A 51,635-nucleotide genomic window follows, 5' to 3' on the forward strand; every position below is an offset into this window, starting at 1 on the left:
CAGTATCAATTACAGCGACTTTTACTTCATTATCGCCTGCAAGCTTCCATGCCTCTTCAATTTGCAGTGAAGAAAGTGCATACGCATCGCCTACTTTTTCATCATTCGTCGCAAATTTTTTATATTGTACACTTGGTGCAATACTTTTTACTTTGCCGAGTTTTTCATATTTTTTGAATACTTCTTTCGTATCTTGTCCTTTTTGAATACGAACAACATCGTATTTTAAAGCTGGGATACTTTGAATTACTGTTGCTCCTAAGCTAGCATGTTCTTTCTTTGTAATACGCTCAGAGTATTTTACAATAAATGTATCCATTGTTTGTTTCGCATCGTTTTGACCCTTTTGAATGGATTGCTGTACCACTGATTTTGGCGAAGTTGCAAAACTAGTAGTAGGTACAAGCAATGAAGTAGCTAACCCTAACGAAAGAGCTGTTTTTGTGAATTTCTTCATTTTTTTCCCCTTCCTTCCATAACGTCATACATCCAAATCATAACATATATTTTTAGAAAAATTTATGTTTTTTGCATTAAATTGTAAAAAACATTTAAAATATCTGTTGTTTTCTGTAGAATAATAGATAAATTGGACGAAATTGGAGGGAATTATATGCGTAAAAAATTAAGTACTATGATGGCAACTGCAGCAGCTGTAGCTTTATTCTCAAGCGTTACACCAGCAGAAGCAGCTTCAAAACAATTTAGTGATGTATCTGTAGACCATATGTTTCACGATGAAATTATCTCATTAGCAGACCTTGGGGTAATTGCTGGTTTCCCAGATGGCTCGTTCCAACCAGAAGCACCCGTTACGAGAGAGCAAGCTGCAATTTTAATAGCAAATGCATTAGACCTAGACTTAGAGAATTTAGACAACCCTAATTTCTCCGACGTATCTGAAACACATATGTTTTATAAACAAATTGCTGCTGTTCAAAATAACGGTATCATGAATGGTTATGGCGGTGGAAAATTTGGTCCTAGCAATACGTTAACACGTGCGGAAGTAGCATCTATTTTAACGCGTGCTTACAACTTAACAGAACAAAAGAACACACCGTTCACTGATGTACCTGCTACAGAATGGTTTGCTGGATCTGTAGGTGCTCTATACACAAATGAAATTACATCTGGAACATCAGAGACTACATTCTCACCAAAAGGTACTGTAACACGTGGACAAATGGCTGCATTCCTATATCGCAGCTATGAAACAACACTTCCTTGGGAATAAGAATGTATACATAACAAAAAGGAGTGAACATTCACTCCTTTTTTATGTTCGTAATATAATAATTTAATTCACTTTCTACTGAAAATCCCACTTTTTTATACAGCTGAATCGCTTCATTATTTTCACATCCTACGCAAAGCAAAATTTCCTCAGCACCTATGTGATGAAATAATTCGTATAGCCCGTAGTTTAACAAATCCTTCCCAATTCCTTTTTGTCTTGCATGCGGAGCGACGGCAATGTATTCAACATTCCCCTCTCTAAACTTTCGTTTTCCTTCTATATAAATGTATCCTAGTAAACTATTATCTTTCACATAACAAAATAACTGATGTTCATCGTCTGATCGTTCTAAAATTGCTTTCCCATTATAATATGTACCTGGAAATGCTTTGTCATGTAGCTGCATAAATTGTTCATGATAATACGGACTCATTTTTTCAATACTTTCAGGTTTGTGTTCCCTAAATTGTTTAGCTTCCATCTTTAAAATACTATGTGCACCTTTTTTTACACCTTGAACGTATGTCATAAAAGATTCAGCGTATGTATGCTTTACGTTGTAAAATCCGTAAAATGAATGCACAGTACTTTCTAATTTTGCAAGTCCTGTTTCCCATAATTCTTTCGCAGTATCAAGCCAATTTTCTCCTTGAATAAACGGTCCCCATACTTCAGCTGACTTATCCTCTTCATCTACATCAAACCCTAACGCACCAACAATCACTTCTCCTTCATATAAAACAGTAAACGATCTCTCAATTGGATAATCTGAAAACTCGTGATAAAGTGTATTTTCTATTTCATTCGCTTCATCACCGCAATATCCAACGTTATGTGCTTCTTCTTTATTAAGAGTAGCAATAAATATTGCAAGCTGTTTTACATCAATCATTTCCATCCCTCCTTCATATCCTTTAGTGTAAAAGAGAACAATTAGCTTGTACATCGAATTAAAAAGAATATTGAGAATTTTAAACCTTTTATCGCACACTCTTTTTTGTTATCCTTTATATAATATATTGCATAAGAAAGGAAGTGCCTCCATGCCTATCCCAAAAAACTTTAATAAACAAGAACGCTTTTCCGCAAAAACAATTGTCTTAAACCAGCTCCAAGACTGGATTATTGAAGGCATTTTAAAACCTGATGAAAAAATTAATGATAACGAGCTTGCTGAAGCGTTAGGCGTCAGCCGCACACCAGTCCGAGAAGCACTTCAAGTACTTGAACTGTCAGGACTTGTTGAAATGATTCGTGGCCAAAAAACAAAAATTGCTCCTATCAAAAAAGAAGATATCGTCACAATTTACGAAACAATCGCCGGCATGCATACCATTATCGGAAAACAAGCGATGCGTAATATAAAACCGGAACATATTCACGAACTTACCCGTTTAAACGAAGCATTCAAACAAGCCATCGAACAAAATGATGCAAAAGAAGCAACAAAACGAGACTTCGAGTTTCACCGAACAATCGCTTCAATCGCAAACAATACGTACATCGAACCGTTTCTTGAAAACTTACACCTTCACGCACTTCGCCTTGAATATATGTTCTTTAAAGACATAAAACCTGCCAAACTATCAATTGAAGAACATACAAACATCATCGCCGCACTAGAAAAAGGCGATGCCGCACGTCTCGAACAGCTCATCAATCAAAACTGGTTACGCCCGATGGAACATATACAGAAGCAGCTAGCGGAGTAGATACTCCGCTTTTTTTAATCCAGTCACTTTTTCATTTATTCGGTCAAAGCCCAAGATAATTCAGTCACTTTTTCATTTATCCGGCCAAAATCCAGGATAATTCAGTCACTTTTCAACTTATTCAGCCAATACAGCACTCCTCTCTTTTTTCAGAATTTTACACAAAATGTTATTCCTTTCCTGTCACTTCTGTGATATATTGCATAATATATTTTACAAATCTTATCGATGGAGGTGCACATATTTGAATCCACGTATAAAAGGAATATTAATGGTTGTTGTCGGAGCTAGTTTATGGGGATTATCAGGAGCAGCTGCCCAGCAACTTTTTCAAGAAGAAGGCATTAGTACAAAATGGCTCGTTACCAGCCGCTTATTACTTGCCGGCATAACGTTACTACTTTTCTCACTCGTTGGAAAAAACAAACGAGAAGTAATAGGTATTTGGAAAGATAAACAAGACCGTATTAAACTTATCATTTTTGGGATACTCGGTATGCTTGGTGTACAATACACTTACTTCGCATCAATTGATGAAGGAAATGCTGCTGTCGCAACAATTTTGCAATACTTAGCTCCAATTTTTATCACACTATACCTCATCTTTAAATATAGATCTCTCCCAACAAAAATTGATATCATCGCAATACTACTAGCAACGGTCGGTACATTTTTACTATTAACGAACGGATCATTAAAAAATTTAACTGTACCAATGCCTGCTATCATATGGGGCGTATTATCAGGTGTATCACTCGCATTTTACACCCTGTATTCAAAAGGGTTATTAGAAAGATGGTCATCTGCTGTATTAGTTGGCTGGGGCATGATTATTGGGGGACTTGGCGTCACAGTCGTTCACCTCTTTACAAACGGGGAAATTATCTTCCTCACAAAAATTGAAAACATTACAATGAACACGTTATTACTCATCGCCTTTGTTGTCATCTTCGGTACATTAATTGCCTTTTACTTATTTTTAGATAGTATCCGCTACATCTCACCGAAAGAAACAACATTGCTGGGCTGTACAGAACCATTAGCTGCAATTTTGGCAGCGGTCGTCTTTTTAAATCTTTCATTCCTGCCGTATCAAATGATTGGTGCATTTTGTATTATTGCAGTTGTGGTCATATTAAGTAGAAAACCGGATGAAGTAGAGGAAAGTATACCTGTGGCTGATGTGAAATAAGAAATCCCCGCCTACTATGGCGGGGATTTTTATAAAATACGTTTCAATTGTTCCTCTACAGACCATCCAAGCTTAGGTTTTCTAGAACGTGAAAACCATTCCGCTCCCTCATCTAGCAAATAAGCATCATACCAAACACCTACATAATCACCCGCAAAATCACAGTATCTTCTACCACCCTGACACCAAAATATGTAAGTAGAAAAATAAAATCTTATTAATTTTTATAATAAAAAGAAATTTCGTAGCATTCCTCCTCTTAATCTATTAAAATTATGTCGTATGATGTCAGATTATGAAAAAAAGGGGAGAGAAATTTCATGTGGAAAAAAGTCATTCCTGCAGCTCTAGTATTAAGTACAATTACTTTTTCAAGTGTATATGCTGCACCTTCGTCTCATGTACCAGCAAAACAAAACCGCTACATAGACTTACAAATGCTTGGTATTAATGATCTTCATGGACAATTAGACACTGTAAAGAAAATTAACAACAAAGAAGCGGGTGGAGCTGAGTACTTAGCTGCTTATTTACGTGATCGTGAAAAACAAAATCCGAACACGCTAATGGTTCATGCTGGTGATATTGTTGGAGCAAGTCCTCCAGTTTCAGCTTTGCTACAAGATGAGCCAACAATTGAGATTTTAAATGATTTAGGATTTGATGTTGGAACCGTTGGAAATCATGAATTTGACGAAGGAATTGATGAACTACGCCGCCTTATTTATGGTGGATATCATGAAAAAACAGGGGATTTCAAGGGAGCAACCTTTCCTTACGTCGCTGCAAATTTCTACAATAAATCAACTGGACGCTTGTTTTTACCACCATTTACTATAAAAATGGTACAAGGGGTTCCTGTTGGCTTTATCGGGGTTGTAACAACAGATGTTCCTAACCTTGTTATGCCTACGATGCTAAAAAATGTACAAATTACAGATGAAGTAGAAGCAATTAATAAATCTGCACAACAACTAAAAAGACTAGGTGTCAAATCAATTGTTGTTCTTGCACACGTCGGAGGTACAACCGATAATACTGGTGTAACAAATGGTGACCTCGTTCGCCTAGCAACTGAAACCGATTCAGAAGTTGATATCATTTTCGGTGGTCATAGCCACACTTATGTAAATGGAACTGTTAACAACAAACTTGTTGTACAAGCAAATTCTTATGGAATGGCTTTCGCTGATGTTGATGTAAAGATTGATCGTAAAACGAAAAATATTGTTGAGAAAAAAGCAGAAGTTGTTACAACTTATCATGAAGGAATGCAACCTGACCAACAAGTGAAACAAAAAGTGGATCAGTATAAAGAAAAAATCGCTCCTCTTGTAAATCAAGTTATTGGAAAATCTACCGATTCAATAGATCGCAAGCAAAATGAGGCTGGTGAATCCACTCTTGGAAATTTAGTTGCAGATGCTCAGCGTGCAAACATGAACGCACAAATTGCGCTTATGAATCCTGGTGGTATTCGTAATGACTTAGATGCTGGTGATATTACGTGGGGAGAAGTATATGGCATTCAACCATTCGGAAACCAATTAATCAAAGTTGATTTAACAGGTCAAGATATTCGTGATATTTTAAATCAACAATGGCAAAAAAGTACAACAAGAATGCTTCAAATTTCTGGTATGAAGTACACTTGGGATGCAAATAAACCAGACGGTGAAAAAGTTACAAATATCCAGTTAGCAAATGGAGAAGAACTTGTTGCCTCTCAAACTTATACTGTTGTTGCTAATGCTTTCTTAGCTTCAGGCGGTGATGGATTTGTAGCCTTCAGAAATGGTAAGAATTCTGAAACAGGACCAACTGATTTAGAAGCATTAGTAGATTACGTAAAACAAGCTAAAGAACCGATTCAACCTGTTATTGATGGGAGAATTCAAAAACTGAACTAATTTTTTCTATTAAAAAGCGTTAACATCGAAACAACTTAACTATCTGCTTACTCAAAACCCCCGTATTCATTTAGAATACAGGGGTTTTCTTTACAGTATCTTTTAATCTATACACAATAATAGTTTAGAAAATAATTACATCAAATCAAACTCTTTATTTTCTGGATAAATCCCAATGTAATCACCTTCATCATTTTCATAGGCAATTCTAACATAATCCAGTAAGCTATGATTCGTAAGTTCTTGAAGAGTAGAATGTAATGCTTTTTCAACATCTACTACAAAGCTGAAAATATTTATTGTTCCACTGCCAATGTCTCCGCCGTCACAACTACCATTTCCAGTCCAACCGAGAGATTCGTTCATTAACTCTTCAACGAAGTGTCTTTTCTTCAACGCTTCCTCTAGTTCATCTTCTTTATAGCTGTACTGAATCACAAACTCGACTAGTTCATCTTCATCTAGCTCTTCATACCCATTGAGCAGTTGTTCCTCTGCTAACTTCTCCATTTCCTTTTCGGCTCTTTGAAATAGAGATAGCTTTATTTCTTCCGTTTCTCCTGTATCTCCAACAGTTCCATAGTGAACTATTAATGTTCTACCATCTTTCCACACTTCCCAATAAAGTAGTTGATTATTTTGTTGTTTTATTAGCTTAATCAATGAAAATCCTCCTAAATTACTTTTAGACTCCAACGGTTCCCTTATTAATTTCTATAAAAAACAATAATCTATTTTTACATATAGTACAAATCTCAAATAATTATTCTTCTATATTAACCAACCATTTTTTTGTAACCCGTTTATTTATAACTTCGACTTCTCGATTGTTAAGCCATCTCACCTTACCTAAGTAACCCTTGAAAAAAATTTCATCGGGTGTTTCTGATTTTAGATGAGTAGATTGCAACTTTTCGCCATCACGTGAACGAATAATACAAAACATATCAAATGAAGAAAGCTAATAAAACTAAAAACTTTCGACCTCAAAAACACCATATAAAGTGAGCTCTTCATTATTATAATGAAGATCAATAATCTCATCAGAAAAATCATTTACTTACGTAGAAGCAAATCAAAATCTTCCTTGAATTTCAAAATACAAATCACTAACAAAATAAGTATAGTAGCTATGTTAAGAACATTAAAGATATACCAAAAAAATAAAACGCCTATCAGTACATCGGATATAAATCCTTCTCTTGTAGGTTTAAAATACCGATTCAATTCTCTTGAAGACAGTATAAGTTTCTCTAGTATAAATATGATAATACTCGCAATAAAGAATACTATCTTTTTCTCATACAAAGGCTGGTCTATTAAAAGATAGGCTACTATATACAATAATAACAAATCAATAATTTTAAACTGTTTAATCATATTATTGTTTTTACCATTTCGCTTTCTTTCATTTCCTCAAATAACTCCATAACTATAGGATACCCTTCAATAATATTATGATATTCAATTCCCTCTTTAAATTGCTCGCCTAAATGAATCTGTTCTACGACGATGTAAAAAATATCATTTGCTACTTCCGGTTCTATATTTAAGACAATTTACAAATCCAGATGCTTGTAAGTACTTACTAAACCATGCGTATAATAATTAGCATGCATATACTATCCATACTCTTTTAACATTTTTTCTTCTCAATTACTCGTTATTTACCACTTTATTTCACACTTAATTTTTTATTTCTCGTATTATATCTTCTATACTTTCAGCTATACATATCGGTTCCCAAAAGCCCTCTCCATGTTCAGCTGTATAAACTGGACACTTTTTATCATTTGTATCTACAAAAATTGGATCTCCTACATATGAATCTAATCCAATTACAACCCACTCTTCTCTCCAATCTCCATCTTTTTCCCAAGTTAATTTGCGACCATCTAAGTCAATAGAATACCCAATTTGCCCCTCTTCGATTTCCATGCTATTAAATAATTCTATAGATATAGGTTTCCATTCAATTTCATCATCATTAATGTTAGATATAGGCTCCCATTCGATTTCATTATCAGTAATATGATCCACATATTCTAAAAGTTTCATTATTTTAAATCAAATAAATTCTCCTCTTTTCCCTTGAATTCCACTAATTATAATTCTCTCTTAATATCTTCATAAATTACTTTTACAAAAATCCCCCTGCATTCCACAGGGGGATTCAATCATTCTTATACCTCTTCTTCAACAAATTCCATATCTTTTGAAAGCTCGTATAATCCAGATAATACATCCGCTCTCATTTGAACAAGTTCTGGGAATTGATAGAAGAACGCGATTTTTTGATATTTTATTTCTTGCGACTCTTTAACTGTTTTGGAATCACTTAAAATGAATGTAGTGATTGTTTCAGCAAGATCTTCAACTACGTTTGTTGTAGCGTATTCTGAAACAAATTTATCTTGATGCTGTTCAAAGAAGTCTACTTGTGCACCTAAATCTGTTTCAACGTTTTTCTCTAACCATTCTTGTTCAATGTCAGTCCAAAACTTTGCATGAAATTGATTAATATATGAATCTTCTTTCGTGCATCCTTCCATTAAAAATAAAGATTTACATTTCTCTTCATATTTAGAAACATCTTTTTCATCCATAAACGCCTCTAAATATTTTTCATCTATTGGTACTTGTGAGTCATTTAGCGTTAATACGTGAACCGTTTCATGAATTAACGTCTTCATCATTTCATCAAAATACACTTCAGAATCTAATCCATCTAAACTCAGTGTCCACTCTTCTGGATAGTCAGGGTGCTGCATCACATGCGCCAACATATGATCATATCCATCTGTGATAATGTCAAACTCTTTTATTGGCTCACGATACTGAACTGGAATTAACGTACTATATAAATCCCAAAGCATATCATGATACTCTACATCTTCTTGTGATGAGATAATATATTCTTGCAATTCCTTATCATCTTTAAATACTTTCTTCAATCGCTTTTTATCTATCTTTTCTGTATATGGATCAACAATCTCTTCGTTATCAATATAGTAAGATGTCAAAAAGAAATAACGATCTTCATCTTTACTTTCTGCTTCATACTCAGCAAATAGTGCTTCGTCTTCAATTGGAATAAACTCTTCTAAGTCAGAAATTCCAACAATCTTCTCATTTACTTTTTGAACAAGTTCGTCTCCAACTTGGGTACATTGTTCTTGTCCTTCGCATACTTCTTTTACTTGCTTACTTTCTGTCTCTTTACTACAACTTGCCATTAACATCGTTAACGACAAAATAGCTAGAAAATAAATATATTTATTTTTCATAGCGTCCTCCCTATACTTCTATTGCGTCTCTGACATGATACTCAATTTCCTAAAAATATGCGATAATAATAATTACCTATAATGTATATTTTTAGGTATAAATAAGCGATTTCTATAAAAAGAAAGGAGAAAAAAATGAGGCGAGTCGTATATAGCTACAAAAACAATCTACTAAGCGTAACAAAACTATGGCTATCATGGCCAAAACATATTCACCACTTCACTACAACAAAAGACCCACTCTCACTTTCAAATCCAGATCAAGCAGGCAATCAATTAGGTTATTATGAATTACAAGAAAAAGAAAGTATCCAAATACGTTATATGGTAGATTCATACATACCTAACAAATCACACTCTCTCACAAATGAAGAAAAAACATTTTACTTACGCTCCACTGAACTAGTGCCAATCACAAACGACATAAAAGAACTAGCACAATCTCTTGTTAAAGATACGACTTCTATTTATAAACAAGCATATATTTTATTTGAACATTTAGTTTTACAATATAGCTACTTATATCCACCAAAAGAGCGTGGTGCTCTATCGTTTTTACGTGATAAGAAAGGAGACTGCGGTGAGTTTTCATTTTTATATAGTGCGTTATGCCGTTCGCTCGGAATTCCATGCCGCACAATGATTGGATGCTGGGCAGTCGGTTCAATGCAAGCTCACGTATGGAATGAAGTGTTTATTGAAGGAAAAGGATGGCTTCCTGTTGATTGCAGCATGGCTAATGTTCAAAAGAAAAAGCCGTGGCAATTTGTCATTAGTAGTTTACGTACATTGCAATGGAAAAAATATTTTGGAGAAACAGAAGGACAGCGCATCGTTTTTTCAGTTGATACGGAAATTCCACTTACACCTATATATCCGTCTGCTTCAAGCGAAATATTAAAGAACTATCCAAAATATGCCGTAATACTGGGCGGAAAACCATTGGTATGGGGATATGAAACATTTCATGACACCGCCCCATTCATGCAGCCAGCATACATCAAATTTCATGAAGAAAACTTAACACATAACTCCTTTAAAAGTACGATACAAGCTTTTTGGCTCAATCCTTATTTCGGACGCTGGACAGTGTATGAAACCGGCTGGCAACGTTTCTTATATATACTAAAACACATATCAGGATTTTTGGCCGTCATTATGATTGGATTACATACTCTATTTCCAAATGATATATTCCTAATCATTCAGCAGTTATCTCTAATTCTTTTGTCACTATCATTTGTTTTGCGGAAAGAAAGAATAGTTCTCTTTGGAATATTAACTACCATCTTCTTGTTATTTACAATTCGACTTATTGTATAAACAAAAAAATCGGCCGCCCTATTTCGTAAAGCAGCCGATTTCTTCTATATGTCGCATTGTGCGTGCAAGTACGTCGTCACGCATAATGAAACTAAAGCGTTTGTTTTTATGAATATCTTCTGGGATGTCTGTTAGTAATACAGAACCTTTTGTTTCTTCCGGGTGCGTATGGCTTTCCAATGCACTGATTGTTGCGAAATAAATGTTTTTAATGATTATTTTGTCTTTTCCCGATACTTTGTATTGCCCTATGTAAGTTAAATCTTGCACTACGCCGCCTGTTTCTTCATGAACTTCGCGAACTGCCGCTTCTTCCGGTGTTTCCCCATATTCTACTTTTCCACCTGGAAATTCGATACCACGGCGCAAATGATGCGTTAATAACCATTGATTCCCGTACCGACATACAACCCAAACGTGCTTCGGTTCAGGAGAAAATGGATAACGTTCGAACGATAATTGTACAGTATTGTGGTAGTAATCTTTAAATGTGTACATGCCAAACTCCCCTATTATGGTTACAAATTCCTTACCACAAATTGTAGCACATTCTAGTTAGTATGCCTAATGTTAACAAATTATAGACCATTAATTATTCCCATTTGCGCAATTAATTCTTTCGTTTCGTTATCGCCAAGTTCATAAATCATCTTATACGCTTCTTGCAGCTGTTCGTCATAGCGGTCGTTATTCGAATCATGATGATACTCAACAAATGGAACATGCGACCTTACAAATGAACCAAGATCTTCTTCATACGCATGGTCAAAATGGCTACGTAACTCTACAATTTCCTCATCTGTTGCCTGTATTGTAAAGCTATACGTATTTGCGCTTTGCACTCTAGAAATCTCTCCGTTCGCTATTGAAACATAATATGTTTTCTTCTCCATACGATCATCCTCTTTCGTATCCTTTGCCCTTATTGTGAGCTATACTTCCCAAAAATATGTAAAGCGTGAAAGATTTTCATGTTAAGATAAATAAGGTAAATAAAATAAGAAAGGTAGAACATAATGCTAGATGTAAAACTGCTCCTTATCGGACTTTTCTTTTTTATGACTGGAATATACATATCTAATTGGACATTATTTGGTATCCCACTAGGCATTGGTGGTGGCATGATTATGGGAATCAGCTCTGTAAAAGACGCTTTTAAGAAGGGGGAATAATATATGTGGAGAACGTTACGTATTATACTCTCAGTTCTTATCTGTGCCATAGCACTATATAGTATTTATTTTGCTAATCATTCATTCTTTATCGTTACACAAATTTTAATTGGCTTTGTCTTTGTCATTATCGGCATTGAGCATATACAGCAACGAAAAATGGACGGTGGATTTTACTGCATATTTGGTACTCTCTTTCTTACAGGAGTACTCATTACAAAACTATTTTTTTAGAGAGTAGGGATTTCTATGATGAACATATTGATCATCTCAGTAATTGTCATCATCGTCATTTTAATACTTTCTGTTCTATCTATTAATAAACACTCTGTGAGTAATCCTGAGGATAATCCTCATCAAAAGGAAAAGGGGTGACTATATGATGTGGAAAATTTTAAAAATCACATTAGCAATTGCGACTCTACTGTTAGTAACATTTAGTTTCTTTACAGACGATAACTCTCTACTTCCTCTTATACAGATGTTAATTGGGATTATGCTTATTGTTGTTGGAGTCGATCAAATTAAAAATGAGAGAAAAGCAATGGGAATCATCTGCATTGGCGTTGGAATATACTCTTGGGGCGTCCAAATTTTAAAATACTTATTTTAAAGGAAGTAGCAGAGAATATGACTTTAAAAATTTCACGTATTATTTTATCATTCGTACTTATATGTGTCGCATCATACGGATTATTTACAAGGAGCGAACTTTTTCTTTCACTAACACAAGTGTTATCTGGACTTTTCATGTTGGTCATAGGGATAGAACAAATGAAGGAAAAGAAAAGAGCGACAGGGCTTACTTGCATTACAGCATGTCTTTTCGTATGGGGCGTTCAAGCTTATGTTTGTTTCAGTTAATGAAGGAGTGACGTAAAGTGGGGAAGCTAAGTATTACACTCTCGATCGCTGTTATCATAACATCTATATACAGTACCCTTACAGATAGTGATTCGGCACTACCACTCATACTACTTTTCCTTGGAGGTATCGTATTAACCACTGGTGTTGAGCGTATAAAAGAAGGTAGAAAAAAGCTGGGTTTCGGTAATATTTTATTTGGTATCTTCATATGGAGTAATGTAGCTTGGATATACTTTCTTTAAAGAAGAAGTTGCGAGAAATAAGAAGTATCACGTAAAATTAAACTCTATAACACACAATGAACAACATTCAGAAAGAGTGATAATATGACAAAAGTTTATGTACAACTTGCTATTTCAATTGCAATTATCTTGTTAGCAGCATACAGCGTAATTACAGGTAATACTTCTTTACTTCCACTTATGCAAATTGCAGCTGGAATCTTAGCGTTCGTTATAGGAATTGATCAAATTAAAAGAAATAAAAAAGCGCTTGGTTTTGTCCTAATCGGATCGAGTATTGTCGTATGGAGTTTTTGTATTTTATTATATGTAATATAAGAAAAAGGTTAGAGCAAGATTGCTCTAACCTTTTTAACTTACAACTTTCAATCCAATAATTGTACACACAATCCCGATGATACAAAAGATACGAAATGCATTTTTAGGCTCTTGAAAGAAGAAAATCCCAACAATTGCAGCTCCTAACGTTCCGATCCCTGTCCATACTGCATAGCCTGTGGATAACGGGATGTCTATTAACGCCATTCTTAAAAATTGAAAGCTCATAACAAATCCACCAATAAAGATGATATTATTTTTCCAACTGTTATTTTCCGCCACTTTCTTTACACCAATTACACCGATAATTTCAAATAGACCTGCGATAAGTAAATACATCCACGCCATTTATTTTCCCTCTTCCTTACTTGTATTTCCGCTAAACTTCAGACCAACAATAAATAATGCTAGTAAACAAATTAGACCAATCTTCACATAATGAACAGGCTCTTGAAAATAAAAGATATCGGCTAATATCGTTCCTATCGTTCCAATTCCTGTGAATACCGCATATGATGTCCCAATTGGAATGACTTTTGCAGCGTTAATAAAGCAATGAAAGCTAACAATAATCGCAAGTATCGTTACAATACTCATGGAATCAGCTTTTAATCCTGCTGCCCAAAATATTTCTACAAATCCACCAATTAATAAATAAACCCATGCTTGATTGGTCGTTAAAACTTTTTCCTTTTTTATTTCCACTGGTTTATCTATTTTAGCTGGCTTACGTTCTTTTTGCTTTTTCGGGAAGAAAATATATGACATCGCCCAAATGAAATGAATAATTAATACAGACGTCCAAACTCCTACAATAGAATTAACAGTATCATTCTCATAAAAGCCAATTTTCTTATTTAAAATCCATTCTTTTATATGAAGAATATAGGAACCACTTGGTAAACTTGTTTCCGGAACAAGTCCCACAATAACACTAAATATAATTTGTGCAGCTACAAAAATAGCAGCATGTATATAAAAATATTTCCTCTCCACTTTTGCATGGGCAGCCCCATACAATGTTTCTTTCTCGACTGACTTCATTTCATCTTCCACCCTTTTCTATATAATACTCTACAATCTTCTCTATATAATCCATCATCTCCCGATCTAGGCCGTACACTTTTGCTTCCTCTTCCTCCTCTGGTTTAATGAGCCCCCAATATTTATCAATTAATTCCTCATTTCCTTGAAATACATCCATCGAAAATTCGATCATGCGCTCCGCAAGCCCTTGAATCACTGGTGTATCTATCGGTTCATGTATATGCTGACGAATTTCTCGTAATAACTGGAACCATTTTTTCGTACGACTATCTTCCTCTTCTAAGGATGGTAAGCTCTTCACAATTTCCTGTTCTGCTTTCGTAAAGTGCTTCTGTCTAAATTGCTCTCTTGCATCATGCCCTTGCACCGATTGAATAAACAAAAGAATATCCTCTGCACGCAAATCGCCTTGTAATTCCATAGAGTGAGCAGCTGTATATAATAATTTTTCTAAGCTCCTTAACCGCTCAATTTCTGCTTGAATTGTTTGAATCTCTATGTGAATAGCCTGCTTCCACCGCTCTTCTTTACTAAAACCATCTTCCTGTTGTAGCATTTTTCTTATTTCCGAAAGCTTAAATCCCAGCTTTTTAAACATCGTGATTTGCTGAAGCTTCATAATATCCTCTGTTGTATAATATCGATACCCTGATTCTGAAATATGAGATGGATTTAATAAATCAATCTCATCGTAATACCGAAGTGTTCTCGTCGTAACTTTCGTTCGTTTTGAAATCTCTCCAATGCTAAACATCGTTACCTCCAATTCCTTTTGTTATCTTTACTATAAACTTTTACGTATACGTTAATGTCAATACGAAAAAAAAAGCTGCCTCAACAGGTAATGGGTTCGGTTTTGGAGTACAAAATACGAAATAACAGCACTTTTCGCTATCTGATTAGCGATATAATTCTCACTAGATTCACACTAAAAAACGCACAGTAATTGGTTATCTGTGCGTTTTTTATTCATAAGAATCAAGTTATAACAATAACAACATAATAAAAAGCAATAATAATTTATTGTTAAACAATAAATTATGTGCTAAAGTGATTTTATCATTACATCAGCGAGGTGCTTTAAATGAATGTTAAACTAGATTCAACTTTTTTCTTAAAGGTCATTGCTTTTCTTATTGGAATTGCGGTGCTGGCGGTGTGTATATATTGGTTGCCTGAAGCAGCCAGAAGAGATGGGATAGAGCGCCCAGGTGATTATTCACTATATCCACTTTTGGCATGTGCATATGGAATATGTATAACGTTTTCCGTAGTGTTGTATCAAGTATTTAAACTTTTAACCTATATCGAAAAGAACAATGCTTTCTCTGAGTTATCTCTTAAATCTTTGAAGCTAATAAAAAAATGTGCTTTTACTGTCATTTTCTTCATTTTGATAGCAATAGTTTATTTAAGGGTGCTTGCTCAATTCACAGGTGATGACCCAGCAGGTCCGATATCACTAGGTCTCATGGGTATTTTAGCAACAAGCGTCGTCGCAACTTTTGTGAACGTTCTTCAAAAACCTTTAAAAAATGTCTTGGATGAGCAACCAAAAAACGATTAACATTTTGAAAAAATAATGAAAGGTGTTTTTATGAAGATATCAACCACATTGTTTTTAAAAAATATCTGTTTTTATTATGGGACTACCAGTTCTTGTTTTTTGTATATTTTTGTCTCCTAAAACCGGGAATTTTGCGGGAGAAATGTATCCAAATATTGCTTGTTCTAATCCTGTTGTATTGAGCCTTTTTAATTTGCTCTTTATCAGGCTTTCAACCTTTTGTGCTACATTGACAAAAGCAAAGCGTTCTCGGAGTTATCGGTAAAGGGTTTGAAAAAAAATAAAATACTGTGCGGTTGTAATAAGTGGTTGGTATGTTTTGGGTATGCCACTCTTTCATTTTATAGGTAAGAAAATTGACCCTCCTATTGGATTTGTAGGACTTATCATCATTTATCACCGCTCCTATTGAATTTGCACTAGGATTTGTATAACCAATTTACATACTTTTTAACAAACCAATTCGCAGGAGTATGTTAGCCATCAGACTGTTGTGAATTGGAGTGCGAGATCAACATAAATCCTTTAATATCAACAAAAACAAGAGATCCAATTCAGATGCGAATTGGACCTCTTGTTTTATTGCTTCTTTAATGTTTGTACTCCAAAACCAAACCCGTTACTCAACAGGCAGCTTTTTTTCTATTAAAATACTTTTTCAAGTTCATCCTTCTCTTGCTCTAACCAGAAATTCATCACACGTTTTGCACCTTCTAAATCGTGCAGTTTCGCTTGACCACACTGCGTTTCATTTGCAGCTGGAATTTCTGTAATTTTTACTGCGTCTTGCATTGTTAGTTCTAATAAATCGATTACTTCGCGTACAGTTGGTGTGCCGCTCACTACAAGGTAATAACCTGTTTGGCAACCCATTGGCGAAATATCGATAATATCAAAATGTGGGTAACGATCAATATGAGCGCGTAAATTATATGCAAGTAAATGCTCTAGCGTATGAATGACACCAGTTTTTAACGCTTGTTTATTCGGCTGACAAAAACGAATATCAAATTTATTCACAACACCGTCGCTTCCTACTTTATGAACACCGCAATGTCTTACGTAAGGTGCTTTTACAATCGTATGATCTAATTCAAAGCTTTCTACTGATGGCATAACTAATTTCCCCCCGACTTCATTTTCAATTCCGTTATATCCAATATGATATAACGGAATTAGTTATTAGTAAAGTATTTGTGTACAATCATGCTATAATACTTACAACATATGCACGAAAGGAGAAGCTTATGAAACAGATTCTAATCGGCATCATTCGCTTTTACCAAAAGTTTCTTTCTCCATTAAAACCACCGACGTGTCGCTTTTATCCGACATGTTCTCACTACGGATTGGAAGCGATGAAAACACACGGAGCGCTAAAAGGAACATGGCTCACTGTCACCCGCATTTTAAAATGTCATCCTTTTCATCCAGGAGGGTTTGATCCCGTCCCGGAGAAAAAGGAGAAAGAACATTAATTTTCGTAACCATTCACAACAAGATCTAATTTTCCAGTGTCAGGGTGAATCACTAAACCGTGAACCGGCACTTCTGTTGGCATTAGTGGGTGGTTACGAAGCATATCTACACTGTGCTCTACGCTTTCTTCTACGCTTGAGAATCCATGTAAAAACTTCTCTAAATCGATTCCAGAATAGCGAAGCATATTGATTTTTTCTTCTGAAATACCGCGTTCTTTCATTTTCGCAATTGTGCTCTCAGCTTGTACTTTCGCCATACCGCAGTCATGGTGACCAACAACACATACTTCATCAGCGCCTAGTTCATATACCGCTACTAAAATACTACGCATAATACTTCCAAACGGATGCGATACAACTGCGCCCGCTACTTTAATAATCTTTACATCACCATTACGCATGTTCATCGCTTTTGGTAATAATTCAACAAGACGTGTATCCATACAAGAGATGATAACCATCTTTTTATTTGGAAACTTCCCCGCTTCATACTTCTCATACTGCTTCTCTTCTACAAACGTTTCGTTATACTTCAAAATCTCTTCTAATGACTTCATAGTAAAATACCTCTCTTCTTTTCTTCCTGTTGTTACTTTTTTAGTGTATCAAAATGTAAAACACACACAAAGTATATTGTTTTATGTTAAAAATACGATACATTTAAAAAACAGTCATAATTCTTTCAAAATATACACACAGCTTTGTAACAACTCCTTCCTACTTTGCTCATCTTTTCACTATAAACTAAATGTAGATAATGTAAAAAAGGAGTGACACAATATTATGTCCGAAGTTTTATTACTTAGTCGTTTTCAATTTGCAATTACTATTTTTTATCACTTTTTATTTGTACCATTAACAATCGGACTAATCATTTTAGTGGCGTTCATGGAAACACAATATGCACGTACACTAAATCCGATGTACCGAAAAATGGGCGACTTCTGGGGGAAACTATTTGCGATTAACTTCGTGATGGGGATTATCACCGGGATTACGATGGAGTTCCAATTTGGGACAAACTGGTCTGAGTACTCGAAATATATGGGAGACATTTTCGGTTCCCCTCTTGCCATCGAAGCACTTGTTGCCTTCTTCTTAGAATCTACATTTATGGGAATTTGGCTATTTGGCCGCGATAAAATTTCACCAAAGTTTCGTGCTTTCTCGATTTGGATGGTCGCACTTGGTACTAATATATCCGCATTATGGATTATTACAGCAAACGGATTTATGCAAAACCCTGTTGGTTATGTCGTTCGTAACGGACGCGCGGAATTAAATGATTTCTGGGCACTTGTTACCAATCCCTATGCATGGCACATGTTCTTCCATACAGTAGTTGGTTGTTATATCGTTGGTTCATTTTTCGTTATGGCAGTCAGCGCGTATCACTTATTGCGTAAAAATGAAGTTCCATTCTTTAAAAAGTCATTTAAATATGGTTTAATGCTTGGTTTATTCGCTGCAACAGTTACACCGTTTATCGGTCATCAATCTGGTGTATTCGCTGCGAAGATGCAGCCAGCAAAAGGCGCTGCAATGGAAGCGGTTTGGGAAACTGGTAAAGGACACGGCTTCTCCATCATTCAAATTCCAGATGTAGAAAATGAAGAAAACTTTGAAATGTTTACAATTCCAAAGCTAGGAAGTTTCTTCTATACAAATTCATTTGACGGAGAAATTACTGGTTTAAAAGATATCCCAAAAGATGAACGACCAAATGTAAATATGGTCTTCTATAGCTTCCGTATTATGGTGGCACTTGGCATATTCTTTATGGCATTAACATGGTATGGATTCTATTTATACCGTAAAGATCGATTAGAAAATTCAACACGTTTCCTAAAAGTCACAATGTGGTCTGTTTTATTACCATATGTTGCAATTAACGCTGGTTGGATCGTTGCTGAAGTAGGACGCCAACCATGGACAGTATATAAATTGATGCGTACAGCAGAAGCTGTTTCACCAATTTCTGTACCACAAATTTGGTTCTCACTTATTAGTTTAATACTATTCTACACATTACTATTAATTGCCGACGTATACTTAATGCTGAAATTTGCGAAGAAAGGACCTGCAGCATTAGAAGAGTCTCATAAAGGAGGTGCGGCTCATGTCTCATGATACACTCGCCATTATTTGGTTCGGCTTATGGGGCGTCATTTGGGCAGTTTACTTTATTCTCGATGCATATGCACTTGGTAACGGAATGATTTTTCCATTCGTTACGAAAGACCGAAAAGAACGCAATCAGTTACAAGAAGCAATTGGACCGTTTTGGGGTGGTAACGAAGTTTGGTTAATTACAGCTGGGGGCGCAACATTTGCGGCGTTCCCAATCACATATGCAAATATGTTTAGTTACTTATATACACCATTCTTTTTATTATTAATTGCACTCTTTGCCCGAGCTGCAGGACTCGAGTTTATGCATAAAGACGACTCACCACTTTGGCAAAAAACGTGGAAATGGGCCTATGCAATTGGTAGTTTCTTAATCGCTTTCTTGTTTGGCGTAACATTTGCCAATTTATATTACGGCTTAGAAATTGGTAAAAATGGCTACGAAGGAAATTTACTAAGTTTACTTAATCATTACGGCATACTTGGCGGTATTTTCTTTACAGTGACCTTCATTTTATCTGGTGCACTGTGGGTTATGATTAAAACAGATGGAGACGTTGCGAAGCGCTCATATAAAATTGCAAAACCAGTTTCAATAGCTTCCGCAGCTATTTTAGCCATCTTTTACGTCGCAACAGCAAACCGTACAAACTTATTCCAAAACTCTACGGAATATCCAGTACTGTTTATTTTACCGCTACTTGCGATGGTAGCAAGTGTCATCACAATTATTATGGTCAATAAAAAGAAAATCGGATTCGCTTTTACATCTGTTTGTACAACTATCGCCCTCTTTATGGCAACTGGATTTGCGGGGATGTATCCAAGAATGTTGCCATCTCGTATTAACGACGAATACAGTACAACATTATTTGAAGCTGCGGGCAGCCATCTAAACTTAAAAATTATGTTCTTCGTTGCCCTTGTCATGGTACCAATCGTTATCGGTTACCAACTATGGAGCTACACAATCTTCAAAGAGAAAATTCATAAAGACTCTGCGAAGGGATATCATTAATAAGGTGAACGCGCCACTCTTTTAGGTGGTGCGTTTTTTGTTGCGGTGCTTTCGGCTATTTCTCACTATTTATCGGCGATTCCTATTTGCACTCCTTTACCTATTTCTTGTAATATATAAGAATTGTGCACACTGCACAAAATCTATTACCGAGGTGTACATATTTGTGTCTGTTATAGCAATTATTACAGTTATCTTCCTTGGCATCTTCTTATTTTCTTATATAAGAGAACCAAGAAGAGTACTGAACGGTTTTCTATTTAACATTTTTTTCTGCTGGTTTTTAGTTCTCATCACATATTTAGCATTCTCTTCAAATAATTCCTTTTTTATGATGCTAGCGCTTATACCAATCGTATTACTTTTATTACTATTAACATTTGGTTTATTCGCATTAATGGTCAGCCTATTCTTAAATGCACGAATTCTTATGCGCCGTGAAGGAAGACGATTTGCTAACTCTTTAACATTTCTTCTTGGACTAGCAATATTGTTTTATATTATTTACTCGTTAATTGATCCGAGCCGATTTATTTCAGAGGAGCTACAGCCAATTGAAGGCGGAATTTCACTTATTATGCTATATTTCTTAATTCATGCTGCAAACTTCTTAACTGCTTACTTCCTATATCAATTTAATCGTCCGCGCTACAATCAAGACTTCATCATCGTGCTTGGCAGTGGTTTAATTAACGATAAAGTACCGCCGTTATTAGCAAGTCGAATTCATAAAGCGATTGAATTTTATCATAAACAGGCAAAAGTCACGGCGCCACCAACAATCATTTTCTCAGGTGGACAAGGTCCTGATGAAAACTTACCAGAATCTGAAGCGATGCAAGCATATGCAGTCGAAAAAGGAATTCCAATTGAGCATACATTACAAGAAAACCAATCTGTAAATACGTATGAAAATATGCTATTTTCTAAGCGAATTATGGATGAACGAACAGGTGGCAAATACAACAGCATTTTTACAACAAATAACTTCCACCTATTCCGCGCTGGGCTATATGCAAAAGAAGCTGGATTAAATAGCCAAGGAATCGGTTCGAAGACGGCATTTTACTACTGGCCAAACGCAATGATTCGTGAATATATCGCAATCGTTGTCATAAATCGAAAACGCCATAGCATCGTTGTTGGAGTGATTGCTGGGATTTCAATTCTTCTTTCATTCATTTCTTATCTCGTGTTATAAACAGAATTCCCTATATATTTTATGTAGGGGATTTTTTTATTCAGTCAAAACTAGGAGTAATTCAGTCACTTTTTCATTTATTCGGTCAAAATTAGCAATAGTCCGGTCACTTTTTCATTTATTCAGCCAAAACTAGCAATAATTCAGTCACTCTCTATTTGCCAATTCCCCCCATTTCGTTTACAATAAAACCTGACAAATGAAGAATCTTGTTATCACAGGGGGAGCCTCTTGGCTGAGAGGGAACATGCCGTTCCGACCCTTTGAACCTGTTAGTTAACGCTAGCGTAGGGATTGTGTAGAACGAGAATACATCGGACTTTTATTTATATCTATGTATTTTTATCCCCCTATGATAATCGAGGTTTCTTTCAGAGACATATGATAGGGGGATTTTTCACATGCGCAATAAAAATTTACAACCGATGATTGAAGCGGCAATTCTTGCGGCACTCGCTTTAATTATTGATTTCTTTCCATCTATTAAACTTTCAGCTGGTATTTCCATTTCATTTGCAATGATACCTATTTTCATAGCTGCTTATCGCTGGGGAGTAAAAATCGGTATGCTGAGTGGCTTTCTTTGGGGACTATTACAGATCGTCACGGGAGATGCTTACATTTTAACAGCTCTACAAGCATGTATTGAATACTTTATCGCCTTTGCTTTCATCGGATTAGCTGGTCTATTTTTCAATCCAATTCAACATGCTATCCAAAATGGGAATAAAGGAACATTAGCATTTTATATCGTAATTGCAACTTTAGTTGGAAGCATCGCTCGTTATTTCTGGCACTTCATTGCTGGTGTTCTATTCTTCGGAGAATATGCACCTGAAGGGCAATCTGCTTTCATGTATTCTTTAATTGCAAATGGTATCACTTTAATCGGAGCGTTTGCTGCATGTGCAGTACTACTCGTACTCCTTAGTACATCAGCGCCGCACTTACTTAAAAATATGAAAGTAACACGAAAAAAGAAGATTGCTTAATTGCAATCTTCTTTTTTATATCCTTCTACAGCCTTTGTCATACAAAATAATAAAATCATATAAAACAGAACGGGAACCATCACAATTCTTGGCTCAATCATTAACTCAATATAATAATAACTAATTAAGTTCGCCCAATCAGTTACATATGGGGAATATACATTATATTGATCATGCACTTGCCCAGATACAATTTTTGTTCCCCCTAAAAAGATTTTAAATAGCGCTAAGTGTAACATAAGAAGTAACACTTGCACCATCTGTTCTCCAATTTGAAACATCATTTTTGGCCATACTCCTTTTATAATATGCGTTCGGAATACATGCCATTTACTTCCACCTAGAACAAAAGCACTTTGTACATATTCTTTTCTCCAGAGCTGCTCCACCTCCGTTTGAAAAAATCGCGTCAGTCCCGGAACAGCAATTACTACAAATACGATAAGCTGGATACATAATACCTCAACATTTGATACAATGGGTTTCGTCCGAACTTCATATATAATAAATGGGGAGAGAAACAACAGACAAAATAACGTTTGCGGAAAGAAACGTAAGCTTTCAAATATAGATTTTCTTTTCTTTATGAAAAAACTAAAACAAACCGCAATAATTACTCTCATGCATGCAACAAAAAACGAAATAAGAATCGTATATTTCGCTCCGTCTATTACTTTATAAAACAAATCTCCTCCCTCACGATCTGTACCAAACCAGTATGTACGAGAGAAAGAAAACGGAGCTGCCTCATCTACCTTACCTTCTTCATCATACGTATACAGTACTCTTTCTCGCTCTTCTTGCACATATGGAAGCAGAAAACTAGCACATAACATAATAAAAATAGGAACAAAAAAATACAAATACCTTCGACTATGCATATACTGTTCTCCTTAACCAATTTACAACAACAATAACTCCATAAATTGGAGATACAAATAAAAGAAGTAAATAAACAACAACAGCTGGATCTTGCCCATTTATTAAAAGAGAAAATAAACCTTTTATATGAAACAAATATTCAAAGACTAATATACTCGTTACTAATGCAAGCAAAATAGACTCGATATGATTTAGAAGCGATACGATAATATTCCTTAAAATATGTTGAAACATAATATACCTCTCACTAAACCCTTTCGCTTTTGCATATGTCACGTATTCTTTGTTCTTTTCTTCTTCCATCAATAACAATTGAAATTGAAACAGCGATATGGTCGGTATGATAGATAACACAAGGATTGGTAAAATAATAGAAGTATTTTGCATCGATGAAATGGGGTTCAGCGGTAAAAGGCCTGTATTTCTATATATACTTATTATAAAAAGCTGCACGAAAAAAATAAGAAACACATCCGGTACAGTTTTTAGGAAAGAGAAGATTGTTTTTACAACTTGCTGAAGACGCTTCGAAAGCAAAGTAACAATAACACTACATGAAAAAGAAACAACTATTGCAAGGAAAAGTGAACCTATTAAAAGAAACATTGAATACATATACGGCTCTAACACAAATGGAAACAGTGGAAACTCTCTTGCTTTCATTTTAAATATTTGAACGCCATTTATAATCGTATCAATTTGCATGACGGTATTAATCTTTAGCTGTTCTGGATGCAATAGCTTCAAAATAACATCTATGTACTCTTTGAAAAATCCCCCTACATATATGCCAACTTGTTTTCCCTTTATAAATAGAGCTGGCAAGCTAACCATCGCTGTAAATACAAGCATCATACATAAAATTGTCGCAATAACTGACATTATCTTTCTCACTATTCGTCCTCCCCTTCACTCATATATAGTTCTTTTCCGCCCAATGTATTACCTTTGACATTTCCACCTTAATCCTTTACAGTCAAATTGTTCATACGTTCACTACATAGGAGGATATTCATGAAAATTGAAATCAAAGATGTGTTAATTTCACAAGAACAATTACAAGAAAAAACGAAGGAATTAGCACAGCAAATCGAGCGTGATTTTAAGGGAGAAGAAATCGTTGTTATTGCGGTTTTAAAAGGATCTTTCGTATTCGCGGCTGACTTAATTCGCCACATTTCAAATGAAGTAACAATTGACTTCATTTCCGCATCTAGCTACGGAAATCAAACAGAAACGACAGGGAAAGTAAAATTACTAAAGGATATCGATGTAAACATTACAGGTAAAAACGTAATTGTTGTTGAAGACATTATCGATTCTGGCTTAACCCTTCACTTCTTAAAAGATCACTTCTTTATGCATAAACCAAAAACATTAAAGTTCTGTACACTTCTTGATAAACCAGAACGCCGTAAAGTAGACTTGAAAGCAGAATATGTTGGCTTCCAAATTCCTGATGAATTTATCGTTGGCTACGGCATTGACTGCGCTGAAAAATATCGTAACTTACCGTACATCGCATCTGTTGTGACGGATAAATAATAAAAAGCACTTACTAGTTAAATTAAGATAATAATTTATAGGATAATTAGTCTATTATGAGGACTAATTATCCTTTTTTATTTCATAATTGATTAAATAAATAATGATCAAGAACATAGTTTAAAATGTTTAATATAGTAATATAAAGAAGAATATTTGTTTGAATGTTGGAGGACGTATCAGGTTTGAGGAAAAAGATGGCTGAGAGTATTGTATATCAATACAAATCGTTTGATAACGAATCAATAATAATTATAGGTAGAATAATACCTCTAAGAAAATAAACTTTAGAGGTGAATTTATTGCGATTTATAATACTTTTATTTTTACTACTGCTTTTTAATGATAATCCCGCAATAGCAGCCACAAAACAACTCAATCCTTTAGAAAGCCAGTTAATGTCTTTTATGACTGGTTTGCACGTAAGCGAACCGAAACAAACCGTTGAACTGTGGATATTAGGCGTGAATAATCGAAGCGGTGCTGTTCAATATGCGATGTTGTCTCCTTCGCTTCAGAAAGAATCAAGGATAAAATTTGAGCAAGCTCACTGGGTGACAGGTCAGTCAAGCCCTTGGGTTAGTAATTTTCGTTTTACCAAAGTAGAAAAGCTTAGCGAATCCAGAATGCGGTATACCGTTAAATATGATTTAGAGACATCATATGCAGATTTTGGTAGTGGGCAGAAGCTTATAACCATGGAAAAGAATCTAGAACCATTTAGAGAGTATTGGTTTATTTCATCAATAACAACGAAATATAATCAATGGGAAGCATTTACCCCAGCCGAGACAGTTTTAAAATAGAGCATTGCAGTTTCTCCTTTTGATAAAAAATCAAATAAAGGGTAAAGTTTGTAAATAAATTTACTTAAACAAACGGGTGCGTTAATAAAAATAGAAAACAAATCGGACCACAACATTTTAGACATATCTAAAATGTTGTGGTCCTTTTAATATCAAACGTTACACTTACCTAACCTAAAAATAACAAAAGAGTGCTTTTTTCTTTATAACAACGTTACTAAAATGTTAATTTTCGTAATTTTTAGAAAAAAATAAACAGAACATTCACCGTTTTCCATATATTTTTTAGAAAAACATTCTGTATATAAAGATGTTAAAATGTTTTTGAGGGTCCCTTTTTCATCCTTTCCTACGGTTGTAATACACCCTCAATCCCTAATAACCCTAAAAAAGAGTACGAAGAAAAGCCTCCACATAGGAAGGCTTTTCTTCTTTTGATTCCGCATTAACGGACTGACACTCAGTTAGGGATGAAGCCCTCCACTGAGTGAAGTTTCACTTTACCTACTTTCTACTCACAATCTTAAAGTAAGAATGTACAGTAAAGAAGTAATATCCAATATAAATTACACTATATACACCAATGCTCATCAACAGTGGAATTAAAATTTCAAATGGCATTAATGTTGAAAATCCTTTTAAAGCAAATAAGCTGTGTAAAATTCCAATTACTAACGGAATAGCAAAGATAAAACCAACTTGTTTTGCAATGGCTTGCTTCATCTCACGTTTCGTTACACCTATTTTACGAAGTACAATGTAGCGATCGCGGTCAGCATCTGCTTCTGTTAATTGTTTAAAGTAAATGATTGAACCTGTCGCAAGTAAAAATACAAGCCCTAGGAAAATACCGATAAACATAAGTAGTCCCGTTGCTTCAAGCATCATTTGGAATCCTCTATAGAAATCTCTAAACGGCTCTTCAAAATCAGACTCGCCTTTTGGCATCACACTTGCTAACTTCTCTGTTAACTCTTTACTTTTTCGTTCGCCCTCTACATCAATGTTTGTTACAGTGCGTGTTCCATTTTCCTTCTTCGCTTGCTCATATACTGCATCTGGAACGACAACAACTAACTCACCAATGTTCGTAACCGTCTTTCCAACGGCACCTTTAATTGTTAGCGATTTTGTTCCATTCCCAAGCGGAAATACAACTTCATTTCCTTTGTAGACCGAGCTAAACTCATGTCCTTCCATATAACTGCCATCAAAAATAAACGCTTCTTCATCCTGTAACGTTACCGCTTCTGTTTCCATACGCTTTGCAATTCCATTAAATTTTGATTGTGAAATTAAGCTATACTTTTCTGTAATAAAGTAATGTGGGTTACCGTTCATGTCAGCATTTTCACCCGCAAACTTTCCGGCAACCGGTACCATTTCAACGTCAAACTGAGCTGTTATAGGGTGGTCTTGCTTTGATTCATTTAAAATGTTTTTCACTTTCTTATCAAGTTCTGCACCTTGCTTTTCATACGAATAACTATACGGTGCAATACTATTTGCTTGCGTAAATGTGTTGTAATACATTGTGACAGATGCACCAACGGCTGTTAACGTTACAGCACTTAATACCGCAATCGTCGCAAGTGATTTTGCATTCCCTTTAATACGATATAACAGCTGCGACGTGGTCACCATGTTCATACCGTTATAAAAAGATGACTTTTTATTGCGTGCTCGCTTTAATACAAACACAGTAAAGAATGTAAACAATAAATACGTACCAAGCACTGTCGCAAGTAAAATGTAAAGTGCAAGCATCATAAAGTTTACATGCATAACAGCTTTCGTAAATGTTAATGACAAGAAATAACCAGAACCAATTAAAAATATCGAAAGTAATGCCATAATAACCGAACCTTTTGGCACGCTTTCTCCCTCACGTTCCGCTCGGAATAGTTCGATTAACTTAAAACGATAAATTAAGCGATATCCTTGCAGTGACGTGTATAAAATAATGACAAAGAAAATTACAGTTGTATCAATAACAGCACCCAGCGGCACTTCAAACTGGACATTCAAATTTAATCCCATCATGTTAAGTAACAACTCAAGGAATAACTTGGATAATAAACTTCCAATTATAATACCGATTACTAACGATAATAATCCCATTATCATGTTTTCATAAAATAACATCCTACCAATTTGTTTTTTACGAATACCTAATAACGAATACAAGCCAACTTCTTTCTTCCGCTTTCTTGTAAAAAATCCATTTGAATAGATGATAAAAATTGCAACGAAAATGATAAGCATGACACTTGAAACTTGAAAAGCCCCGCTTATTTTTTTTGAGCCTTCCGCAGCCGCGGTCATTTGTGAATTATACTGCAATGCTTTAAACGTAAAATAAATAACAATGCTAAAAATCATAGACGCAAAATATAAAGCGTAATCTTTAAAATTTCGCTTTATATTGCGAAGGGCAATGCTATATAATGTCATCTGCCGCACCTCCGGAAATCGCCGACATTACATCAACGACTTTTTGGAAGAACTGTTTACGTGTTAATTCACCACGGTGTAACTCTTTATATAACTCACCATCTTTAATGAAAATCACTCGCTTGCAATAACTTGCCGCAAACGCATCGTGTGTTACCATTAAAATCGTTGAATTGTCATACTCGTTTAACGCTTGTAAGCTATCTAATAAATCTGTTGCAGATTTTGAATCAAGCGCACCTGTTGGCTCATCACCAAAAATCATACTTGGATTCGTTACAATCGCACGAGAAGCAGCGCAGCGCTGCTTCTGTCCACCTGATACTTGATATGGATATTGCTGAAGAATGTGGTCAATACCAAACTTCTTCGCAATTTCTAGCACACGCTGATCAATTTCATTTGTTTTTACTTTTGATAACGCAAGTGGAAGTGCGATATTCTCTTTCACCGTTAACGTGTCTAACAAATTGTAATCTTGGAAAATAAATCCTAAATGATCACGGCGGAACAATGCTAACTTATCATCATTCATATTCATAATATCGTTACCATCAATTAAAATTTCACCGTTCGTCGCTTGGTCGATTGTAGAAAGCACATTTAAAAGCGTCGTCTTACCAGAACCAGACGGTCCCATAATTCCGACGAATTCTCCTTCTTTCACTTGTAAATCAATACCTTTTAACGCCTCAAACGTATTGCTGCCCGTACGATATACTTTTTTAATTTGCTTTGCTTCTAATACTGTTTTCAACCGTTATCCCTCACTTATCGTTCATCTATTACATGTGACAACGCACATTATTTACTTTGTTACTATAGCATTTGGGATAACATGGATCCTATCCATTCACCTTACAGAAAGATTACATGTTTGTAAGGTAAAATACTTCTTATAAAAAAAGAGTTGCCCGAAGTTACATACTACCTTCGGACAACTCCTACTATACATTATTGAAAAGTTACAATTGCTTCTACGATTTTCTCTTCTTCTAAACCACTAACACGCCACTGATCTTTTCCATGCTTCTCCATTTGCAGTTTAACTACTTTCTCTGTTGGCGATACTGGTGCTTCATGTAAAATCGATGTTTGATACTCAAATATTTTTTTTATTAATTCCTCTTCTGCAATCTCTGGATTTTCTGTTGCAATTCTATTTGCCTCAGTTTGTAATTTTGACTGTAACTCATATACTAATAAAGGATTCCCTTTTATTTCAACATTTGCTCGTCTTCCGTCATTTTCCATTGATACTGTTGTTACTTCAAATTTTACCTTCTCCTGTATCGCAGCTTTTAATTTTATAAAGTACGTATCAACAATTTGCTGGTCTAATGTAAATCCAAGTTCACTTTGTAATGTACGATTTAAACCATCTTTCACCGCATTAATGACTTCCTGACCATCATCTCCTGACAATTCCTTTACTTTTTCCACATCTTTATCATAAAAGATTGCGTTTATGTACGCTGCTAACGAATCCCCAGGTCTATTTAATTCACCAATTTTCTTTTTCAATTCTTTTCCATCAATTTTAAATGTAAGCTTCTCTTCTTTTTCTTTCTCTGGATTTAAACGCTCTTTTTTGAATACTAACTCATAAGAATCCGCTTCCTTCACATCAAAATAAAGCGTTCCTGCTATTTGTTTTCCTGTATCAATATCATCATACTTTATTGCATTCGTATCAGCAGAATAGTACTCTTTCATTTTTTTATCACCTTCATACAATGAAAAGTTTCTCTGTGATAACTGGAAAGCTTCTTTTCCAATATTCTTTACGTTCACATTTACTTGTAAAACACGACCGTTTACTGGCTTCTCATACTCCTCTGGTAACACAAATTGAGCGCTTTCGATTTCTAACGCGACACTTTTTGATTCTGCTTTTTCTTTTCCATTCTTTGATTCTGATACTTTTGTTGAACTCTTGGAAGAATCACAACCACTTACAACTCCAAATGTAAGAAGCGTGGCAAAACAAACCACAAGCCATTTTTTTGTTCTCACTTTCTCTCTCCCCTTCTTTTCAAAAAAATCACCCTAAACCAACCTATATTTTACAATATTTTCATATTTCAACACAATTGTTTTTTTGTCAAATATTCACACTTCTTCTAATTAACAACCATGAATTTCAAAAAAATTACATCATTCTTTCCATGGAACCGTATGTAGAATTGTATCTAGTCCAACCTTGCTCACAACTATGAGCCCTAACATAACACATACAATAATAAGTTGGGCTGCTTTCATCTATTATCCCTTTTGATTATTTTCTTAATTTTACAATAATTAATATTAGTTTTTTAAAAGGATTCAAGAATATATACTAGAATCTTGTAATATGGAGGTGTGACCATGAGCGAAAACAAAGAAGCACCTGAAAGAAGAAGAGAAAGACTCCGACAAGAAGAGTTAAAAAGAAACCCAACTGGAACTATGAACGACGCGTTTAATAGAACTGAAGCTGGGAATTTTGCTGATTTAGTAGGTAGTTTAGGGTGGAAGGGGCTTGGAGTCCTCATCGTGGTAATTATAATAGGTTTTATCGTTACATCAATATTTTTTAAATAAGGCAATCTCTTTTTTGAGGAGTAACTGTTATTTTTCATGCATTAAAATAAGCATTTATTCTACACGTTTATCATATGCTACACCCTTTCCTAATTTTAGCCAATGAAACTAATCCCTGTTTCATATAAGATACTCAAGAAAAGACAGTCATAAAGAAACAAGCACAAAAATTTCCTTGTGCTTGTTCTTTTCATTTCCTCATCCTTTTTCCTACTAGATTTCAATGGATTCCTTTTTATAAATACGATATGCATATATTGCCGCGATTACTATCATACTAGCTATCCCCAAAAGCAGTATTCCTACAGGAAGCACATAACCTAAACGGCCAAATAAGGTCATCATCGTAACTAGGAAAAAGCATAATAAAAATACATACTTCATAATTTTATATGATTTCATAAATGCTACATTTTTCTCTTTTTCCGGATCTATTTTAGGAACAACTGTCAAAATGCCTGCTACAACTATCATTAGTCCAACATCTAAAATCATCGCTCCAATTTTTGCAATGTACACATCATCTGCTGTGCCTCGTTCATTTCGATGCATGATAACGTCTGCTGGAAGTTGTGACCATGCCATTATCCATGCAAGTAATGTTATGCTTACAAGCGCTATTACAAAAAGATGCTTTCTCATATCCCATCTCCCTCTCTATTTGTATAGACACATTTCCATCATTATCATTTATATATCTAAATTATAACATGAACATGTAGCGAAAAAGATAAATATGTAAAATATATACATTTATACACAATTAAGAGAGATTGCATTAACAATCTCTCTACTAAGTTACTCTACGTAGAAATCCTCTTTCACTATTTCCTTTCCATTAAGGATTAGCGTAATCGTATGCACACCTTTATAATGCTTCCTCGTTGATAAGTCTTTAAAGGAATGCACTTTTTTATATGATAATGGCTTTCCATTTGTTATTTCGTTTTCAGTAACTTTAAAAACACGACGATTTCGATTACCTCTTGCTTTTACAAAATCAATCGCATATTCAATTCGAATTTTAACTGGCTCTTCCGTCTCTCCTTTTAGTTCGAAAGAAAACGGAAGGTCTTCACCGATAGAGACTCTTTCTTTACTAACTGCAAAATCAATCACTTGTACTAAATGACTATCTTGAAATCCAAAAATCGATAACGCTTGTTGATTCCCCTTTTTCAGTAACGTTCGGCAGCCATGTTTTATAATCCAATCTGTATGCGAATGCTTCCCAATCCATTCTTGTGCGAGTTTAAGTACAATCTCTGGATTATCTTTTGATATGTCGTTCATGTTGTTTGCAACGCTCTTTCGTACATATAGGGATTCATCCTCTTTTAAGTTTGTGAGAATTGGAATAATCGGAAGTGGGTCTTTTTTAAACTGCTGAAGTGCCATCCCCCATGGTAACCTTGATCGAATCCCTTCACTTGCTAATCGTCTTACACGGTGATGTGGATGCAGACTCCACTTTGTCATCTGCTCCACCATTTTGTCTTGATCTTCTATGAAAAAAGGGCGGACCGCATATTCCGACGTCGTATACTGTGTAAACCATTCAAGTGCATCAATCGATACATCCCAGTTGTGTAATCCATACATCTCTACAAAATCAGGAAGTATAATGCCAGCTAATTCATGTTCTTCTAGCTGCGGTGCAACATTTTTTAATATTGTAATCGCCTCTTCATAATTAGAGGGTAAAAAATCGTGTAAACATGTTGTCACATGACGCATCCGTTCTTTCAACGCTTTCTCAGCCCAGTTCCCTTCAAACACACGACGTACAAAATCAGCCTCATAAAACTGCGGATAAGCTTGTCTCACTCCTCTTGCTAATAAAGAAATAAACTCCTCATTATATACCTCTTTCACTCCCATTACATATCCCTCCTCTATCATGTATCCCGCTATTTGCGGGCTGTAAGACTCCCACCTCAAAACTTAAGAGAAGCTAAGAAGTTTAGGTGGGAGATAAACAGCCCGTAAAAGCCCGATTGGTCGGGCTGACAATCAGTGGAGGATGGAGCGCCCACTGATTGAAGTTTCACTTTATTATCTATTATTTCATGCACTCAGCGCAAAACGTTTGAAATACGTTATATGTGAGAACAGTATTAAAAACAGCCCGTCCTTCAACATAAGCATTTTGCATGGTACACTAAACTATGTAAAATACATATAAAACTTCTACTAGCTATTCTCAGGGCCCGCAAGCACATATTTTCATGATCACACTCTCTACCTTTTGTTTTGAGTGAAGAGCGGGAACCAATAGGGCACTGACCGGTTACTACGCACAGCGCGTGCACCTCCCCCATCCAAAAAGAGAGGGTTTTAAAGTTTTTTTATTTGTATTTACTTCACTTACTCAAGGAGGAACTACATATGTACAAAATTTTAATCGTAGAAGATGATCCAAACATTTCATCTTTACTACAATCTCATATTCAAAAATACGGTTATGAAGCGGTTGTTGCTGATAACTTTGATGATATTATGGTGTCATTTAACGAAGTAAAACCACATCTTGTGTTGTTAGACGTCAACTTACCGAAGTTTGATGGTTTCTATTGGTGTCGTCAAATTCGTCATGAATCTACTTGTCCGATTATTTTCATTTCTGCACGTGCAGGTGAAATGGAGCAAATTATGGCAATTGAAAGTGGTGCGGACGATTATATTACGAAACCGTTTCACTATGACGTTGTGATGGCAAAAATTAAAGGACAACTGCGCCGTATTTATGGTGATTATGCGCCTAACATTACAGAGCGTATTGTAGAAGTTGAAAGCTTAAAATTATATCCTGAACGTCCTGAATTACACTTCGGTCAAGAACAAGTATTACTAACAAAAAAAGAGGCCGTTTTAGCAGAAATGATTCTGTCAAAATATCCACGTACGGCAAGTCGTGAAGATTTATTAGCCGCACTTTGGGATGATGAAAGCTTTGTAGAAGAAAATACGTTAAACGTAAACATTACACGCCTTCGCAAAAAGTTTTTAGAACTTGGCATTGAAAATGCAATCGAAACAGTGCGTGGCCTAGGTTATCGCTTAAATGCGACTTGGAGTGAGTAACGATGAAGTTATTCCTTCGTGATCACTTCGCTTTTTTTCTACTATACGCACTGAACTTTGGAATCATTTTTCTTCTCTATGATGCAGTAGATGGATTTCAAAATAATAAAATTTACTTCATTGTACTTAGTTTATATTTATTCATTTGTTTTTTGGCGTACCGCTATGTCCGAAACAGAAGATTGTATAGCAGATTAAGCGAACAACCAGAAAAAATGGAAGATGTATTTATTGAACGCGCGCATGCTCCTATGCCACACAGTGTAAATGAACTTGTTCGTACGCAATATCGTCTCTTCCAAAAAGAACTACAAACATATGAAGTAAAGCAGCAAGAACAGCAATTATTTATGAATCACTGGGTACACCAAATGAAAACACCTGTATCCGTAATGCAACTTATGGTACTTGAAATGGAAGACGAACATCTCATTCCGAAGTTTAAAAAAGAGTTGGATCGTTTAAATCAAGGACTAGATATGGCACTTTATATGGCACGCTTAAATAATTTTCATGAGGACTTCCATGTTGAGTCCATTTCGTTAAAAGATACAGTAACAAAAAATATAAATAGCTTAAAAGAACTATTTATTCGAAATGGCGTCTTTCCTGTTCTAGAAGTACATTCTGATCTTACTGTTGTTTCCGATGCAAAGTGGTTAAAATTTATCATTTATCAATTGATGACCAATGCGGTGCGCTACTCTGGTGAGCGCGGTAAGAAAGTATTTTTAACAGCAAAACGAAACGGAAAAGATATCATTTTTGAAGTGCGTGATGAAGGTGTTGGCATTCCGAAAGAAGATATTCGCAGAGTGTTCGAACCGTTTTACACTGGAAAAAATGGTCGTACATTCGGAGAATCGACGGGAATGGGACTTTACATTGTAAGTAAAATTTGTTCCTACTTAGGTCATTCTGTGAAACTGGAATCAGAAGTAGGACAAGGAACGAGCGTGAAAATCATCTTCCATAACGCTATGAAAGAAGGTGACAACTAAATGAACTTTTGGCAATTTGCATTAAAAAACGTCACTCGTAACTCACGTTCATACTTCGCTTACTTTGTAAGTAGTGCCTTCTCGATTGCGACTTTCTTTTCATTCGCTGTTTATTTATTTCATCCGAAATTACAGTTTCAAGAAGAATCGTATAGCATTACTTCTATCATGATATTTTCTGAAATCATTCTTGTCTTCTTTGCTTTTTTCTTTTTGCTATATTCAATCGGGACCTTTTTACATGTCCGAAAAAAGCAGTTTGGCGTATTAATGGTTTTAGGTATATCAAAAAAACAGTTAAAACGTCTCGTATTTCTTGAGAATATGTTAATTGGCATTTTATCTATTTTCTTCGGACTGCAAATTGGGCTTGTCTTTTCACAATTTTTCCTATTAGTGACCGCAAAAATTACAAATACATCTGGTCTATATTTATATTGGCCAACGGAAGCAATTGTTTTAACAACATCTATTTTTCTTGGACTATTTATCATCGTTTCGATGTTCACACCATCTTTAATCCGTACACGAAAAGCAGTCCAGCTGTTAAAGTCAGGGAGATCAAGAAATAAAGAACGGAAGCCTTCTATCTTTATTTCTTTATTTGGTGTTTCATGTTTAATTAGCGGATACCTTCTTGCCGCCAATGGTACATTCTTTTTTGCCAAAGGTGTAGAAATATGGATAACATATGTTTTTATCGGTATGTTCACTGTTCCCGTTCTTGTTACGATTGGCACGTATATATTCTTTTCGCAAATTAGCTTTCTACTTATTCGCATTTTAAAAATGAGAAGAAAGTTTTATATGAAGCGCGTAAATATGTTGTGGATTTCTGACTTAGCAAGCCGCATTCGTACAAATATTAACATGCTATTTATCGTTGCTATGCTCTCTACTGTAGCATTTACGATGATTACATTTATATATGGATTTGGGAAGTTTACAAAGCTAACCGTTATGTCTGACAAACCTTTTCCATTCACTTATATTTCATATGACCAGAATCCATTGGTTGATAATCATATAGCATGGCTAAACAATCGTTTAACAGAAGATGGATTTTCGTATGAGCAAATCACTGTTGACTTGTATGAGGCTAATATACAAGAAACAGAAGAAACACCGTATATGCGCGATATATACATTATTAGTGAAGATGATTATAACAAATTGGCAACAGCGTTACAGCTAAAAAATATTTCTGTACAAGGTAATGAAGCTTATATTCTTCCTGGCAAAGGAATGTGGGGGGATCTTCCTCTCTACAAACCTAACGAGGCAATTACACTCGTACAAAACGCTACTTCTTTACAAGTAAAAGCGTTCAAAAGTCATAATGTTATACCGTCTGGAATTGCCTCAAATCTGTTTGTACTATCAAATGATTTTGTTGCCATGCTATCTCCTGAAATGGAACATATGAAAATGTATAACTTCCAAGTAACGGATTGGGAGAAAACACATCGCATTGCGAAAGAGTTTTCCAAAAAAATGTATGCAGATAGAGAAGCCTATCCACTAGAAGAGCGCCTCTTCATGTTCTTTGAAGCTGGGGGTACATTTTATGATACAAAACAGGACGCTGCCTCTACCTTTTTAATCGGGACATTCCTTGGCGTCGTCTTCTTTATCGGTGCTGGGAGTGTGTTATATTTCCGCATGTATACCGACTTAACGAACGAGCAGGAAAAATATATTACTGTGACAAAAATCGGTTTAACAGAAAAAGAGATGCACCGCTCAGCAACGATTCAGCTTGCGATTTTATTTTTCGTTCCATATATTATGGCTTCCATTCATACTTTGTTTGCGGCCAAGATGTTTCAAGGTGTCATTAATTTATCACTATTTACTGAGGTTACAGCTGTTCTCGTTATTTTTGGAACGATTGAGATTCTCTTCTTCTTCTTAATTCGTTCTCTCTATATCCAAAAACTATCGCGACACGTCAAGCTATAGAAAGGTGAGTGTGATGGAAGAAGTATTACACATAAAAAACGTAACGAAAGTGTATGAAGGAAAAGTTCCACATACCGCTTTAAAAAATATTAATTTACACATTGATAAAGGAGAATTCGTTGCGATTATGGGACCGTCCGGAAGCGGAAAGTCCACTTTATTAAATGTCATTTCAACAATCGATAGCCCAACGGCAGGTGAAGTGTTTATTAATGGGAAACAACCACATACATTTCGCAGTGAAAAACTTGCCATATTTCGTCGACAAAAATTAGGTTTTGTCTTTCAAAGCTTTAACTTATTAGATACGTTAACAATCGGTGAAAACATTGTTTTACCGCTCACATTAGATAACGTACCGCTTTCTGAAATGGATCAAAAGCTTGATACAATCTCAACAAAGCTTGGCATTGATCATATTTTAAACAAACGTATCTTTGAAGTATCTGGTGGACAAGCGCAGCGCACTGCAGTCGCACGTGCTGTTATTCATAATCCAGCGCTTATTTTAGCTGATGAGCCAACAGGAAATTTAGATTCAAAAGCAGCAACAGATGTAATGGAGCTCTTTACAAAGCTAAACAAAGAAGAGGAGTCGACCATTTTAATGGTAACGCACGATCCATTCGCTGCAAGCTACTGTAGCCGCGTCATTTTTATTAAAGATGGCGAGCTCTACAACGAACTACACCGCGGTCAATTCCGTGAAAAGTTTTATCAAGAAATATTGGATGTACTCGCACTTCTTGGCGGGAGACGAACATAAAATAGCCTTGTGCTCTATGCACAAGGCTATTTTCAATAGTTTTTACAACTAGCAGCAATATCCTCCGTAGCCTCCGTGACCGCCATAACCACAGTAGCCACCGCCACCGCCAAAGCAGCTAGCACCGATGATGATTAATAAAATAAACAATACGATAAGAAGCGCGAAGCCACCGCCGCAACCGTGACCTCCTCTATGATGCTTGTCGAAACTTTCACCCATTGTTCTTTTCCTCCTTTTCAAAATCCATATTATTAAGGGGATCCTATCATGTTCTAAATGAGCGGATTCAATTTATAGTATGTTTTCTAGGAGGATAGGAAGCTTGTTTTTCTGAAAAACAGGCTTGTACAAAAGGGCGTTATTTTTTTTTCACGATATATTGCTTCGTAATTTGTTTTAGCCGTTCTCTATTTATCGCATGTCCTAAGCCAATCTCGTTTGGCACAATTACTTTCCCATTTTGAAGCATTACTTCCGGTACAATAATATCTTGCTGCCAGTGACGATTTGATGCCGAAATATCACCTGGTATTGTGAAATTTTGAAGCGATGCAAGTGCCACGTTTTGTACACGTGAAATTCCCATCTCTACCATGCCACCGCACCAAACAGGAATATGATGCTCTGCGCAGTAATCGTGAATACGAATCGCTTCTGTTAAGCCACCAACACGCCCTGGTTTTATATTTACAATCTTGCAGCTCCCAAGCGTAATCGCTACCTTTGCATCTTGCAGTGAATGTATACTTTCATCTAAACAAATTGGCGTTTGTATTTGTTTTTGCAAAAATGCATGATCAAGAAAATCATCATCTGCAAGGGGCTGTTCAATCATCATTAACTGAAATTCATCTAATCGTTTCAGTTTAGCTATGTCCGCTAATGTATAAGCAGAATTGGCATCGGCCATTAACGGAAGATGCGGAAATTCCTTACGGATGTCACGTAATAATTCATAATCATTTTCCGGCTTAATTTTCACCTTAAAGCGTTGATAGCCTTCTTCTACATATGCTTCAATTCGATTTAACATATTTGTTGTTGTATCCAGTCCAATGACGACACCAACTTCAATCTCTTCCTGCGTACCACCAAGCACAGCAGCGAGTGGTTTCTGCTCTCTTTGAGCATATAAGTCCCATACCGCACCTTCCACCCCTGCTTTTGCCATCCGATTACGTTTTATATGCGAAAAGATATGAGTCAAATCGGATGGATGCTGAATCTCATGCTGAAATAAAGCTGGCAATAAAAAGTCCTCTAACATATGAAGTGCTGTTTTTACCGTTTCTTCCGTATACCACGGTTCAGAAAACGCAACGACTTCGCCAAACCCAATGTGGCCATCTTCATCCTCTAATTCAACAACGACACTTTCTCTTTTCGTATATGTCCCATAACTTGCTGCAAATGGCGAAAGAAGTGGCATCTCTGTTATATGGAGCGCCGCTTTTACAATTTGCATTTACATCTCCTCCACTAACTGACGCAGCTCTCTTCGTAACAACTTTTTCGAGGCAGTGCGCGGCAATTCATTTAAAAAGTAAACAGCTTTTGGCACTTTATAACGTGCAAGCTTTTCCTCACAAAACTTGATGATGTCCTCTTCTGTTACATCGCTATTCTTCACAACAAACGCAATTGGTACTTCTCCCCACACTTCATCTTTTTTTCCTACTACACCAGCTTCAGCAATACTTTCATGTGCCAACAGCACTTCTTCAATTTGTGCTGGATAAATGTTTTCTCCGCCTGAAATAATTAAATCACTGCGGCGGTCTAACACATATAAGAACCCTTCTTCATCTTTATAGCCAATATCTCCTGTATGAAGCCAGCCATCCTGAATTGCGTCACGTGTCGCATCCTCTCGGTTTAAATATCCATTCGTAATATTTGGCCCTTTTGCAACGATTTCCCCTTCTGCATAAGGTGGTAGTTCTTCTCCATCTTTCATAATTTTAAGCTGACAAGAAAAAAGAGGCTTTCCGGCAGAACCAACCTTTGAAAGCATATAATCAGACGACAGCGTACAAATTTGCGAAGCTGTTTCCGTCATACCATACGTTTGATACACAGGAATCTCTTTTGCGACACATGTTTCAAGAAGTGGAAGTGGAGCTGGTCCGCCCCCTAGCAAAACACATCGTAGTGACTTCGGATACATATCATTTTTCAGCCGCTCCAGTAAATCCATCAACATTTTCGAAACAACTGAGATAATTGTTACCCCTTTCGTTTGCAGCGCTTCATGAATAAAATCAGGATCATATTTCGGAACAAATAGAATACGCATTCCATAAATAACATTTTTTATAAGAAGCGATAAACCACCAACATGAAATAATGGTAAACAAGAAAGCCAACAATCGTCTTCACGTACACCTAAATTTAGAGCGGAACCAACTGCACTCGCCCAGTGATTTCCGTATGTTAACAGCACACCTTTTGGATTACCTGTTGTTCCTGACGTATATAACACTGTCATTACATCATGTGAGGGAAAGTCATTTTGAATGGAAACGGAATTCTTCGGTCCCTTTTTCACCTCATCTAATGTATGAACCAGCACACGTTCTGTTTGGAAAGATTGATCTGTAATACAGCAAATAACTTCAGCATCTTCCATTTGCCAAAGTAACTCTTCTCCTGAAAGACGTGTATTTAATAGGACAGCTACCGCACCTACATACGATAAGGCATGGATAACCGTCACCATCTCTATACTATTTTTCATTAGAACAGCTACCTTGGTGCCTTTTGTTATTTGTAAATGTGATAAGTGCTCAGTAAGTGCTACAACCTCCTCATGAAGCTCTCTAAACGTTATGCTCGTTTCTTTCGTTTCAATTGCAATACGCTCTGGTGTTAAAAATGCGCGCTGCATGAGCCAGTTTGGCATCGTCTCCATCTTTATTTCCTCCTTTCAATTAGAAGAAAGAGACTTGACGGAATCTCATCAAGTCTCTTAATTGTTGTGATTTTTTCATACTAAGTAGAACGAGTCGGCTCCGCTTTTACTCTATCCAGCTCCAGCGGCTAGAATGTTCGGTGGCTTCGCTTCTTCCGTCGAGGCAAAAAGCGCCTCTTTGTCAGAAGCTCCATCCCCTCTCACATTCTGAGCGAGCCGCTTCCGCTTTTATTCTATCCAGTTCCGATGGCAAGCTCTTCGCGTCTAAGAACCTTCCGCACGAAAAGTAAAGAACACTTTTTGTGCGAAAGAACCTTAGTCGGTCAGAGTTGAACGTGCCATCTCCACTTTTATCACGGGAATCTTGGGAATTGTCCAAAGTCCGGACGACGTTTTTCTTTGAATGCGTCGCGACCTTCTTTTGCTTCATCAGTTGTATAGTAAAGAAGCGTTGCGTCACCAGCAAGTTGCTGAATACCAGCAAGTCCATCTGTATCTGCGTTGAAGGCTGCTTTTAGGAAACGAAGTGCCATTGGGCTGTTTGCTAACATTTCCTCTGCCCATTGTACTGTTTCTGCTTCAAGCTGCTCTAACGGTACAACTGTATTTACTAAGCCCATATCAAGCGCTTCTTGTGCGTTGTATTGACGGCATAGGTACCAAATTTCACGAGCTTTCTTATGGCCTACTAGACGTGCTAAATAACCAGCACCGTATCCACCGTCGAAGCTTCCTACTTTTGGACCTGTTTGTCCAAATACAGCGTTGTCCGCTGCGATTGTAATGTCACATACGATGTGCAGTACGTGACCACCGCCAATTGCATAACCTGCAACCATCGCGATAACTGGTTTTGGAATCGCGCGAATTAAACGTTGTAAGTCTAATACGTTTAGACGTGGGATTTGATCGTCACCTACGTATCCACCATGACCGCGAACTTTTTGGTCGCCACCAGAACAGAATGCACGTCCACCTTCACCTGTTAAAATGATAACACCAACATTTTGATCGTCACGAGCCATTGCAAAAGCGTCGATTAACTCCATTACCGTTTTTGGACGGAATGCGTTATGTACTTCAGGGCGGTTAATCGAAATCTTTGCGATACCATTGTATGTAGAGTAAATAATATCTTCATAATTGCCTTCTTTTACCCATTCAATAGCCATTTGTATGACCTCCTTTGTAAGTTACGCAAATTGCGTTAAATATTTTGAAGAAATCCCCTTACTATTGTATCAAACTTTTCCGGTTGTTCCACATGAATTGCATGCCCAGCACCATCAATTTTTACAAATTTCGCATTTTGGAACTCATTTTCCATCTTTTTTAAGATGTGAAAGAACTTTTCATCCCATTCACCGTTTAGTAATAAAACAGGCATTGTGAGCTTTTTTAATTCTTCCCACCAAGATGGCTGTGCCCCCGTCCCCATACCTCTTAAGCTATTTGCAAGCCCAAGCGATTTGTTACGAAGACGCTCCTCTCGAATGCGTTTTTGCTGTTTTTCTGGTAGTCGCTTTTGTGAAGAAAAAAGCGGAATGTTCTCCCACTTCTCTACAAATGACTGAATGCCATGTTCTTCGATTTTACGAGCAAGTTCTTCATCTTTTTCACGGCGCTCTTTTCTTTCATCTTCCGATTGTAACCCTGCAGTGCAATTTTCAAGAATGAGCGCTGTGATGCGGTTAGGGTGTATACAAGCCATCGTTAACGCTAATCGCCCTCCCATTGAATAACCGAGCACGTGTGCCTTTTCAATTTGTAAATGGTCAAGCAGCGCGATAATGTGCGAGGCAGCCGTTTTGATATCATAATGCCTCATATCTTCTGGACTTTCTGTTTTCCCATGTCCAATAATATCAACTGTAATCACTTGAAAGGATTTACTCCATGGCGATACAAACGGTCGCCAAGTTTCTATACTCCCTGTAAAACCATGAAGGAGAAGAAGCGGTTCTCCGCTCCCATTCACTTCATATTCATACGCTACATCTTTTAACGTAACTTTCATTTTTCCTCACCCGTAACAAAATCCGTTACAATATTTGAGGTACGTTTCCAAAGCTCTCGATGCATTTGTAGGTTTTCATCACGGTTCGTACAAATTTCTACTACGTGTAATCCATCTGAACTGACACCAGTTTTTACTGCGGAGCGGAACTCGTCCCACCCACTCACACGTGTAAATACGCCGCCATACATCATAACAATATGCTCATAATTAAGTCCAAGCGGCGTTCCAAATAACGATTCAAAGTGCTCCTTCTCGTTGTACTGCGGCAAGAATGAGAAGATGCCGCCTCCATCGTTATTCACAACGACAATCGTCACATTTAACTTTTGTAACTTCGCTGCTAATAATCCATTTAGATCATGGTAGAACGATAAGTCACCAACAACTAAAACGAGCGGTTCGCGCACAGTACTTGCTCCAAGGGCTGTTGAAACGATACCATCAATCCCGTTCACGCCGCGGTTTGCCATCACTTCTATCTCTTTATCTGTTGTGAAGAAAAATGTGTCCGTATCCCGAATTGGCATACTATTACTCACAAATAAAGTCGCTTTTTCCGGTAAAACATTCACAATATCAGTAATCACTTTCCCTTCAAATGCCGTATCATATTGTTCTACTTCACGAAGTGCTTTTTTCGTTTTTTCATTTATACACTGCCACATGTGAAGCCACTTCTTATCATCTCGCTTTGCTACAGCTTCTGTAAGTTGTTCACAAAACGTAACATCGTGTGCGTATACAACTTCATTCGCCATCAAAATCGAGTCGCGCCATTTTCCTGACTCGTCTACAACAATGTGAAGTGCGTTCTCTTGTTTCTTTATGTACTGCGTTAACGCTTTTGAAACAGGCATACCACCAAATCGAATGATAACGTCTGGCTTCCATGCTTCTTTTACAACATCATTTCGTAAAAATGTGTCATAGCAATCGATAACCGTATTTTTATTATGTTTTCCGCTTCGAATACCCGATAGTGGATCAGCAAGAATTGGATACCCTACAGTTTCCGCAAATGTCGTAACAGCTTCTGCAAGCTGCCCATCGCTATCATCTCCACACACAATAAGCCCCTTTTCCATTTGTGAAAGGCGCTTTGCAAGAGAAGCTACATATTCACTCGCGATTCCACTATTGCCGTAATAAGCAGCTTTTCCGTACTCCAATCTCCCCTTCTCCCACAAGTCTTCTAATGAAAGATTTGGGATTAATGGTTCACGAATTGGGAAGTTAAGGTGAACTGGCCCTTTTGGCGTTTGCATCGCCGCTGCTGCTGCGCGTCCTGCTGTCATACGAGCATAAGCATACATTGAGTCCGCCGCTTCAGGAAGTGCCATTTCAATAAATTCTTTTACGAAAGAACCATATAAATGAAGCTGGTTCATCGCCTGTGGTGCTCCGACATCTCTTAATTCATGCGGACGATCCGCTGTTAATACAACAAGTGGCATACGCGAGTGAAATGCTTCACAAATAGCTGGATAATAATTAGCCGCTGCTGTTCCTGATGTGCATAGCAGTGCAACTGGACGTTTCTTCGCCTTCGCAATACCAAGCGCAAAAAAGGCGGCCGAGCGTTCATCCACTTGTAAATAAGTTTGTATTGCATTATGATGTGCCATTAATAGTGCAAGCGGCGTGGAACGCGAGCCTGGACTAATGACAACATCACATATATTTAGACGCGCTAGTTCATCAACAAACGCGCCTAAATAATAGGATAATCCTTCTATGTGATGATTCATTTCGTTAATTCCTCCAAAGCACTTAACATCGGTTTAAACTTTAAGCTTGTTTCTTCATATTCTAGCTGCGGAACGGAATCAATCACAATACCGCACCCTGAAAATAATGATGCTTTTTCTCCTCTTAGTAATCCACAGCGAAGTGCAACTGCAAATTCTCCGTTTCCTTCTTCATCAATCCAACCAATTGGTGCGCCATATAGACCTCGGTCTAATCTCTCTACATCACGAATGAGTTCCATCGCTTTGTGACGAGGGGTTCCTCCAAGTGCTGGCGTTGGATGAAGCTTTTCAACAATTGTAAGAAGTGATGCATCTCCAGTTGCTTCAACAGGTGTATATAAATGTAGTAAATGTTTTGTTGTTAATAAGCCTGGCATATACGGAATATTCACAGACTCGCAGTATTCTGTTAATACATCACGAATCATACTTACAACATATCCATGCTCGGCTAAATTTTTTTCATCGTGAAGAAGAGCATCGCCGTTTTGTTTTTTTTCTTCTATAGAAGAACCATGTGCAATTGAACCGGCTAAACACATCGACGTAAACGTTTCTCCTTCTTTTCGAATAAGACGCTCCGGCGTTGCACCTAAGAAACAAGAACTTTTATAGTCAAAAGCGAACAAATAACAATCTGGCTGTGCAATGCGAAGTGCTTCTAATACGCGAGCAGAATCAATTTTATCATCTGCTTGTAGCTGGAGCTCCCTTGCAAGTACAACCTTTTGTACGTTACCATTCTTCATTTCATCCTGTACCGTTCCTATGGAATCAATCCAACCAGCTGGATCAATTTCTTCTTTTGAAATGATATCCATTTGTTTTCCTTTTAACGCTTGTTGACTCTCCGCTAACAATTTTTGTTCAAGAGAAGAAATCTCTTCATATATGTCTTCCGCACAATCATCACGTGACACAAATGTATTTATTGTAAGCCACACTTTTTCTCGTTTTACTGTCAACACAAAGGCTGGCAATGTCATCGTTGTATCGTGAAATTCTTTCCATAACGTCGTCTTTTCTTTTTCCGGGTCGAACGAAAATCCCCCAAACAGTAATGGCCCTGTCCCAAATTCATATTGTTCCCTATGAATGACTGCGCTCTTCCTTACTGTTTCCCATGCTTCTTTAGTAACTTGAAAGCGCTTTTCACAATCGCTAGCTATATGAAAAATAGAACCAACTCCAGCGAAAATTACATGCTGATTTGGATCTGCAAAATAACATCTATTTTCATATCCAACCTGCTTTCCAGCTGCATAGAAAAGAAGTGGGTCAACCCAGTCAATTTCTTTTATAAAACTCACTAACGTTTCTTTATCTATTGTATTTTCAATTGCTGTACGAATTATTTCTTGTAAACCTTTTTGTTTCGTTTGAATCACACAGTCTCCCCCCTATGGGCGAAAAATAGTCATAAATACGCTTGATTTTAAGATACACCCCAAAGGAAACCTATGTCAATGTTTAGCAGTTGCAATGCTTGCGTTTAACAATTGTTTTTATTCATACAATATTTAACTACTCACGTACATAACTTCAAATCCTTACAGTCCGTTCACAAAGGAGAAGTTTCCCTTCTATTCCTCTAAAATAAACATTGACACTATATGAGGCTTTTCCTACACTTAATTGTGTATATTATGTGACAGGAGGATTCTATATGGAAATGAACGTAAATACGAAATCCTCGCATGTGCCGCCAAAACCAAGTAAACAAACAGGTTGGCGCATTTGGTGGAACTTGTTACGTCCTCACACATTAACAGCTGCATTCGTTCCTGTCTTTATCGGGACAGCTTACGCAATGCAAACAGAGGGCATTAGCAACATAGATTTTCCTCTTTTCTTTATCATGCTTCTTGCTTGTCTTCTCATTCAAGCAGCAACGAACATGTTTAATGAATACTTTGATTATAAAAGAGGCTTAGATCATGAAGGTTCAGTTGGAATCGGCGGTGCAATTGTACGCGACGGTATTCAACCAAAAACAGTATTACAATTAGCATTTGGATTTTTTGGTATTGCCGCGCTGCTTGGCGTCTACATTTGTATGAATTCAAGTTGGTGGCTTGCAGCAGTTGGCCTCGTTTGCATGGCCGTTGCGTACCTTTATACAGGTGGACCAATTCCAATTGCATACACACCATTTGGTGAACTAACGGCCGGCTTATTTATGGGCGTTATTATTATCGGAATTTCATTCTTTATTCAAACGGGTATTGTAACAGAAGAAGTTGTGCTTTTATCTATTCCAAACTCTATTTTAATCGGGGCAATCCTACTTGCGAATAACATTCGTGACTTAGATGGTGACAAGGAAAACGGACGTAAAACACTTGCAATTTTAGTTGGGCGTAAAAATGCCATTTTCGTTCTTGCAGCAATGTTTGCAGCAGCATTTGCTTGGTCCGTTGCACTAATTATCGCCGGCATCGCACCAGCTTGGATGCTAATTGTATTTCTAAGCGCACCAAAAGCAATTCAAGCAACAAAAGGCTTTGTTGGTAAAAGCTTGCCAATCGAAATGGCACCAGCAATGATTGCTACAGCAAAAACAAACACAATCTTTGGGTTCTTAATGGGGATTGGATTATTACTTGGGTATTTCATCTAAAGAAAATCCCAAGTATATACAAAATAAGGTAAGGGGTTGTCTATGCGACAACCCCTTACCTTGTTTATCCCGCTATTTGCGGGCTGTAAGACCCCCACCTCAAAACTTAGAGGATTCAGAGAGGTTTTGGTGGGAGATGAAGCCCTCACTAAGTGAAGTTTCACTTTATTGAAAAGACTTTGCAGTTGCAATCAAATCTGCTTTACTTATTTTGTTATCTGCATCTATAGAAAAATCTTTCAATTCATAATGAATACCATCATCTTCCCATTCCAACAGGACAAACTCAGACCCACTTGTAATATAATTACCTTGTTTATTTCCAATCTCAACTTTTTCTTGCTTCAGCTCATCAGCATAAGAATATTCTACATCTCCTTTGACAATATGAAGTCTTATTTGTTCACCATTCTCTCCTGTAACAAAAGTCTCTATCGTATTTGGTTGTATATCTACTGACTTATCTTCTACCTCTTTAACCTTAAAAGGAAGCTGAGTTGGTAATTTTGCTTTATAGCTTACCTCTTTTACCTCTTCTACCAACTTTTCTCTATCAACTTGATGAAGGCTTTCCTCACTCTGCGTAAAACCAAAAAGAAAGAACGGTACTGTAAGCAACATAACAGACGACTTTTTCATAAAATCCCTCCTTAACATGTAAATATTTTACATAAATTATATATATACCTTCTTTTTAAAATCACAAATTGTAGAAAGTACCATTTTTTTGTAGATAATATTCAAAGTTAGCTAATTCTAATTGTAAATCCGCTATTCATAATTCCTGGCTATCCCGTTCATACTACTAAAAGAAACCGAATTGTAGGAAGGTGGATTTTATGTTAACTCCACAACAAGTGAGTCATTTTCAATCTATATTACTGCAGCAAAAAGAAGAAATTAAACAAACAATCACAACGCATGAAAGTGCAGATCGCGCTTCTGAGCGTGATTCTGTTGGGGAGTTATCCGCTTACGATAATCACCCTGGTGATATGGCAACTGAACTATACGAGCGCGAAAAAGACTTCGGTCTCATTGAGTTTTGGCATAAGCAGCTAGAAGATGTAAACCATGCCCTAAAAAAAATCGAAATGGGCACATATGGCATTTGTGAAGTATCTGGCGAAAAAATTCCAGTGGAGCGATTAGAAGCGATGCCAACTGCTACAACTTGCATAAAACATGCATCAAATCATTTAAATTTAAATACACGTCCTGTTGAAGAGGAAGTTCTGTCTCCATCTTTTGATAAACAAGATGACAATCACTCTGTCGAATACGACGCAGAAGATTCTTGGCAAGATGTTGCTTCATACGGAACCTCAGAAACACCGTCTGATTTAGAGCAGCGCGACTCAAAATATTACGATGAAATGTATGTAAATAGTGACGAATCCGTTGGATACGTAGAAGACTTCGAAAACTTCATCGGAACAGACATGTATGGGAAAAATCCAAAAGTGTATGCGACAGAAACACATGAACAGTATGAACAAATGCTTGATGAGGCGGAGGAAGACGCTCGCAATGGAGAACTTCCTGATGAGGAATCGAGCTGGGGCGTGTAAAGTGAAACTTCACTCAGCAGGGTTTTCTTCATCCCCACTGAGTGTCAGCCCGACCAATCGGGCTTTTACTGGCTGTTAATGCGGGATAAAATAAAAAGCATTCCGAAATCGGAATGCTTTTTTGGCGTTTTCATTACTTTTTAGTAACGTTAGCTGCTTGAGGTCCGCGATCGCCTTCAGTAACTTCGAAAGAAACTTCTTGACCTTCTTCTAAAGTTTTGAAGCCTTCACCTTGGATAGCAGAGAAGTGAACGAATACGTCGCTGCCGTCTTCTCCTTGGATAAATCCGTATCCTTTTTCACCGTTAAACCATTTTACTTTACCTACTTGCATTTCAAGTACCTCCTAAAAAGAAATCGAACTATTAAACCTACACAGGTCCAGATCAAGTTCATGATTCTTAACACAAGCTAACGCCATGAAGTAAACACGCCTTATTTCCGTACCACATTATGTAGCTCAATAGTGATTTTACTATACCATGCACAAATATTGAGAGTCAAATCTAGAAACTCTCTTATATATGGGCACATGATTCTACATAATTTATGCAGTAAATTCTGAAAATGTTCACATTTTATTAAACATTTATTTCCTGATTTCCTATTTTCTTGTACAATATAGTAGAAAGACAATTTACATATTAATCTTGAGGTGAACATATATGAAAGCGCATGAAATCGAATATAAGCTTTATGGCGATGATATGCAATTTGTTGAAATTGAATTAGATCCACATGAAAGTGTTGTTGCCGAAGCTGGCGCAATGATGATGATGGAAGACAACATTGAAATGGAAACTGTATTTGGCGACGGTGCTGCACAGTCGGGTGGCTTCTTCGGCAAACTTGTTGGAGCTGGAAAGCGTCTTGTAACAGGTGAAAGCTTATTTATGACTGTATTCACAAATACAGGTCGTGAAAAGCGCCACGTATCATTTGCTGCTTCTTATCCTGGTAAAATCATTCCTGTAGATTTAACAGAATATAACGGAAAAGTTATTTGTCAAAAAGACGCATTCCTATGCGCAGCAAAAGGTGTTTCTGTTGGTATTGAATTCACGAAGAAAATGGGTAGCGGCTTCTTCGGAGGCGAAGGGTTCATCATGCAGAAACTTGAAGGTGATGGACTTGCATTCATGCACGCCGGCGGAACAATCTACAAACGTGACTTAAAGCCTGGTGAGCGACTTCGCATCGATACAGGTTGCCTTGTTGCAATGACGAAGGATGTTAACTATGATATCGAATTCGTTGGCAACGTGAAAACAGCTCTATTTGGTGGGGAAGGTCTATTCTTCGCAACACTTGAAGGACCTGGAACTGTATGGGTACAATCCTTAACATTAAGCCGCTTAGCACAGCGCATCGCAAGTACAGAAGGATTAAAATCAGGAGAAGGCAGCGTCTTAGGTGGCATCGGTCGTCTTCTTGATGGTGACGAGTAAACAGAGTAAAAAGGCTTATTTTCACTTTGGTGAGATAGGCCTTTTCTTATTCTCTTAAAAAATATCGACTCCAGAACTGTTGTATACAACAAATTACCTCTCTCACAGAAAGGATGTTAAAATCTTTGTTTTCACTACATATCTTTAAAAAAATTTTACTAATTTTTTGTGCCATTTCAGTCCCATCTAGCTTGTTAGCAGTATGGCTTGGAGCAGATGCGACGTTTCATGAGAAAATTATATTATCTGTCGTATTTTGCTTCATAATGCCATTATCTATTTTTGTCTTTTATAAAATGGTTTCCTTTTTCGTGAAAAGGTCACATTCAAAGAATTTATAAAGTGAAACTTCACTCAGTGGGGATTTCTCCATCCCCCCACTAAGTGTTAGTTGAACCAACCGAGCATTAACGGGCTGTAAGACTCCCACCTAAACTTCTTTACTTCTCTCAAGTTTTGAGGTGGGAGTCTTACAGCCCACAAACAGTAGGACAAACTAATCTAAACATCCTATCGAATAAACCAATCCCTCCTCCTCATACATTGAAGTATCTCTTCATTTATTAAGGAGGATTTTTCATGACTTCTCCGCGATCTTTCTCACAAGAGACGGCGATTTTACTAGCAACTTGCTGCGAGCTAACGTATGAACAATATGAACAGGATGGTATTTTTCAAGTGCCAGAAGGATTTACATGTGTACAAGGATTTGAAGCAAAAGCGGTTGATACAGCGGAGTGGTTTGGCTTTATTTTACAATCAGATGATACAATTATCGTTGCCTTTCGTGGTACAAAGTCTGATTCTGACTGGATTGCTGATGCACTTGTAAATCAAAAACCGTATCCGTTTACGCTAAATAGCGGCAACGTTCATAACGGTTTTCTCTCTATTTATGAATCGTGCCGCGACAATATTATGGATACACTTTCTCAACTCTCTCCTAATAAAACTCTTCTTGTAACTGGTCATAGTTTAGGCGGTGCACTCGCTGTGTTGCATATGTTAGATGCTCGTGTAAATACTAGCTTTTCTCATTATGAACTCTATAACTTCGGTGCCCCTAAAGTTGGCGACCTTGCTTTTCGTAACTACTATAAAATACAAATTGCAAATAGCTTCCGTTTCGTTAATTTATTTGATATCGTGCCACTTCTTCCTCCTCATCGTATACAGTTTGAAGGAGGAGAATGGGAATACTTTCATGTTCATCATAGTATTACTTTCACAAAAAATACAAACTCGATTACGAAAAGTCATCATATTACGACGTATAAAGAATGTTTAAGTTCTCATTTTTAAATAAGACAAAACCTTCCTTTTTACGGTAGAAGAGAGGATCACGCCATGCGTAGTAACGGTCAGTTTCTTTTTCGGCCACATCCGATGTTTGCACAAATAGAGAACGTGAGTGCAAGTCTGCTTTTGCTTGCGTGGCGAATTGTTTTGCTTCCTGACAAGCAAACGAAAGGAACATGATTTACCCATTCTCGCCAAAATAAAGTGAAACTTCACTCAGCCCGACCAAT

The 51,635-nt window shown here is 36.7% G+C and carries 59 protein-coding genes, 1 pseudogene and 1 riboswitch; of the genes and pseudogenes, 31 read left to right on the forward strand and 29 right to left on the reverse strand.

Features of this window, described 5'->3' with window-relative positions; translation table 11 throughout:
* Positions 1-457 (reverse strand): S8 family serine peptidase (locus BAMA_RS19865; RefSeq protein WP_034642694.1); only part of this gene is annotated, 457 nt, incomplete at its 3' end.
* Positions 458-613: 156 nt separating this feature from the next.
* Between BAMA_RS19865 and BAMA_RS19870 the strand changes: the two genes are divergently transcribed.
* Positions 614-1,237, forward strand: a complete 624-nt coding sequence (locus tag BAMA_RS19870) for an S-layer homology domain-containing protein (protein WP_051759036.1) — start codon at positions 614-616, stop codon at positions 1,235-1,237.
* 31 nt (positions 1,238-1,268) lie between these two features.
* Here BAMA_RS19870 and BAMA_RS19875 read toward each other — a convergent pair whose 3' ends face one another.
* Complete coding sequence (locus BAMA_RS19875) at positions 1,269-2,132, reverse strand: GNAT family N-acetyltransferase (RefSeq protein ID WP_051759037.1); 864 nt, start codon at positions 2,130-2,132, stop codon at positions 1,269-1,271.
* Positions 2,133-2,283: 151 nt separating this feature from the next.
* Between BAMA_RS19875 and BAMA_RS19880 the strand changes: the two genes are divergently transcribed.
* The 3 genes from BAMA_RS19880 to BAMA_RS19890 all read left to right on the forward strand — a co-directional run bounded on the left by BAMA_RS19880 (position 2,284) and on the right by BAMA_RS19890 (position 6,054).
* Positions 2,284-2,952, forward strand: a complete 669-nt coding sequence (locus tag BAMA_RS19880) for a GntR family transcriptional regulator (RefSeq protein ID WP_034642701.1) — start codon at positions 2,284-2,286, stop codon at positions 2,950-2,952.
* Between the two features lie 271 nt (positions 2,953-3,223).
* Complete coding sequence (locus BAMA_RS19885; protein WP_034642832.1) at positions 3,224-4,144, forward strand: DMT family transporter; 921 nt, start codon at positions 3,224-3,226, stop codon at positions 4,142-4,144.
* A gap of 320 nt (positions 4,145-4,464) precedes the next feature.
* Complete coding sequence (locus BAMA_RS19890; RefSeq protein ID WP_034642703.1) at positions 4,465-6,054, forward strand: bifunctional metallophosphatase/5'-nucleotidase; 1,590 nt, start codon at positions 4,465-4,467, stop codon at positions 6,052-6,054.
* A gap of 135 nt (positions 6,055-6,189) precedes the next feature.
* Here the strand turns inward: BAMA_RS19890 and BAMA_RS19895 are convergent, their stop codons facing one another.
* The 3 genes from BAMA_RS19895 to BAMA_RS19910 all read right to left on the reverse strand — a co-directional run bounded on the left by BAMA_RS19895 (position 6,190) and on the right by BAMA_RS19910 (position 9,341).
* A complete protein-coding gene (locus BAMA_RS19895) occupies positions 6,190-6,717 on the reverse strand; it encodes a WGR domain-containing protein (protein ID WP_034642704.1) in 528 nt (175 codons plus the stop codon).
* A gap of 1,023 nt (positions 6,718-7,740) precedes the next feature.
* On the reverse strand, positions 7,741-8,112 hold the full coding sequence (locus tag BAMA_RS19905; protein ID WP_034642707.1) for a hypothetical protein: 372 nt from the start codon (positions 8,110-8,112) through the stop codon (positions 7,741-7,743).
* Between the two features lie 125 nt (positions 8,113-8,237).
* Positions 8,238-9,341, reverse strand: coding sequence for a hypothetical protein (locus BAMA_RS19910; protein WP_034642709.1), 1,104 nt, complete (start codon positions 9,339-9,341; stop codon positions 8,238-8,240).
* Positions 9,342-9,476: 135 nt separating this feature from the next.
* Here BAMA_RS19910 and BAMA_RS19915 point away from each other — a divergent pair, with 135 nt between their 5' ends.
* Positions 9,477-10,664, forward strand: a complete 1,188-nt coding sequence (locus BAMA_RS19915) for a transglutaminase-like domain-containing protein (RefSeq protein ID WP_034642712.1) — start codon at positions 9,477-9,479, stop codon at positions 10,662-10,664.
* An 18-nt stretch (positions 10,665-10,682) separates the two neighbouring features.
* Here BAMA_RS19915 and ytkD read toward each other — a convergent pair whose 3' ends face one another.
* Both ytkD and BAMA_RS19925 read right to left on the reverse strand, forming a co-directional pair.
* Entirely contained in the window at positions 10,683-11,162 is a 480-nt protein-coding gene (gene ytkD / locus BAMA_RS19920) for an RNA deprotection pyrophosphohydrolase (protein ID WP_034642717.1), read from the reverse strand.
* Between the two features lie 80 nt (positions 11,163-11,242).
* The gene (locus BAMA_RS19925) at positions 11,243-11,557 is read right to left on the reverse strand and encodes a hypothetical protein (protein ID WP_034642719.1); all 315 of its coding nucleotides are present in this window, start codon (positions 11,555-11,557) and stop codon (positions 11,243-11,245) included.
* A 123-nt stretch (positions 11,558-11,680) separates the two neighbouring features.
* On the opposite strand from BAMA_RS19925, the gene BAMA_RS25000 reads away from it, so the two are divergent.
* From BAMA_RS25000 to BAMA_RS19950, 7 genes are all read left to right on the forward strand, one after another.
* Positions 11,681-11,836: a hypothetical protein gene (locus tag BAMA_RS25000; RefSeq protein ID WP_200874704.1), complete on the forward strand. Its 156-nt coding sequence runs from the start codon at positions 11,681-11,683 to the stop codon at positions 11,834-11,836.
* 3 nt (positions 11,837-11,839) lie between these two features.
* Positions 11,840-12,070 carry a hypothetical protein gene (locus BAMA_RS19930; protein WP_034642722.1) on the forward strand — a complete coding sequence of 77 codons (231 nt, stop codon included), beginning with the start codon at positions 11,840-11,842 and terminating at the stop codon, positions 12,068-12,070.
* 15 nt (positions 12,071-12,085) lie between these two features.
* A complete protein-coding gene (locus BAMA_RS24765; RefSeq protein WP_084158067.1) occupies positions 12,086-12,211 on the forward strand; it encodes an ABC transporter ATP-binding protein in 126 nt (41 codons plus the stop codon).
* Between the two features lie 4 nt (positions 12,212-12,215).
* A complete protein-coding gene (locus BAMA_RS19935; RefSeq protein ID WP_034642724.1) occupies positions 12,216-12,449 on the forward strand; it encodes a YczI family protein in 234 nt (77 codons plus the stop codon).
* A gap of 17 nt (positions 12,450-12,466) precedes the next feature.
* Positions 12,467-12,700: a DUF3953 domain-containing protein gene (locus BAMA_RS19940; RefSeq protein ID WP_034642727.1), complete on the forward strand. Its 234-nt coding sequence runs from the start codon at positions 12,467-12,469 to the stop codon at positions 12,698-12,700.
* Positions 12,701-12,717: 17 nt separating this feature from the next.
* Positions 12,718-12,945: a DUF3953 domain-containing protein gene (locus BAMA_RS25670; protein ID WP_034642729.1), complete on the forward strand. Its 228-nt coding sequence runs from the start codon at positions 12,718-12,720 to the stop codon at positions 12,943-12,945.
* An 84-nt stretch (positions 12,946-13,029) separates the two neighbouring features.
* Positions 13,030-13,263 carry a DUF3953 domain-containing protein gene (locus tag BAMA_RS19950; protein WP_034642731.1) on the forward strand — a complete coding sequence of 78 codons (234 nt, stop codon included), beginning with the start codon at positions 13,030-13,032 and terminating at the stop codon, positions 13,261-13,263.
* A 33-nt stretch (positions 13,264-13,296) separates the two neighbouring features.
* Here BAMA_RS19950 and BAMA_RS19955 read toward each other — a convergent pair whose 3' ends face one another.
* Genes BAMA_RS19955 through BAMA_RS19965 form a run of 3 tightly spaced genes read right to left on the reverse strand, consistent with a single transcriptional unit; the run spans position 13,297 to position 15,064 of the window.
* Positions 13,297-13,611 carry a DMT family transporter gene (locus BAMA_RS19955; RefSeq protein WP_034642734.1) on the reverse strand — a complete coding sequence of 105 codons (315 nt, stop codon included), beginning with the start codon at positions 13,609-13,611 and terminating at the stop codon, positions 13,297-13,299.
* Entirely contained in the window at positions 13,612-14,307 is a 696-nt protein-coding gene (locus BAMA_RS24210) for a DMT family transporter (protein ID WP_084158068.1), read from the reverse strand.
* A gap of 1 nt (position 14,308) precedes the next feature.
* On the reverse strand, positions 14,309-15,064 hold the full coding sequence (locus tag BAMA_RS19965; protein ID WP_034642737.1) for a MerR family transcriptional regulator: 756 nt from the start codon (positions 15,062-15,064) through the stop codon (positions 14,309-14,311).
* 330 nt (positions 15,065-15,394) lie between these two features.
* Here BAMA_RS19965 and BAMA_RS19970 point away from each other — a divergent pair, with 330 nt between their 5' ends.
* A complete protein-coding gene (locus BAMA_RS19970; RefSeq protein WP_034642740.1) occupies positions 15,395-15,877 on the forward strand; it encodes a DUF2975 domain-containing protein in 483 nt (160 codons plus the stop codon).
* A gap of 30 nt (positions 15,878-15,907) precedes the next feature.
* A pseudogene (locus BAMA_RS25270) lies at positions 15,908-16,274 on the forward strand (DUF2975 domain-containing protein); the annotation flags it as partial.
* Between the two features lie 248 nt (positions 16,275-16,522).
* Here BAMA_RS25270 and BAMA_RS19975 read toward each other — a convergent pair.
* Entirely contained in the window at positions 16,523-16,993 is a 471-nt protein-coding gene (locus tag BAMA_RS19975; RefSeq protein WP_034642743.1) for an S-ribosylhomocysteine lyase, read from the reverse strand.
* Positions 16,994-17,124: 131 nt separating this feature from the next.
* Between BAMA_RS19975 and yidD the strand changes: the two genes are divergently transcribed.
* Positions 17,125-17,355: a membrane protein insertion efficiency factor YidD gene (gene yidD / locus BAMA_RS19980; RefSeq protein WP_034642745.1), complete on the forward strand. Its 231-nt coding sequence runs from the start codon at positions 17,125-17,127 to the stop codon at positions 17,353-17,355.
* Here the strand turns inward: yidD and BAMA_RS19985 are convergent.
* A complete protein-coding gene (locus tag BAMA_RS19985; RefSeq protein WP_034642748.1) occupies positions 17,352-17,915 on the reverse strand; it encodes a beta-class carbonic anhydrase in 564 nt (187 codons plus the stop codon). The genes yidD and BAMA_RS19985 overlap by 4 nt on opposite strands.
* Positions 17,916-18,141: 226 nt before the next feature.
* Between BAMA_RS19985 and BAMA_RS19990 the strand changes: the two genes are divergently transcribed.
* The 4 genes from BAMA_RS19990 to thiT all read left to right on the forward strand — a co-directional run bounded on the left by BAMA_RS19990 (position 18,142) and on the right by thiT (position 22,699).
* Positions 18,142-19,488 (forward strand): cytochrome ubiquinol oxidase subunit I, encoded by a 1,347-nt coding sequence (locus tag BAMA_RS19990; protein WP_034642751.1) that lies wholly within the window; start codon positions 18,142-18,144, stop codon positions 19,486-19,488.
* Positions 19,478-20,506 (forward strand): cytochrome d ubiquinol oxidase subunit II, encoded by a 1,029-nt coding sequence (gene cydB, locus BAMA_RS19995; protein ID WP_034642754.1) that lies wholly within the window; start codon positions 19,478-19,480, stop codon positions 20,504-20,506. The genes BAMA_RS19990 and cydB overlap by 11 nt, the downstream gene beginning before the upstream one ends.
* 166 nt (positions 20,507-20,672) lie before the next feature.
* Positions 20,673-21,707 (forward strand): YdcF family protein, encoded by a 1,035-nt coding sequence (locus BAMA_RS20000; RefSeq protein ID WP_051759038.1) that lies wholly within the window; start codon positions 20,673-20,675, stop codon positions 21,705-21,707.
* 210 nt (positions 21,708-21,917) lie between these two features.
* A riboswitch (TPP riboswitch) is annotated at positions 21,918-22,019 on the forward strand.
* Positions 22,020-22,108: 89 nt separating this feature from the next.
* Complete coding sequence (gene thiT / locus BAMA_RS20005; protein WP_034642757.1) at positions 22,109-22,699, forward strand: energy-coupled thiamine transporter ThiT; 591 nt, start codon at positions 22,109-22,111, stop codon at positions 22,697-22,699.
* On the opposite strand, the gene BAMA_RS20010 is transcribed toward thiT, so the two are convergent.
* Both BAMA_RS20010 and BAMA_RS20015 read right to left on the reverse strand, forming a co-directional pair.
* Complete coding sequence (locus tag BAMA_RS20010; protein ID WP_034642760.1) at positions 22,696-23,580, reverse strand: peptide ABC transporter permease; 885 nt, start codon at positions 23,578-23,580, stop codon at positions 22,696-22,698. The two genes, thiT and BAMA_RS20010, sit on opposite strands and share 4 nt — an antisense overlap.
* A complete protein-coding gene (locus tag BAMA_RS20015) occupies positions 23,573-24,475 on the reverse strand; it encodes an ABC transporter permease subunit (RefSeq protein ID WP_235184487.1) in 903 nt (300 codons plus the stop codon). Before BAMA_RS20015 ends, BAMA_RS20010 begins: the two co-directional genes overlap by 8 nt.
* Positions 24,476-24,595: 120 nt before the next feature.
* On the opposite strand from BAMA_RS20015, the gene hpt reads away from it, so the two are divergent.
* Together hpt and BAMA_RS20025 are read left to right on the forward strand one after the other, a co-directional pair.
* Positions 24,596-25,126: a hypoxanthine phosphoribosyltransferase gene (gene hpt, locus BAMA_RS20020; protein ID WP_034642767.1), complete on the forward strand. Its 531-nt coding sequence runs from the start codon at positions 24,596-24,598 to the stop codon at positions 25,124-25,126.
* Between the two features lie 302 nt (positions 25,127-25,428).
* The gene (locus tag BAMA_RS20025; protein WP_034642770.1) at positions 25,429-25,932 is read left to right on the forward strand and encodes a hypothetical protein; all 504 of its coding nucleotides are present in this window, start codon (positions 25,429-25,431) and stop codon (positions 25,930-25,932) included.
* A gap of 504 nt (positions 25,933-26,436) precedes the next feature.
* On the opposite strand, the gene BAMA_RS20030 is transcribed toward BAMA_RS20025, so the two are convergent.
* The 3 genes from BAMA_RS20030 to BAMA_RS20040 form a co-directional block, all read right to left on the reverse strand.
* Positions 26,437-28,386 carry an FtsX-like permease family protein gene (locus tag BAMA_RS20030; RefSeq protein ID WP_034642772.1) on the reverse strand — a complete coding sequence of 650 codons (1,950 nt, stop codon included), beginning with the start codon at positions 28,384-28,386 and terminating at the stop codon, positions 26,437-26,439.
* Positions 28,373-29,143, reverse strand: a complete 771-nt coding sequence (locus BAMA_RS20035; RefSeq protein ID WP_034642774.1) for an ABC transporter ATP-binding protein — start codon at positions 29,141-29,143, stop codon at positions 28,373-28,375. The genes BAMA_RS20030 and BAMA_RS20035 overlap by 14 nt, the downstream gene beginning before the upstream one ends.
* A 197-nt stretch (positions 29,144-29,340) precedes the next feature.
* Complete coding sequence (locus tag BAMA_RS20040; RefSeq protein ID WP_034642775.1) at positions 29,341-30,402, reverse strand: DUF5105 domain-containing protein; 1,062 nt, start codon at positions 30,400-30,402, stop codon at positions 29,341-29,343.
* 351 nt (positions 30,403-30,753) lie between these two features.
* On the opposite strand from BAMA_RS20040, the gene BAMA_RS20045 reads away from it, so the two are divergent.
* Entirely contained in the window at positions 30,754-30,969 is a 216-nt protein-coding gene (locus BAMA_RS20045; RefSeq protein ID WP_034642776.1) for a DUF6366 family protein, read from the forward strand.
* A gap of 213 nt (positions 30,970-31,182) precedes the next feature.
* Here the strand turns inward: BAMA_RS20045 and BAMA_RS20050 are convergent, their stop codons facing one another.
* From BAMA_RS20050 to BAMA_RS25675, 3 genes are all read right to left on the reverse strand, one after another.
* Positions 31,183-31,611 (reverse strand): SdpI family protein, encoded by a 429-nt coding sequence (locus BAMA_RS20050; protein WP_034642777.1) that lies wholly within the window; start codon positions 31,609-31,611, stop codon positions 31,183-31,185.
* A gap of 156 nt (positions 31,612-31,767) precedes the next feature.
* Positions 31,768-32,850, reverse strand: coding sequence for a DNA alkylation repair protein (locus BAMA_RS20055; protein ID WP_034642779.1), 1,083 nt, complete (start codon positions 32,848-32,850; stop codon positions 31,768-31,770).
* 360 nt (positions 32,851-33,210) lie between these two features.
* On the reverse strand, positions 33,211-33,294 hold the full coding sequence (locus BAMA_RS25675; protein WP_157406046.1) for a hypothetical protein: 84 nt from the start codon (positions 33,292-33,294) through the stop codon (positions 33,211-33,213).
* A gap of 63 nt (positions 33,295-33,357) precedes the next feature.
* Between BAMA_RS25675 and BAMA_RS20060 the strand changes: the two genes are divergently transcribed.
* The 4 genes from BAMA_RS20060 to BAMA_RS20075 are packed head-to-tail and all read left to right on the forward strand — an operon-like array spanning position 33,358 to position 37,782.
* Entirely contained in the window at positions 33,358-34,053 is a 696-nt protein-coding gene (locus BAMA_RS20060) for a response regulator transcription factor (protein ID WP_034642781.1), read from the forward strand.
* Between the two features lie 2 nt (positions 34,054-34,055).
* Complete coding sequence (locus tag BAMA_RS20065; RefSeq protein ID WP_034642783.1) at positions 34,056-35,054, forward strand: sensor histidine kinase; 999 nt, start codon at positions 34,056-34,058, stop codon at positions 35,052-35,054.
* Positions 35,055-37,016, forward strand: coding sequence for an FtsX-like permease family protein (locus BAMA_RS20070; RefSeq protein WP_034642786.1), 1,962 nt, complete (start codon positions 35,055-35,057; stop codon positions 37,014-37,016).
* Positions 37,017-37,029: 13 nt separating this feature from the next.
* Complete coding sequence (locus BAMA_RS20075; RefSeq protein WP_034642790.1) at positions 37,030-37,782, forward strand: ABC transporter ATP-binding protein; 753 nt, start codon at positions 37,030-37,032, stop codon at positions 37,780-37,782.
* Between the two features lie 48 nt (positions 37,783-37,830).
* Here BAMA_RS20075 and BAMA_RS24220 read toward each other — a convergent pair whose 3' ends face one another.
* The 7 genes from BAMA_RS24220 to BAMA_RS20110 form a co-directional block, all read right to left on the reverse strand.
* Positions 37,831-38,004, reverse strand: a complete 174-nt coding sequence (locus BAMA_RS24220) for a YjcZ family sporulation protein (RefSeq protein WP_084158069.1) — start codon at positions 38,002-38,004, stop codon at positions 37,831-37,833.
* 139 nt (positions 38,005-38,143) lie between these two features.
* The gene (gene menC, locus BAMA_RS20080) at positions 38,144-39,250 is read right to left on the reverse strand and encodes an o-succinylbenzoate synthase (RefSeq protein ID WP_034642795.1); all 1,107 of its coding nucleotides are present in this window, start codon (positions 39,248-39,250) and stop codon (positions 38,144-38,146) included.
* Positions 39,251-40,696 carry an o-succinylbenzoate--CoA ligase gene (locus BAMA_RS20085; protein ID WP_034642799.1) on the reverse strand — a complete coding sequence of 482 codons (1,446 nt, stop codon included), beginning with the start codon at positions 40,694-40,696 and terminating at the stop codon, positions 39,251-39,253.
* 353 nt (positions 40,697-41,049) lie between these two features.
* Positions 41,050-41,868, reverse strand: coding sequence for a 1,4-dihydroxy-2-naphthoyl-CoA synthase (gene menB, locus BAMA_RS20095; RefSeq protein WP_034642805.1), 819 nt, complete (start codon positions 41,866-41,868; stop codon positions 41,050-41,052).
* A 35-nt stretch (positions 41,869-41,903) separates the two neighbouring features.
* Positions 41,904-42,713 (reverse strand): 2-succinyl-6-hydroxy-2,4-cyclohexadiene-1-carboxylate synthase, encoded by an 810-nt coding sequence (gene menH, locus BAMA_RS20100; protein ID WP_034642808.1) that lies wholly within the window; start codon positions 42,711-42,713, stop codon positions 41,904-41,906.
* The gene (menD, locus tag BAMA_RS20105; RefSeq protein ID WP_034642811.1) at positions 42,710-44,464 is read right to left on the reverse strand and encodes a 2-succinyl-5-enolpyruvyl-6-hydroxy-3-cyclohexene-1-carboxylic-acid synthase; all 1,755 of its coding nucleotides are present in this window, start codon (positions 44,462-44,464) and stop codon (positions 42,710-42,712) included. The genes menH and menD overlap by 4 nt, the downstream gene beginning before the upstream one ends.
* Positions 44,461-45,855 carry an isochorismate synthase gene (locus tag BAMA_RS20110; protein WP_034642812.1) on the reverse strand — a complete coding sequence of 465 codons (1,395 nt, stop codon included), beginning with the start codon at positions 45,853-45,855 and terminating at the stop codon, positions 44,461-44,463. Before BAMA_RS20110 ends, menD begins: the two co-directional genes overlap by 4 nt.
* A gap of 278 nt (positions 45,856-46,133) precedes the next feature.
* Here BAMA_RS20110 and BAMA_RS20115 point away from each other — a divergent pair, with 278 nt between their 5' ends.
* Positions 46,134-47,087, forward strand: a complete 954-nt coding sequence (locus BAMA_RS20115) for a 1,4-dihydroxy-2-naphthoate polyprenyltransferase (RefSeq protein ID WP_034642814.1) — start codon at positions 46,134-46,136, stop codon at positions 47,085-47,087.
* Positions 47,088-47,252: 165 nt separating this feature from the next.
* On the opposite strand, the gene BAMA_RS20120 is transcribed toward BAMA_RS20115, so the two are convergent.
* On the reverse strand, positions 47,253-47,726 hold the full coding sequence (locus BAMA_RS20120; protein WP_034642816.1) for a DUF4367 domain-containing protein: 474 nt from the start codon (positions 47,724-47,726) through the stop codon (positions 47,253-47,255).
* A gap of 200 nt (positions 47,727-47,926) precedes the next feature.
* On the opposite strand from BAMA_RS20120, the gene BAMA_RS20125 reads away from it, so the two are divergent.
* Positions 47,927-48,658, forward strand: a complete 732-nt coding sequence (locus BAMA_RS20125) for a yteA family sporulation protein (protein ID WP_034642819.1) — start codon at positions 47,927-47,929, stop codon at positions 48,656-48,658.
* A 133-nt stretch (positions 48,659-48,791) separates the two neighbouring features.
* Here BAMA_RS20125 and BAMA_RS20130 read toward each other — a convergent pair whose 3' ends face one another.
* A complete protein-coding gene (locus BAMA_RS20130) occupies positions 48,792-48,992 on the reverse strand; it encodes a cold-shock protein (RefSeq protein ID WP_034642822.1) in 201 nt (66 codons plus the stop codon).
* Between the two features lie 331 nt (positions 48,993-49,323).
* Between BAMA_RS20130 and BAMA_RS20135 the strand changes: the two genes are divergently transcribed.
* The 3 genes from BAMA_RS20135 to BAMA_RS25455 all read left to right on the forward strand — a co-directional run bounded on the left by BAMA_RS20135 (position 49,324) and on the right by BAMA_RS25455 (position 51,585).
* Positions 49,324-50,106 carry a TIGR00266 family protein gene (locus BAMA_RS20135; protein WP_034642825.1) on the forward strand — a complete coding sequence of 261 codons (783 nt, stop codon included), beginning with the start codon at positions 49,324-49,326 and terminating at the stop codon, positions 50,104-50,106.
* A 579-nt stretch (positions 50,107-50,685) separates the two neighbouring features.
* Positions 50,686-51,408, forward strand: coding sequence for a lipase family protein (locus BAMA_RS20140; RefSeq protein ID WP_034642827.1), 723 nt, complete (start codon positions 50,686-50,688; stop codon positions 51,406-51,408).
* Between the two features lie 45 nt (positions 51,409-51,453).
* Entirely contained in the window at positions 51,454-51,585 is a 132-nt protein-coding gene (locus tag BAMA_RS25455) for a hypothetical protein (protein WP_265182756.1), read from the forward strand.
* Positions 51,586-51,635: the final 50 nt, after the last annotated feature.

This window comes from Bacillus manliponensis (genome assembly GCF_000712595.1).
GTDB classification, from domain to species: Bacteria; Bacillota; Bacilli; order Bacillales; family Bacillaceae_G; genus Bacillus_A; species Bacillus_A manliponensis.

Bases quoted from the DNA above. Each gene is read 5' to 3' on its own strand.
- BAMA_RS19910 (WP_034642709.1), bottom strand. From the start codon at position 9,341: ATGAAAAATAAATATATTTATTTTCTAGCTATTTTGTCGTTAACGATG.
- cydB (WP_034642754.1), top strand. From the start codon at position 19,478: ATGTCTCATGATACACTCGCCATTATTTGGTTCGGCTTATGGGGCGTC.
- BAMA_RS20075 (WP_034642790.1), top strand. From the start codon at position 37,030: ATGGAAGAAGTATTACACATAAAAAACGTAACGAAAGTGTATGAAGGA.
- BAMA_RS25000 (WP_200874704.1), top strand. From the start codon at position 11,681: ATGCTAGATGTAAAACTGCTCCTTATCGGACTTTTCTTTTTTATGACT.
- BAMA_RS19875 (WP_051759037.1), bottom strand. From the start codon at position 2,132: ATGATTGATGTAAAACAGCTTGCAATATTTATTGCTACTCTTAATAAA.
- BAMA_RS24210 (WP_084158068.1), bottom strand. From the start codon at position 14,307: ATGAAGTCAGTCGAGAAAGAAACATTGTATGGGGCTGCCCATGCAAAA.
- menD (WP_034642811.1), bottom strand. From the start codon at position 44,464: ATGAATCATCACATAGAAGGATTATCCTATTATTTAGGCGCGTTTGTT.
- BAMA_RS20130 (WP_034642822.1), bottom strand. From the start codon at position 48,992: ATGCAAGTAGGTAAAGTAAAATGGTTTAACGGTGAAAAAGGATACGGA.
- BAMA_RS20120 (WP_034642816.1), bottom strand. From the start codon at position 47,726: ATGAAAAAGTCGTCTGTTATGTTGCTTACAGTACCGTTCTTTCTTTTT.
- BAMA_RS19905 (WP_034642707.1), bottom strand. From the start codon at position 8,112: ATGAAACTTTTAGAATATGTGGATCATATTACTGATAATGAAATCGAA.
- BAMA_RS19975 (WP_034642743.1), bottom strand. From the start codon at position 16,993: ATGCCATCAGTAGAAAGCTTTGAATTAGATCATACGATTGTAAAAGCA.
- BAMA_RS20045 (WP_034642776.1), top strand. From the start codon at position 30,754: ATGAGCGAAAACAAAGAAGCACCTGAAAGAAGAAGAGAAAGACTCCGA.
- menH (WP_034642808.1), bottom strand. From the start codon at position 42,713: ATGAAAGTTACGTTAAAAGATGTAGCGTATGAATATGAAGTGAATGGG.
- BAMA_RS19915 (WP_034642712.1), top strand. From the start codon at position 9,477: ATGAGGCGAGTCGTATATAGCTACAAAAACAATCTACTAAGCGTAACA.
- BAMA_RS20030 (WP_034642772.1), bottom strand. From the start codon at position 28,386: ATGACATTATATAGCATTGCCCTTCGCAATATAAAGCGAAATTTTAAA.
- BAMA_RS20055 (WP_034642779.1), bottom strand. From the start codon at position 32,850: ATGGGAGTGAAAGAGGTATATAATGAGGAGTTTATTTCTTTATTAGCA.
- BAMA_RS19940 (WP_034642727.1), top strand. From the start codon at position 12,467: ATGACTTTAAAAATTTCACGTATTATTTTATCATTCGTACTTATATGT.
- BAMA_RS24765 (WP_084158067.1), top strand. From the start codon at position 12,086: ATGATGAACATATTGATCATCTCAGTAATTGTCATCATCGTCATTTTA.
- BAMA_RS20065 (WP_034642783.1), top strand. From the start codon at position 34,056: ATGAAGTTATTCCTTCGTGATCACTTCGCTTTTTTTCTACTATACGCA.
- yidD (WP_034642745.1), top strand. From the start codon at position 17,125: ATGAAACAGATTCTAATCGGCATCATTCGCTTTTACCAAAAGTTTCTT.
- BAMA_RS19870 (WP_051759036.1), top strand. From the start codon at position 614: ATGCGTAAAAAATTAAGTACTATGATGGCAACTGCAGCAGCTGTAGCT.
- BAMA_RS20060 (WP_034642781.1), top strand. From the start codon at position 33,358: ATGTACAAAATTTTAATCGTAGAAGATGATCCAAACATTTCATCTTTA.
- BAMA_RS20070 (WP_034642786.1), top strand. From the start codon at position 35,055: ATGAACTTTTGGCAATTTGCATTAAAAAACGTCACTCGTAACTCACGT.
- ytkD (WP_034642717.1), bottom strand. From the start codon at position 11,162: ATGTACACATTTAAAGATTACTACCACAATACTGTACAATTATCGTTC.
- BAMA_RS19950 (WP_034642731.1), top strand. From the start codon at position 13,030: ATGACAAAAGTTTATGTACAACTTGCTATTTCAATTGCAATTATCTTG.
- BAMA_RS19880 (WP_034642701.1), top strand. From the start codon at position 2,284: ATGCCTATCCCAAAAAACTTTAATAAACAAGAACGCTTTTCCGCAAAA.
- BAMA_RS19925 (WP_034642719.1), bottom strand. From the start codon at position 11,557: ATGGAGAAGAAAACATATTATGTTTCAATAGCGAACGGAGAGATTTCT.
- menC (WP_034642795.1), bottom strand. From the start codon at position 39,250: ATGCAAATTGTAAAAGCGGCGCTCCATATAACAGAGATGCCACTTCTT.
- BAMA_RS25455 (WP_265182756.1), top strand. From the start codon at position 51,454: ATGCGTAGTAACGGTCAGTTTCTTTTTCGGCCACATCCGATGTTTGCA.
- BAMA_RS20125 (WP_034642819.1), top strand. From the start codon at position 47,927: ATGTTAACTCCACAACAAGTGAGTCATTTTCAATCTATATTACTGCAG.
- BAMA_RS19990 (WP_034642751.1), top strand. From the start codon at position 18,142: ATGTCCGAAGTTTTATTACTTAGTCGTTTTCAATTTGCAATTACTATT.
- thiT (WP_034642757.1), top strand. From the start codon at position 22,109: ATGCGCAATAAAAATTTACAACCGATGATTGAAGCGGCAATTCTTGCG.
- BAMA_RS19955 (WP_034642734.1), bottom strand. From the start codon at position 13,611: ATGGCGTGGATGTATTTACTTATCGCAGGTCTATTTGAAATTATCGGT.
- BAMA_RS19970 (WP_034642740.1), top strand. From the start codon at position 15,395: ATGAATGTTAAACTAGATTCAACTTTTTTCTTAAAGGTCATTGCTTTT.
- hpt (WP_034642767.1), top strand. From the start codon at position 24,596: ATGAAAATTGAAATCAAAGATGTGTTAATTTCACAAGAACAATTACAA.
- BAMA_RS20135 (WP_034642825.1), top strand. From the start codon at position 49,324: ATGAAAGCGCATGAAATCGAATATAAGCTTTATGGCGATGATATGCAA.
- menB (WP_034642805.1), bottom strand. From the start codon at position 41,868: ATGGCTATTGAATGGGTAAAAGAAGGCAATTATGAAGATATTATTTAC.
- BAMA_RS19935 (WP_034642724.1), top strand. From the start codon at position 12,216: ATGATGTGGAAAATTTTAAAAATCACATTAGCAATTGCGACTCTACTG.
- BAMA_RS20050 (WP_034642777.1), bottom strand. From the start codon at position 31,611: ATGAGAAAGCATCTTTTTGTAATAGCGCTTGTAAGCATAACATTACTT.
- BAMA_RS20085 (WP_034642799.1), bottom strand. From the start codon at position 40,696: ATGGAGACGATGCCAAACTGGCTCATGCAGCGCGCATTTTTAACACCA.
- BAMA_RS19930 (WP_034642722.1), top strand. From the start codon at position 11,840: ATGTGGAGAACGTTACGTATTATACTCTCAGTTCTTATCTGTGCCATA.
- BAMA_RS19890 (WP_034642703.1), top strand. From the start codon at position 4,465: ATGTGGAAAAAAGTCATTCCTGCAGCTCTAGTATTAAGTACAATTACT.
- BAMA_RS24220 (WP_084158069.1), bottom strand. From the start codon at position 38,004: ATGGGTGAAAGTTTCGACAAGCATCATAGAGGAGGTCACGGTTGCGGC.
- BAMA_RS19885 (WP_034642832.1), top strand. From the start codon at position 3,224: ATGGTTGTTGTCGGAGCTAGTTTATGGGGATTATCAGGAGCAGCTGCC.
- BAMA_RS19965 (WP_034642737.1), bottom strand. From the start codon at position 15,064: ATGTTTAGCATTGGAGAGATTTCAAAACGAACGAAAGTTACGACGAGA.
- BAMA_RS20010 (WP_034642760.1), bottom strand. From the start codon at position 23,580: ATGCATAGTCGAAGGTATTTGTATTTTTTTGTTCCTATTTTTATTATG.
- BAMA_RS20115 (WP_034642814.1), top strand. From the start codon at position 46,134: ATGGAAATGAACGTAAATACGAAATCCTCGCATGTGCCGCCAAAACCA.
- BAMA_RS19985 (WP_034642748.1), bottom strand. From the start codon at position 17,915: ATGAAGTCATTAGAAGAGATTTTGAAGTATAACGAAACGTTTGTAGAA.
- BAMA_RS20140 (WP_034642827.1), top strand. From the start codon at position 50,686: ATGACTTCTCCGCGATCTTTCTCACAAGAGACGGCGATTTTACTAGCA.